We start from the raw sequence: 57,671 nt of genomic DNA on the forward strand, positions 1-57,671 counted from the left end.
ACATGTCTTATGATAAATGAATAAAAGGCTGACAAAGTTTAACTTAAGTTTCAAATCATTAATAAGTTTTAAGCAAAAAACCCGTATAATTAGGGTAAGAGAAAAGAGGTATCAGATGAAGCTTTTAAATTTAATCAAGTTTGAAAAAACTGGGATAGGTATTGCAACAATGGCATTAGGTTTAGTCGTAACGGTGCAAACAAACGTAAATGTTGCTGCTGCAACAGAAACTCCTGCTGTTGTCCCAATTAGTGCGACAGGTTTGCCATCTGATGCCGGTCTTTGGACTGGCACTGATGGCAGCTGCACATGGCAATACGACGTTATTAGTAGAACTCTGCGGATTAGTGGCGCGCAAAAGACCAGTCAATTATCCAGCACACCGTTTTTAAAGCAGTTTAAATGGTCTGGCAATATTGAGCATATTGTGTTTGAAACACCAGTTCAAATGGCTCCGAATTCGGCAGAAAAGTTTTCCGGTCTTGAGTATTTGGAGGATATTACAGGTCTCGACAAAGTTGATACTAGTCAAGTGACAAATATGGCTTTGCTTTTTACTAATGACAAAGCTCTAACTAAAGCTGATGTGAGTCACTTTGATACCAGCCAAGTGACTAACATGGAACGAATGTTTGACAATACAGCCTTAACAGAAGTAGATTTGAGCAGTTTTAATACCAGCAAAGTCACAAATATGAGCGGTATGTTTAGAAACAGCCAGTTGAAACATCTTAATCTGAAAAGTTTTGCTACCAGCCAGGTGACCGATATGGGAGATATGTTTGCGGATAGCGATGTGGCAGAGCTTGATCTGGCTAATTTTAATACCGGTAATGTCACTAACATGTCTGGTATGTTTGCTGGAATAAAAGTTCCTGAACTAAATCTTGAGCACTTTAACACTAGTAAAGTTAATAATATGTCTGGTATGTTTTCCAGTACCCAAAATCTGTCAAGTCTTGATTTGAGCAATTTTGATACTAGTCAAGTGACTGATATGGCTGAAATGTTTAGGGGTAGTAAAGTTACTCACTTAAACTTGGCTAATTGGGACACCAAAAACGTTACCAGTATGAAAAATATGTTCCAAGCGTGTTCTAATTTAACTAAACTTGACTTAAGCGGCTTTAATACCGGTAATGTTACAGATATGTCGGGGATGTTTGCAAAATTCGCTCATTTGGATCAGCTAAATTTCAGTTACTTTGATACGAGTAAAGTTAAAGATATGAAAGAAATGTTCGCAGACAATCCAGCTGTTACTAGTTTGGATTTAAGCAGTTTTGATACCAGCAACGTTACTAATATGATCTCGCTGTTTTCTGGAGACAGCTCTTTGGCTAAACTCAATTTAACGGGCTGGAATACCAAGAACGTACGCTGGATGAATTCAATGTTCAGTGGCGACAGCAGTCTAAAAGACATTGACTTGAGTCACTTTAATACTGCCAACGTTACTGATATGCTGAGGATGTTTAAAGGTGCAAAAAGTCTTGAGCAGCTTGACCTGCATACTTGGGATACACGTCAGGTTACCAGGGTCAGTCAAATGTTTATGGACTGTAATAATCTTGTTTTTGTTGATTTGCGTGGCTGGCGGTTACCAAAAATGTATGATTCAACGGAAATGTTTACTAATGATCAAGAGCTCGCTGGAGTTGATTTAAGCCATTTTAATATTCATAATAGTCAGATTTTGAAAAATGCTGGTAATCCTAAAGGATTTGTTGTCAAGCTCGGTCATTACCGCTTACGTAAGAGTTCAGGAGTAGGCCAAGGCTTTAAACATATTCAAGCTGTTGGCAAAGGCACAATTGTCAAGCCTCGGGGCAAAAAATATACGGAAAAACAATTGCTAAAACTGTATAACCATTCGGCTAAAAAGAGTCCTAAAGAAACTTATGTTATGTATAATGGCAAAAAGCCCCAGCTGCCTAAAGGATTCAATCTCAAATAGATAAGACAAAAAAGGCTAGTTCGTAATTAAAAACGAATTAGCCTTTTTCTATTAGTCTAAAAGATTTAATCGCCCTGAGGAACAGACATAGTTGTCAGTTGCTCTTTAGCAGTTTTAACATACCAGACAGCTTCAGCAACTTGGGCGATAGTTGCCTTATCAGATCTTATTATGGCAGAGGCATTACTTAAGGAGCTATCATAATTATTCATTAGATCCGTATCATATTTAGCGTTTTGATCTAAATCTTTGCCCTCATTAAAAAGTGCTAGTAATTCTTGCTTGTCAGCAGTCGTTGCAATTCTTTGATCATTTTTGGCCTGCTCAATCGTATTAAGTGCTTTCAGCTTTAACCCGCTGACGTATTTAACATCGCTGACTTTGATAAAGTTATTGCCATAGTTTAATTTTTGGTTATTACTGTGGGTTACTGAATCTTGATCTGGTATCGGATTTGGTTGTTTGTCATCAATCACATTAGTATCGCTGTAATTTAGGCAGTGATAAAACAGTTCCGCCTTGTTTTTCTCAGGAATCCACAAGTACATTAAGCCATCAACCGTCAGATTACTATGTGTCGGCTTCATGATATGCTTGCCAGTTGCCTTACCGGAAGTATCATAAAGTTCAACGCTGTTGCCTGCTAATGGGGTGACATAAGTGTAGACTAAGTCACTGTAATCAATAATAGGCAGGTTCCTTTTCAGTTTAACTTCGTATTCTGAAACATATTCATCTGGGTGATCGTGCAATCTGTATATATAACCCTCAAAGCCATCAATTTCGTATGGAATAACAGTTAAATCAAGTTTAATCTTTTGTCCTTTTTTCAGTTTCCGCTTTGCAGCAGAATAATTTACCGTTGTGCTGGAGGTGTTCCTAAGGACAGTCGCTGACGAAACACCATTGTAGCGAGCAATGTGACCGTTAATGTAGCCGACATTAGCTGCCTTAATGTAGCGATTATGTCCTAAAGAGTAATAATATTTCCCTTTAATTTTATGAGTAGGTATATATCTGGGCTTGAAGTATCTGTCTAAATCATTAAGATAATAAAAGTATTTGGGTGTTTTAGTAGCAGTCTTAGCTTTTCCTTGATACTTGACAATTGCATCAGTTCTTAATTTCTTACCAGTTGCTTTGCCAGTCTTGGTGTAAATCAATGAATTGTGACTTAATACTAGTTTGCCTTTTTTAATATTATGGCCCTTTACTTCTAAAATATCGGCATTTTTAACGTAATAGTTATGACCAAGGTTGTAAAATTTTTGCCCGTTAATTTTTTTAGTACCGTAGTAGGAATAACTGGTTCTGCCATCGCTGTATTCATCAATTTCCATGTCAGTAATCACGTAGCCCTTGGAATCAGCGCTAAAGCCTTCAGGAACGGTAAAGCCGTGAGAAATATTCAATTTTATTTTATGACCTGACGGATTGTAAACATAATCGTTTTTAAGCAGCGTAACTTCTCCTTTGGCTTTCTGAGCAGCTTCTACTGTTTGGGAATTGGTGATATTTGGCAATAATGGACCAGCAGTTAATAATAAGGCTGTTAGTCCAATACAAATTTTCTTAAAACGTTTCATATTATGACCTCGCAAATTATGACCTTACAAAAATGAGCTTATAATTTAATGTTATCGTAACCCAAAATGAAACTCAAATTTATTTTATCTGGTAAATTTAATGGATTTTGCCTGGCTTTCATTATTTTTAACAACTAGGAAAATTATATTTTGGGTTTGAAACGGCTTATAATTAAGTTAATGAAAAGGAGGTCATGATAATGAATCATAACCATTCAAGACAAATTTTAAGTTTAGTTAAAAAAGTTGGTATTAGCAGCAGTCTTGCTTTTTGTGGTCTGAACTTAATGGCAGCTGCTGTTAAGCCGGTTTCTGCTGCAACTAATAAACCTGATGCTAGCGATCAAGTGAATAATGATATTCAAGAAATACCAGGTATTTGGTCAGGCAAAGATGGTGACTGCAGCTGGAATTATGATATTGTTACCAGAACCCTGACAATTAAAGGAACTCAGAAAAATAGCACTCTTTCGAGTCGCCCGTTTAATGAAGAATGGAGTTGGGGGAATAATATTACCCATATTGTTTTTGCCTCCCCCGTAAAACTTCCTGCAGATTCAAAATATAAGTTTAGCGAGCTAAATAATTTGAAAGACATTAAGGGACTGGACTTAGTTGACACCAGTGAAGTCACTGACATGAGTGGCTTGTTTGATATGGATCAGGCTCTGACTGAGCTTGATTTAAGTCACTTTCAAACTGATAAAGTAACTGATATGAGTAGAATGTTTGAGTCTACAGGACTATCAACGCTAGATTTGAGCAGTTTTAATACTAGCAATGTCACTAACATGAATTATATGTTTAGTAATTGCACTGCTGAAAACATTAACTTGACCAGTTTTAATACTAGTAATGTCACTAAAATGGATTATATGTTTAATGGCTGCACTGCCAAAAGCATTAACTTGAGTAGTTTTAACACCAGTCGCGTTACTGAAATGAGTAATATGTTTAGTCTAACCAAACTTCAAAATCTTAATTTTGCTGACCTTGATACAAGCAATGTGACTGATATGTCAGGAATGTTTGAGCGGGCTGATATTTCTAATTTAGATTTTGCCAAACTCAATACTAGTAAAGTTACAGACATGGAATACATGTTCTCAGGAACAACCGGGGTAAAGACCCTGGATCTTAGCTCATTAGATACCAGTAACGTTGTCAAGATGTCAAATATGTTTGCTTCAAGCAAAATAACAAAATTAGTTTTAGACAATTGGGACACCAATAAGGTAAAAGATATGTCGTATATGTTTGCTGACTGTCCTAATTTAACGGATGTTGACTTAAGCAAATTGCATACGGCGAATGTCACAAACATGTCATACATGTTCGAAGGCTTTTCACAGATAGAGCAATTAAATCTAGCCAAACTTGATACTCATAATGTTAAAAACATGAGAGGAATGTTTGCGAAAAATCCTAATCTAAAGAGTATAAATTTGAATCATTTAGATACGTCAAATGCAACCAATATGCGGGAAATGTTTGCAAAAAATCCTAATTTAAAAAGTATAAATTTAAATCATTTAGATACATCAAATGTAACTAATATGCGGGAAATGTTTGCGGAAGATCCTAATATAGAAAGTCTAGATTTAAGTCATTTAAATATTGCCAAAGTTACCACCATGTGGGGGATGTTTACTGGAGATTATTCTTTAACCAATTTGAACTTGGATGGCTGGAACACTGAGAATGTTAAAGACATGACTTATATGTTTATTGATAATAAGAGTTTGGTTAGCATAGATCTTTCGCATTTCAAAATGACTAATGTTACTAGTACGACTGGGATGTTTAATGATTGTACTAATCTGATGTATGTGAATTTAAGTGGCTGGCATTTACCGAAATTAAAATCTTCAACTATAATGTTTGAAAACGATAAAAAATTAGTTGGAGTTGATTTAAGCCATTTTAACATTCATAACAGTCAGATTTTGCTCAACGCTGGTAATCCTAAAGGTTTTGTTGTCAAGCTTGGGCATTACCGCTTACGTAAGAGTTCGGGAGTAGGCAAAGGCTTTAAACATATCCAAGCAGTGGGTAAAGGGACAATTAGAAAACCTAAAGGCAAAAAATATACTGCAAAACAATTGCTAAAACTGTATAACCATTCGGCTAAAAAGAGTCCTAAAGAAACCTATGTCATGTATAATGGCAAAAAACCACAGCTGCCTAAAGGGTTCAAGCTTAAATAGATAAGATAAAAAAGGCTAGTTCGTTTTTAACTACGAATTAGCCTTTTTGTTTTATAAGTGAAGAAATAGAAAATTATTTTAATTTACCTTCATCAATAAGTTTATCGTCACGTTTTGCCAGTTTCTTGTTATGTGCCTCATAACCTTTATCAGATAAGTCGGCATTAAACTTGTATCCCCGTTTCTTTAAAGCATTAATATCTTTTTCCATTAATGGTGTATTTACTTTAGGATGTTTCTTATAATATTTATAATCGTTTAAATAATTCCCATATACTATAACATCACTCCAGCCTTCATGTTTCTTAACCTTATTTTTCTTAGGAGGATTTACTGGTTGTGGCTTCAGATCACCCGATGGTTTAGTAGTAGGAACATTTTCCAATTTAATCTGTCTGTTTAACCATTTAATTTCTGCATTAAGATATTTCTTGAAAGTCTTGGCATACTTAGTCTTATAATTTTTAAAATGCTTCAAGACCTTTTTGTAAAGGGCTAATTTTTTAGTCTTATTCGTTAGCTTCTGCCCCTTCTTGACGTTCTTATTGAAATAATTATTTGCTTTTTGGTGGCGTTTTGACCAAGTTTTCTTAGTTTTGTGGATATTGGTCTTTGGTTCGGGATCATTATCTTGGATAGGTTGCGAAATTGGTTCAGCTACAGGGCAAGATATTTCTGATATTAATACGTGGGTATCTTGGATAGGTTGCGAAATTGGTTCAGCTACAGGAGTTTCAGTTTTATCTGTTGCACTTGTGTCTGGATTATTTGTATTAGTGTTGGTATTAGTATTTGTTTGGTTAGTTGCAGCGACATCTGCTAAAACAGCTGAAGTTTGACTAATAACTGGCGCTAAAACGGTAATACCCACGACAGCTGCAACAATAATATTTTTATGTAATTTCACTTTGGTTTACTCCTTTAAATTTGATTTCAATAACCTTTATCGCTAGGCTGGTCATCACGTTTTGTCAGTTGATAGCTGTTTTTTAATAACTAATAAATCGGCATTAAACTGATAGTCTCGTTTTCGCCAGACTCTACATATTGTCTATTATATTTGCTTGGACTATTTTTGTAAAACTAATATTGCTCCGGCCAGTAGCCATTTAATCACCCGGCGGAGTAGACATAGTTGTCAGCTGCTCTTTAGCGGTTTTTACATACCAGACAGCCTCATCTACCTGTGTGACAGTTGCCTTATCAGACCTTAACATAGCAGAAGCGTTTCTTAAGGCACAATCATAATTAGACATAAGATCATGATAAGCGCTATTTTGTGCTAGATCTTTTCCTTCATTAAAAAGTGTGAGCAGTTCCTGTTTGTCAGCTCCTGTCGCAATTTTTTGCCCATTTTCAGCTTGCTCAATCGTATTCAGTGCTTTTAACTTTAACCCGCTGACGTATTTCACATCGTTCACCTTAATAAAGTTATTGCCATAGATTAGTGCTTGCTTTTTTGCAGGGTAAGTTGGCTCTGAATTTGGCACCGGGTTTGGTTGGTTGGCATCAATCACACTAGCGTCACTGTAATTTAAACAATGATAAAACAGTTCCGCCTTATTTTCCTCAGGTACCCAGAGGTACATTAAGCCATCAACTGTAAGATTACTGTATTGCGGCTTTATAATACGTTTACCAATTGTCTTGCCAGATGTGTCATAAAGTTCAACGCTGTTATCTGTCACTGGCGTAACGTAAGTATAAACTAAGTCGCGATAGTCAATGATAGGCAAATTCTTTTTCAATTTAACATCGTCCTCATCAACATATTCATCCGGATAGTCGTGCAGTCTGTAAAGATAACCCTCAAAGCCATCATTTTGGTAAGGAATAACAGTTAAATCAAGTTTAATCTTCTGTCCTTTTTTCAGTTTACGTTTAACGGCAGAATAATTTACCGTTATGCTGGCTGTGTTCTTAAGAACAGTTGCTGACGAAACGCCGTTGTAGCGAGCAATATGACCGTTAATATAGCCGACGTTGGCTGCTTTAATGTAACTATTATGTCCTAAAGAGTAAAAATATTTTCCTTTTATTTTGTGGGCAGGTACGTATTTGGCTTGGAAGTACCTTGCGACATCATTAAGGTAGTAAAAATATTTGGGTGCTTTAGTAGCAGTCTTAGCTTTTCCTTGGTACTTAACAACTGTATTAGTTCTTAGTTTCTTTCCCGTTGTTTTGCCAGTCTTGGTGTAAATCAGTGCATCGTGCTTGATAGTCAATTTACCTTGTGTGATATTGCGCCCATTGACTTTTAAAACATTAGCATTATTAATGTAATAGTTATGCCCTAAGTGGTAAAATTTTTGTCCGTTAATTTTTTTAGTGCCGTAGTAGGGATAACTGGTTCTACTGTCATCATCATAAACTATCATTTCTGTAATCAAATAGCCTTTGGGATCAGCGCTAAAGCCGTTAGGAATGTTATAGCTATGTGTACCCCGATTTTGCTTCAATTTTATTTTATGGCCTGACGAGTTGTAAACATAATCACTCTCAAGCAGTGTGACTTTTCCTTTGGCTTTCTGAGCTGCTTCTACTGTTTGGGAGTTAGCGGTATATGGCAAAAATAGAGTGGTGGACAAAACCAGGGCTGTTAAGCCAATGCCAACTTTCTTGAAAAATTTCATATCTTCACCTCATTATCTGTGATTTTGTACCTAATATAATTATAACGTAAACTAGTTAGTAAAATCAGAGCAAACAGACGTTCATTTATTTTTGCTAGCGGACAAATACTTGTATAATTAGGTTAGTAAGTATCTAGAAGTAAATAAAGAAGATGTAATGATGAAGCAAGAATCATTATTTGCAAATAGTGGGCAAAATGAACCATTGGCTAACCGCGTACGGCCCCAAAACCTAGCTCAGTTTGTAGGGCAAGAACAGCTGCTGGGACCGGGGAAAATATTGCGGGAAATCATTGATAATGATCAGGTTTCCTCAATGATTTTTTGGGGACCACCGGGAGTCGGTAAAACGACTTTGGCTGAAATAATTGCCCGGCAGAGTCAAGCGAGCTTTTACAACTTTAGTGCGGTTGACAGCAGCATTACTAAAATCCGCAAAATTATGAAGCAGGCTGAAGCAGAACATGAAGTAGGGCAAAAAACACTGGTATTTGTAGATGAAATCCATCGCTTTAATAAAGCACAACAAGATGCTTTTTTACCCTACGTTGAGCGTGGCAGTATCATCTTAATTGGCGCCACGACCGAAAATCCTTCCTTTGAAGTTAACTCGGCGCTGCTTTCACGCTGCAAGGTTTTTGTCTTAAAACCGCTTGAAGTCAAAGATATCATTAAGTTATTACAAAATGCTTTACGCAACCCTAACGGTTTTGGCAAATTAACCGTTAAAATCAGTAAGCAAGAGATTAAAGCCATTGCCAAATTTGCTAACGGTGATGCCAGAACTGCTTTAAATACGCTGGAGATGGCAGTCTTAAACGGCAACAAAAGTGGTAATACGATTGCTGTGACTATGGATAGTCTTGAACAATTAATCACCCAAAAGTCGGTCCTGTATGATAAAGACGGAGAAGAACACTACAATATCATCTCCGCTTTGCATAAATCAATGCGTAACAGCGATGTGGACGCGGCAATTTATTGGCTGTCGCGGATGCTTGAAGGTGGAGAAGATCCGCTTTATATTGCACGTAGACTAGTGCGCTTTGCCAGTGAAGATATTGGCTTGGCAGATACTAATGCGCTGAATGTGGCGGTCAACGTTTTTCAGGCTTGTCAATTTATAGGGATGCCGGAATGTGATGTGCATTTGACAGAAGCTGTGATTTATCTGTCGCTTGCGCCAAAATCAAACTCAGTTTATAAAGCTAGATTAGCCGCTGAAGAAGATGTTAAGAAGACGATTGATGAACCAGTACCTTTGCAAATTCGCAATGCCCCGACTAAGTTAATGAAAGATTTGGGCTATGGTAAAGGTTACCAGCTCGCGCATTATGCTAAAGACAAGTTAACGACAATGAAAACTATGCCACCGAGTTTAGAGGGACACGAATATTATTTGCCAACCTCGCAGGGTCATGAAGACCGCTTTAAAAAGAGATTGGAACAGATTAAAGAATGGCACAAAGAACACGATAAATAGCGCTCAGCTTTTAAAGTCTAACCTCATTAGTTTTAATTACCGGGACACTAAAAGAATAATATAACAGATCGATTAGCTGGATGATGAATTAAGCGGACACTGCTATTTGAGCATCAACTAAAAAGCGGGCAAACCACAATTTAAGTGGTTTGCCTGTTTTTGTGCTCTTTCTTTTCTGTGGCAATATTTATTTAAATTCATTATTTGACGAAAACCATGTTGCCTGAAGCCCACATAATGTAAAAAAACAGAATAACACTAATTATTAGAGCTAATAGCCAACCCAAAACCAAACTTATAATAAAGATAATATGTCTGTATTGAAAAAATGTTGTCAATACTTCCGCCAAAACTGATAGTAGAAGACCTAAGGCGCCAACGCTTAAATCAACAGATTTGAAAAACGGTAAGATTAAAACCAATAAGAATGCGCCTAATACAATAAACCATAAATATTTATAGCCATGATCTATTAGCAGCTGTTTTTTCATCGTAGTCTGGTTTTTGAACATTATTAATAGCTCCAATCATGATATTGCCAAGATTTATTATGCACAAAGCAATATTAAATTTTTCACAGATACCAACTTTTCTATGTCTCTCTGAATTTTTTTTCAGATAAAAAAAGCAGTTTTAATTTAACTTAAAATTTCAGTTATACCTATGATAATAATAACTTATAGGTTAGTACATAACTATTAAGATGTAAAGCGAGTAATTAAAAATAAATTAAATTTATTGCCAAATATTATAAGAATAAGCGCAGTACTTATTATTTTTTATGATTTAATCGTAATTACTGATTATACTGTTGATTAACATTATATTTCGTTTATAATTATAAATTATATAATAATTAAAAAATTCAAAAAAGAAAGGCTATAGGAAATGAGATGAAAATGAAATTAGCAAGAGCTGCTTTACTATTATTGTGTCCATTTGGAATGGCGCTTTTTTTCTCCAATAAGCCGAATTTTAACTTAATATGGTCAATTAGTGCATTCATCATGACAATAATTGCTACAGTTTGGTTTGAAGTAAAAGAAGATACATTTATTGACCAAGTCGAAAATGACTTAATTTACTGTATGGTATTACAAGGCGCACCAATTAGCTTTGAAACTTTATATTTGTTAAATATGACAGATGAGCAAGAAGAGCACCCGTTATTGATACTCTTTATTATTGTCTTAAATTTAATTTGTGTGTTCTTACTTGACTATTTAATCAATCGAGTTAAATTTTACAAAGTTGAAGATAAAAATGATTAGAATTTAACATAATTTGAGTACCAGGCTATTAAAATGCTTGGTACTCTTTTCTAGCATAAAGTTCGTCAGACTTTTGATATATACTGTTTCCTCAGCTCGCTCTTCAGATAGCTTTTTCTTTAGTTTAGAGTAGACTCTTTTGATAAAAATTGCGTCAGTCTTGTAAATATAATTTGCAATTTACAAAGCAGAGACATTAATAATATACTTAAATAAAGTAGCAGTGTATGCATAATAATAATCGATTATATGAATATAGGCAAAAAATGAGTAGTACATCAGTGATAGAAAACGTAGAAATTAACGGCACTAAACTTTATTTTTCAATTAGTTCAAAGCAAAGCCGGAAACCAATCATTTTATATTTGCACGGTGGACCAGGAGATGCCTGCATTCCCTTGACCAAAAAGTTTAATAGCGAACTAGAAGATCATTTTATCTTTGTCAATCTGGAACAAAGAGGCAGCGGTCTGTCGTATTACAAATTCTCACCTGAAGAAAACTTATCTATTGATACCATCTTGGCAGATATTCATCAGTTTGTGCTTTATTTATTAAAACGGTTAAAACAAGATAAATTGATTATCATGGGTCATTCTTGGGGCACAGTTTTAGGACTCTATTTTATTCAAAAGTATCCAGAGCTGGTTACGGAATATATCGGAATAGGTCAAGTCGTTAATATGAAAAAGAATATTGCTTTACAAGAAGATTTTTTACGAACTAAGATGAAAAATACTGCCAAACTTGATCAGCTTGATTTTGTACATGAACCAACTAAAGCCAGCCTCAAATTAACTAAAATGATTGTGGCTTATGGCGGTTCAATCTATGGCGCTAAAAACTATCGTAAATTAATTTGGCCGTTTATATTGGCTAAAGATTATTCTTTTAAGGACTTAATTCATCGTTTGCAGGGCTCGAAGCAGTCAATTCAATATTTTTGGGAAGAACTCATGGACGTTAATTTTGAAAATGTTCTGCATTTTGCCGTTCCCATCATTTTTTGTGAGGGCAGGCATGACCACCATGTGTCCTCGCAGTTGACTGCAGAATATGCTGCTAGAATTACTAGTCCGTGCAATATAATTTGGTTTGATCATTCTGGTCATTTCCCGCAGTGGGAGGAGCCAACTAAATTTAATCAGGAAATTATTAGGCTTTTAGAGTCACAAGCAAACTAAAAAACTGGCAAATCACGTTATTAACAGCGTGAGTTTACCAGTTTTTTTGTTTAATTAGACCTTATTAATTATTCTGAAAATTACTCAAAAACTTGACGGTTTTTTCATTTTGCGGGTGATTGAATAATTGATCAGGTTTACCTTGTTCAGTAATTATTCCATCGCTGATGAAAAACATTTGGTCGGAAATCTCTTTAGCAAATGCCATTTCGTGGGTTACGATAATCATCGTTAAGCCTGTGGTAGCCAGGTTCTTCATGACGCTTAAAACTTCTCCGACCATTTCTGGATCCAAAGCACTAGTAGGCTCATCAAATAACAGAATTTCAGGATCCATGCAGATAGCACGGGCAATCGCGACCCTTTGTTGTTGTCCACCAGAAAGTTGACTCGGTCTGGCATTAACGTATTGTTCCATGCCCACCTTTTTCAGATTGGTAAGTGCAATTTGACGTGCCTCGTCTTTTGACCGTTTTAATACTAACTCTTGACCTACCATACAATTAGCTAAAACATTCTTATTTTCAAACAAGTCAAATTGTTGGAAAACCATGCCGACTTTAGCACGATAAATATTACGATTGTAGTTTGGTGCCAAAACATTTTCACCATGAAAATCAACTTCACCGGCAGTAGGTTCTTCAAGCAGGTTGATACAGCGCAAAGTAGTTGATTTACCGCCACCTGAAGGACCGATAATGGTGGCAATTTCACCTTTATTAATGTCAAAAGAGATATCTTTTAACACTTGGTGTTCACCAAATGTTTTCTTGATGTGCTTTAAACTTAAAATAGTTTCGTTTGTTTCAGTCATTAGTTCTTAGCCTCCATGTCTTTTGGTGTGCCCACTTGAACTTGGTTTGCCATTAAGTTGTAATTCTTACTTCCTTGGAGGTGTTTTTCAATTAAGTTGAATATTCTGGTAATGGTAAAGGTCAAGATGAGGTAGATAGCAGAAATTGTCAAGTAAGTTGGGAAGAACTTAAATGTCTGACTCGCAATAGTTGAACCAACAAAGAACAACTCTGATACGGAGATGATGCTCAAAACTGAGGTATCTTTGATATTAACGATAAATTCATTAGTAATTGAAGGAAGACAATTCTTGATTGCTTGTGGCAAAATAATATGCCACATTCTCTGGTTGTGGGTCATTCCTAGCGCACTGGCTGCTTCAAACTGACCTTCAGGTGTAGAAATAATTCCTCCCCGAATGATTTCGGCTAAATACGCTCCAGTGTTGATCGAAACAATGATTAGTGCGGCGACCGTTCTGTCAATATTCAGGTGCCAGAATTGGGCAATACCATAGTAAATCACAGCTGCTTGCACCATCATTGGTGTACCCCGGAAAATCTCAATATAAACCGAAAGCAGCCAGTTGACAAACTTGAGTAGCCATCTTTTACCACTGGTAGTTGGTGTAGGAATAGTTCTCACAATACCAACGGCCAAACCGATAAAGAAACCTGCAATGGTACCAACTGAAGCTAAAAGTAAGGTCATACCGATACCGTTTAAAATCATGCCGCCATATTGGCGCCACATTGATACTAACCACGGTTCTGACTTAGCCTTTTTACCTTTTTTATCATTATCAGTTTTAGGCTGCTCCTTAACAGCTTCAGTCATTAACCTAACCCTTTTTGCTTGAGGAATAGTAGCTAAAATTTGGTTGACACTCTTTAGTAGAGCCTTGTTAGGCTTGGCAATTCCGATTGAGGTAACAGATTCTTCCTTAGTAGCATGAAAACCAGCCATTTTGCTGACAGGAATTGACTTAATGTCAGGGTCAACCATCTTAAAGGAAGTTGATTCAGTGTCTTCGGCAACATAACCGTCAATAGTGCCAGAAATTAAACTTTGCCGCATTGCTGCAAAATCACGCATAGCTGGTTGTCTTTTAGCACCTTTTAACTGCTTGATTAAATCATAGTGGAAAGTACCTTGTTGCGCTGTTAATTTGGCACCCTTAAAGTCGGTCAGCTTTTTAGCGTTAGCATATCTGCTGTTAATCTTGGTAATTACCACAAAAGTACTGTTTCTATATGGCTTAGAGAAATTAATTGCTTTTTCACGTTCAGCTGTTGGGCTCATCCCAGCAATAATCAAATCGGCTTTGCCGCTGGTCAAAGCGGGGAGTAAACCATCCCATTCAGTCTTAACAACTTCTACTTTTCTATGTAATTTTTGACCAATAATTTTGGCAATTTTAACGTCATAACCATTGGCGTATTCTTTCGACCCTTCAATTGGCACAGCACCATTGGCATTATTAGTCTGTGTCCAATTGTACGGCTGATAATTAGCTTCCATGGCGACTTTTAGCGTACCATCATCCTTTTTGGCGTTAACTTCATTCAGACTAAAATTAGCCCCAATGCCCAAACAAGTGAATAAGGCAACTAAGGTAGCCAGCCACTTAAATCTTGACTTCATTTTGAAAACCTCCACAAAATATGTTTCAAATAAAGCCAATACAATAAAAGCGTAAATAAAAACCTCGCTGTTACGCAAAACAACGAGGTTATAATCTATTTTTTAAACAAATCATATAGCGCTCCCCGGGGACTAACCGGGACAGTCTGCAAAATATTCTCTTGCAGCCCAACAAAAAGATTGAAACGAACAACATTTTTGTTTCGGCAGTAATTCTTACGCTAATCTTCAAAGTGTTCGCTCACTCAGATTAGTTTTGTAACAACCGCGACCTCTATTGCATTGGAAATTATTTAACTTAAAAAAATAATAGGCTATTAAGAGTGACTTGTCAATAATTTTATTTAAAAAATATTTTATAATTATCTCATTTATTATCTTTTACTATTTTAAAAGGGCACGGTGATCCTGTTCTCACTGCCAGCCATTATCCTTTTGATAGGCACTTTTTTTCATTCTGGAAACATACGGATTACCTGCTACATAGTAACGTAATTTTTTATTGGCCCATTCTAATTCGGATTGACTAACGCCAATTCTGGCACTGGTTTTAATTTCCTTAGCCCACTTTTTATGATTATCATCTAAATCAATTTTAAATGGGGAATCAGACAAGAAGTGTAAATTCCACTTTTTACTGTGAATACCAAAAGCCTGCATCATTTTCGCAGGACCATTAGTTAAAAGTATCCCATTTTTGCCGGCACGATTTTTAATCATCTGCTCTATGCCCCAGACTGGTTCGATGGCTCTAATTAAAACTCCTTGCGGCTCATCATATTCTTGTGTTGCGACATCAAAAAAGAAGTATTGTCTTTGAGCATAAATATAAATGGTGCCGCCTTTACGATAAAGACCCTCATTAGCCGGGCTGCGATGACCGCCATAAGAATGTGCTGCCCGGTCTTTAACGCCTAAGTAAGCTTCAGCCTCTACAATATAGCCACCCATTATATTCTGGCCATCATTATATATTAATGGTCTGCCAATCAAATCTTTAGTAATGGCAGCAGTTGATTTATTAGAGAAATAAGTTGAATAATTCATTTTTTCTTTCGTGTAGTAAACTTAAACTAAAAGGAGATATTACAATGACAAAGATAGAATTAGTACGCATTTACGACCATGAGCAGCCTGCTGGCTACCGCATTTTAGTTGATCGTCTGTGGCCACGAGGCAAAAGCAAAAAAGATGCTAATTTGGATGAGTGGGTCAAAGAAATTGGTCCCAGCACCGAATTGCGTAAGTGGTTCAATCACGATGATACTAAATATCCTGAGTTTAGGCAAAAGTACATTGCTGAATTAGAACATAATCCTGTGACTGCCAGTTTTGTCACCCGAGTGAAAGACGAACTTGCAAAACAAGATGTCCTTTTTCTTTATGGCGCAAAGAATAAAGAGCACAACCAGGCAGTTGTGCTCAAAGAATACGTTGAACAAAGACTATAATTTGCGTCTTTCCCTTTTTGTTCGTAGAAAGTGAAAAACGATGGTTAAGATCAGAATACCGAACACGATTATGGCAAAGGTCGTATTAGGCAGTTCGTAATGTAGCGGAGGCAGAGACAATAAAAGTTTAAGAGCAATGATAGCAATTAAAACGTAAGCCATCGGTTGCAGTTCAGGAATAATGTCCATCAATTTGATGATGATTTCGGCGACGCCCCGCATACACAAGATACCGATCATGCCACCAATTAATACTACTACCGGATTATTGGAAACCGCTAGGGCAGCTAAAACTGAATCAATTGAAAATACGATATCCATTGCTTCAATTGAAATAACAGTCCGCCAGAAAAGTGACAGAAAATGTTTGCCCTTTTTGGAAGCATGGTTGGGACTTTTTTCAGTTGTAATTTTTGTGTTGACTGCTCTTTTTTGGGGATGCTTTTGCTCGTAAAAAAACTTGAACGATAAATAGAAAAGATAGAGACTTCCTGCTAATTTAATTTCCCAAAAATTGATCAGATAAGTACCAATGCCAATCACAATGAAACGAAAAATGTATGCGCCCCAAAGACCATAGAATAATGACTTTTCCTGTTGTTTCTTGTCAGGCAAAATCTTGGTTTGAGCTGCCAAAACAACTGCATTATCAACAGAAAGCAAGCATTCCATTAGAATCAGGGTTAAGATGACGAGCCAATCTTTGCCACTGGTCAGTACGTGAATCCAATTACTTCCACTGAAAAAGGGAGCATACATTTTAAAAATTGCCATTTAAAAGCTCTTTTCTAGTTCAGAATTATTTTTAATTACTGTGTCAAGTTTTAACAAGTATTATAGTGGTGCTCGGGTAAAAAACAATCCTAATAACATAAAGACTTTTTTAAAAAATTAATTAAAGCTGTTTAAAAACATCTAGTGCATCCGCAATAATGGAAGAAATTCCTTCTGCTGGAATGGCAGTTTTATTAATTGCCCAAACTTTAGCTCCAGACTGCCTGTAAGATAAAAGCTGGGCAAAAGGGTACACGACGAAACTGGTGCCTGAAATAATTACGAGGTCAGAATTTTGCATTGCATTGACAGATTTGGCTAAACTGTCTCCGTTAATGGCTTCACCATATAAAACAATTCCCGGTCTGATAATACCGCCACAATTTTCATGCTGGTAAGATTTGGCGTATTCAGCGTATGAAACTGGTTTATGGCACTTAGTGCAGTAAATATTATAAAGACAGCCATGAAATTCGGTCACGTGTTTATTGCCGGCTTTGGTATCCAAGCCATCAACATTTTGTGTAATTAGATCGCCTTTTTCGTTGCAAATCTCGGCAATTTTCTGGTGTATTTCATTTGGCTTGGCTTCAGGGAAATACATATTATCCATCACAAATTTGTAGAAGAATTCTGGTCGCTGATAAAGCGTTTCTTCACTTAGAATTGTTTCCGGACTTTCAGAGACGCCATCATAAATACCGTTTTTGGACCGGTAATCAGGAATACCGGAATGAGTTGAAACTCCGGCACCAGTCAGAAAAGTAATGTGGCGTGCCTGATCAATATCATTTTTTAACTCAGCTATTTCATTTGCATCAATCATAATTTTGCCTTTCTTAAAACTAATTCTGCTACTGCTAGTTTACTACAAGATTTTGTCTAACATATAGGGTTATTGCAATAAAAAACCATGCAGTTTCTTTTTAACTGTATGGTTTTCTTCATTTATTATAGAATTTGAATGTCATGTTCTTCGCATTTGGCAATCATATCATGAGGCCAAACACTAGCTTGAACTTCACCGATGTGAGCTTTGCCAAGCAAAAGCATACATAAGCGGGATTGACCAATTCCACCACCGATGGTATAAGGTAATTCTCCATCAAGCAACATCCGGTGAAATTCCAGTTTTTCACGATCAAGGCAATCAGCTTTCTTCAGTTGTTCGTGCAGGCTTTCAGGACTAACGCGAATCCCCATCGAAGAAATTTCGATTTTTTGCTTTAACGGTTCATACCAGAAAATCAGGTCACCGTTTAATTCCCAGTCATCATAATCGGGTGCACGACCATCGTGTGGCTTGCCGCTTCTCTTCAGTTTATCGCCGACTTTCATTATAAAGACAGCCTTTTCTTCAGCAGTTATTTTGTTTTCTCTTTCTTCAGGGCTGATGTCCGGCCAGCGGTCTTCTAATTCCTGAGTAGTAATAAAGTAAAGCTTCTCGGGCAAACGGTAAGTAGAAGCAGGATAACGGGATGCACATTCAGCTTCAATTTCCTTAATACCAGTAAAAATTTTAGTGACAGTACTCTTTAGAGTTTCTTCTGTTCTTTCCTCTTTGGCAATAATTTTTTCCCAATCCCATTGGTCAACATAAATTGAATGAAAGTTATCTAAATCTTCATCGCGGCGAATGGCGTTCATGTTAGTAAAAAGTCCTTCATGCATGTTAAAGCCATATTTTTTAAGTGCCATTCTTTTCCATTTGGCTAGTGAATGCACTATTTCAAGTGTGTCGTCTGCCGGTAAATCCTTCGCATCAAAGGCAACTGGACGCTCAACTCCATTTAAGTTATCATTAAGCCCTGTATATTTTTCAACAAATAGCGGGGCAGACATTCGTTGTAAATTTAATTTTTTCGCCAAAATTGTTTGGAATCTTTCACGAATGAAAACAATCGCTGCTTCGGTATCGCGAATTGTGAGAGTTGGATGATAACCTGCGGGTAAAATTAAAGTCATTGTTTTGACCTCCTGTAAATTTAAGGAAAAGAAAAAGCCCTTTATCCCGTTTTTAATAAAAACAAGGACGAAAGGCTTTTTCCGCGGTACCACCTTAATTGCCCAAATATAGGGCCAACTCATGAAGCACTATCATGCTTCACCAGCGTGGTAACGTACTGGAGACGACACAACCTACTTTTACAAAAATTTCAGCGTGCTGCTAAAAGTGTTTTTCAATAACCCAGGGTCTAACGGTTTTCCACTATCACCGATTCACTTAAAGAGGTAAGTTATCTACTCGTCTTTTTCATTGCATTTAATTTGATAATAATTTAATCATGATTTTAATAAAATTGCAAGTAAAATATCATTAATGTTGAATAAAATATCTAAAGACTGTCAATCTGTTATAATAGATGAAAATACAATTGAGGAGAGTAATATGGTAGTTTTTTATCTAATTTTGGATGCCTTGCTTCTAGGCTACACTTGTTATAGTTGGTACTGGCAGGCAAATATTGACTTAAAGGGACATTATCGCTCGTCTTCAGTTATTTGGGCCGTAATTTTTATTTGGATCGGTTTTGCCTGGCAATTAATTGAAAAGGGCGATCCAGGTCTCAGTATTTTCTTGGCAATATTTTTGTTGATTGGTATTATTGACGGTTTTACGGGTCTCGCACCTAAAAGGGCTGTTGTTTCAGGTTACTTTCGGCGGACAGTCTCATATTCAGAGATTGCGATGGTCACTTTAATTAAAGTGCCTAATCCGAAGAAAAAGCAGGTAATTTGTATTTTAACAACCCAAAAGAACAGACAATATTACCTTCGTTTTTCATACGGCGTAGCACAAATTGTCGAAGCACTTAAAAATCATATACACCATGATATTCGGATTGAAATTCAAGATATTTTTTAAGCCACACATTAACGTGGCTTTTTTAATGAACTTATTTTTCTTCCCAATTCATTTCTAGATACTTGGTAAAGCCACCCTTAAGGGCGCGCTTTTCTTTTACTTGTTTTAAAAAAGTCGCTTGATCAACGTTTTTAAATTTAAGATAGGCTAAGATAACTTCATAAACGTCACCTAACTCTTCAATTAAATTAGTTTCAGTTTTAGCAGCAAGAACTTCATTAGTTTCTTCAATTAATTTTTTCTTTAAAGCTGGCTCAATTTCTGCGTGACTAAGTTCACGATAAGTAGCATAGTGCGCAAATTCCGGTATTTTGTCTCTAACTAATTTTTTCATTTTTATGACCTTCCTTACTTATAATATTTAAATTTTATTATACTGCTAATTTTTCAAAAAATTATGTGAAGAAGATAACAAAATGTAGTAAAATTAGAAAGTAGAGATATATTTATATTAGAAAGTGTGAAAATATGCGTAATAACGATTTTAATGACGTTGTACAAAACCGTCATTCTGTACGTCACTTTGATAAAAGTGTTAAAATTCCGCGTTCAGAATTTAAAGAAATGTTTGAAGAAACAGTAACTGCTCCTTCCGGTTGCAATTTGCAAGGTTGGCACTTTGAAGTAGCAGACACCCCGGAAACTATTGCTAAAGTTAAGAAATACATGCTGAGATTTAACGATCCCCAGATGGACAGCTGTGCCGCAGTTGTGCAAGTCTTTGCCGATGTTTATGCTTATAAAAAGTATCGTGAAAATTGGACTAAAGAATATGAGACAGGCAACATCACTAAGGAAAAATTAGACGAAGTCTTAAGAACCTTTTTGCCATCTTATGAAAATGGCACATATTATTCTTGTGCAATTGATTCCATTAGGTCTTGCTCACTTGCTGCTATGCAGTTTATGCTTGTTGCTCGCAACCATGGTTACGACACTAACCCAATTGCTGGCTATGATGAATCTAAAATTGCCAGAACCTTTAACTTAGAGCCAAAACGCTACTTACCAGTAATGGCAATAGTAATTGGCAAGAGCAATGAAACTGAAGAAACTATGGCTAAAACAACTCGCTACCCAGCTGAAACTGTTTATCACTTTGCGGAATAAATAATAAGAGCGCATTTTAAAAGCCTTCCAAGACGGAAGGCTTTTTGCTATTTATAAAATTGGCGAAAGCATCCGTGAAAAACTTTGCAAAATCTTAAGCCAGCGACCCTGTTTGGCAATATCCTCAGGAGTCAATAATGAAGAAACTTTCATATCGTTTTCAAATGATTTGGCAACTTCACGAGTGAAATTTTTATCATAAAAAACTGCAACATCTTCAAAATTAAGATCATATGAGCGGTAATCCTGATTCATTGACCCCACTGTAGAAAAAGTATCGTCTACTACAATTGTTTTGGCATGAATAAAACCTTTGTTGTAAATATAAATTTTAATGCCATAACGGGATAATTCATTGGCATACCATTGGGTAGCGCGGTAAATAAATGGGTGGTCTGGTTTACACGGTATCATAATCCGTAAATCTACTCCTGACTGGGCAATTGTTTGCAAAGTGGCAAACATTGCATCATCAGGAATTAAATATGGTGTCTGAATCCAGAGCCGTTTTTTTGCTAAAGACATCAGCCGCATAATACCATTACGCATATTAGCATTATAGCGGTCAGGTCCGTCTGAAACTATTTGTGTTGCTACATCACCGGGGTGAATCTCGTTTTCATCCAAGTTGGGGAAAAGGATAGTATTGAAAGCAATAACCTGATTTTCTTTTTGAATAGAGGCATTCCAATCCATCACAAACCGCTCTTGCAATAATAAAGAAGCAGATCCGACAATCCTCACTTGGCTGTCACGCCAATAACCAAATTTTTTCTTGCGACTCAGGTACTGATCCCCTATATTAAAGCCGCCAGTCCAGGAGGTTTTACCGTCAACTACCACAATTTTACGGTGCAAATGGTAGTTAATCCGGTACCGCGTAATCATGTTGCGAGAAGTAATAAAGGGCAGGACTACGCCACCGGCTTTTCTTAACTGATCAAACCAGGCTTTAGTTGCGCCCATAGACCCCCAAGCATCATATAACAAACGCACTGACACGCCTTCTTGTGCCTTTTTAATCAGTAAATTTAGAAAATCGTTGCCGATTTCATCATTATAAAAGGTATAAAATTCAACATTTACTGATTGCTTAGCGTTATTAATGTCAGCCATCATGTCATGAAACATTATTTTGCCGTCAGTATAGAGCTTAACGTGATTGTTTTTACTCAATGGTGATTCGCCATCATGATCAAAAAAATGTACCACCATTTTGGCTTTATTTGATGTATCAGATGTACTAATTTTCTTAGGTGCAGCAGTAATAGATTTTTGCACATTCCGCAACCCAATATGATGTTGCTTGTTAATGGCAAAAATATTTTCCTGTGAAATTCCCCGACCAAAAAAGCCGTAAATGATCATCCCTAAAACTGGGAAAACCAGCAGAATAATCAGCCAGGCCCAAGTAGTTGAGACAGAACGTCTTCTATGAAAGACGATATAAAAGGCTAGAATAGTATTAGTAATAATGATGATACGTCCTATGTCGCGGAGCAGAATCACACGTATTTCCTCCAAAAATCAAATTACTTCTTAATACCAATAAACTTATCAATAATGTCGATTACAAATGGATTATCGTGCATCCAGCTGTGTTCAGCGTATTTTTTACCGCGAATTTCAACTTCATGATAAGATTTAGCATAAGGAGCCAGAATATAGCGGATGCTTTTAGCAGAAGTGACGGAAATAAATTTGTCACTATTAGTGTTATCTAAAACATTACCATAAATATTTAATACTGAAATATTAGGATTAAACCGTTTGCGTCTGAGCAACAGATACAGATAGTGCAGATTAACTACAGCTGGACGACCTTTTTGGTTAAAGGCATTTACATTTGGGATATCTCCTAAATAAACAACACCGTCAAAAGGACCTGCGATAAACGCACATTTGACTAAATGAGGGAAATTTTTCTTTCGGTATTCACGCATTTCAGTCCGTACTATGCAGGGACATGCCAATGAATGTGCAATTGCTGAATAATGCGAAAAGTGGTACCTTTGAGCTAAAAAGGGCAGTGTAAAACGCAGGTAGTAGTCAATTGCATATACGCCGACGAGTCTCTGGCGAAAAACAACTTGCACTATTGGATTGGGATCACCAGTCCAAGTCCCTTCTAACTTAAAGTTTCCCAGTAAATCAACAGTAACTTTGAGATATTTGGGATTGCCTTTATCGGCAAGTGCCTGTTTAACCATTGCCTTTGTAGTGTAGTCACCGCCGCGAAAGCCATGAAAATAAATTATAGGTACCTGGTCAAAGTTGCCTTTTTTTGGTTCAATAGTGGCGTCATCTTCGATCCCCTTTTTGTGCAAACGCAAGAAAATACGTGTAGGTGCAAAAGTTGCCAAGGCAGCCAAGAAAACCATGCTTAGTCTGCTTGGTTCCTTTGCAAGGTCGCGCTTGTGGTTTTTCTCCACTTCTTCCTTGTATTTTTTAGTATTGAAGAACATAATACCACCTTAAAAATAGAACTACTTATATTTTAGCATTGACTGGGAATTTTAGTGATGGGGGGACATATGAAATTTTATGCAGTAAAAAAAGGCCACAAGCCAGGCGTTTATCGCACCTGGGATGAGGCCCGGAAACAAGTTGAAGGCTATTCTGGTGCTGAATACAAATCCTTTACCAAAATAACTGACGCCACTGAATATTTAGATTGGGATCGCAAAACAGTTCATCAAGTTTTTCAAAAAGACGAGGATTCATTACAAAAAGCCATTGCCAAGATTCAAAAAGAAAGTCGCAAAATCAAGCAAAATCCTGCCATTGACAATACACAAAAAGTGACAAAAGCAACTGATCAATTACTTCCAGCAGATTCCGGCAATTATTTTGCCACTATTTATACTGACGGCGGTACCCGCAACACCGGTAATTTTAAGGGTGGTCATGTGCGAGAAACTGATAAAGCTGCATGGGCTTATCTAATAGAATGGCAAGATCAGGGTCATAAAAAATCTACTTATGATTCAAACGGTGAATTTGGTGCGACTAATAATAAGATGGAACTAACGGCTTTAATAGAAGCGCTCAAAAAATTGCTCGAGTTGGGCTTTAATGAAAGACCATTATTATTTGTGCTAGATTCACAATACGTTTTAAATCCAATTACTAAAGGCTGGCTTAAAAGCTGGAAAAAGCGAGGCTGGACCAAAAGTACAAAAGGTGCAATTGCCAACCTTGAGTGTTGGCAGGAGCTGGAGCAGCTTTTAAATAAATTTCCTCAAGCTAAATTCGAATGGACTAAAGGACACGCCAATAATCGCGGTAATGAATTTGTTGATCATACATTAAACAAATTTATGGACCAAATGTAATTAATTAAAATTAACAACAATCAAGCCACTAAAAAGATTGCTGAAAAATGAAGTAATATTATGCCAAATTTGTTCAAACCAGTTACGATTTTCCGGAGTGTTTATTTTATCGAAGATTCCTTTGGCATTCTTCTTGATGTTTTTGGACAAAGCATCAGCCTGATCCTTAAATTTGTGATTTTTTAAAGCACCGGAATCACGGACTTCAATTAAGACATTAATAATTTGCTGTTTTTGATTATTATTAATGACGTCACCAAGATGATTAATATTGATCTGATTGTTTACAATATCATGAATTTGACTGTCTGACACATTGTTGCCGATTTTACCCATTTCCTGTTTAGCGCCGGCGACTGCATTATTTAATTGTGCATCGCTATAACCGCTTTTATCCTGATTTTCCTTAGTAATTTTACTTAAGGTATTCATTTCGTCTTGTGCCGCATTCACTTGGTTTTGATTTAGATTTTCTCCAGTTTTGTTGTAGGCAGCATAAACACCTGCTAAAGCACCGGAGCCATCAATTGGCACGGCACTGGTAACATAAATATTGGCATCAGAGATACCGGCAGTTAAAGCTGCATTTTTGTATTGGTCAGCTGTAATTGTTGTGATATTGTTGCGGCCTTGATAGTCAAGAATATGGACGTTAATACCACTACCTTGTGCTTCTTTTTCAATCATGGCACTGGACCAAACGCCAGAATGAGTTGTAAAGTTCGCACCAGAGGGATTAAGATATTTGACTAAGTCCTCACCAGTAATAGTAATTGTTTGGTAGCTATTGCCATTTAGCGGTTCACTGAGGGTTTTTAGGGTACCGCTTCTTTGGGAAGCAGTTAAAGAAGTTCCAAGGCAAACAACTGGTAATTCCTCTGCCTTAACAGTTTGTGTATCAGTACCGCACATGAGCAAACTAAAAAATAACAGTGTAATAATAGTTGAAATTGTTTTTGCTTTTTTCATAAAAAAATTAACTCCTTTTGACTGTTCCTAATTATACTAAATGCTAAAAACAAAAGGTTAAATTATAGTTATGTACTACTTACTTTACGATATTTTTAATATTTAAGATGGTATAATAACAAGTTAAAGGAGGAAGCTATGATTCAGCAACCTGAATTAACTGTCATTATGCCAATTTACAATGTTGAAAAATATTTAGATCGGGCACTTGAACATTTAGCTAAGCAAGATGATCCGAATTTTAAGTTGTTAATTGTCAATGATGGTTCAACGGATAATACGCGAAAAATAGCAGAAAGCTATCGTGAAAGATTCCGTTACTTTAAGATAATAAACAAGCACAATGGTGGCTTGTCTGATGCACGTAATGTCGGTATTGCCAATGTCGATACGCCATATTTTACATTTCATGATGGTGATGACTGGGTAGATTCCGATTATACAGCATTTTTTGTAAATGCTTTTCACAACCATCCGGATGCGGCAATGGTTTCCTGTGGCTTTTGGCTTGACTACGAAACGAAACCAGGCTCAATCCCTGTTACCAAAAAAATTGTCCAGGGTATGAAGGGCAAGGCTAGAACTTACCAGTTAATCAGCAACCCATTAGGCTCTTTGTGTGATAATCATTGCCTGTCTACTCCAGTCAAAGGCTATACCTGGAACAAGGGCTATAAATTATCTGTCGTGCGGAGGAATCATCTTCACTTCATGGAAAATTTGGCATTCATGGAAGATCAGATATTTAATGTGCAATATTTGGCTTTAACAGAAGGCTTTTATTGTGATAGTAAACCTATATACCATTATTGGCAGCGTAAGGACAGCATGGTTCATCACTTTAACGCCAAAATGATTCCTGATAATTTTAAGGCTAACTATATTATTGCTAAGATCATTGTCCGCAGCTTGTGGCATGAACATAAGAAAGAAAAAAGTTCTAATCAAAATTTGGTAGAGGCTAGCGAAAGAGACCAAAGATGAGAGAAAAAGTTAATGGTAACGAACTTTATTACAGTAAGTTAGGCAAGGGTGCCCCGCTGCTTTTATTACATGGACACCATTTAGATGGTGGCATGTTTGACCAAATTGTTGCCCCGCTTTCTCTTTACTATACGGTTTATGTTCTGGATATGAGAGGTCATGGCCTCAGTCAGGGAGAGCCTGCTGAGCACTATCAAACTGAAGTTGAAGATCTGGCTGCTTTTATTAAGCAAGTGAATATCCGGGGTTGCTATTGTTTTGGCTTTGATGCAGGCGGTTTGGTAGCAATGATGCTTGCAAGTCAGGATCAAAATATCTTTAAAAAGCTCATGGTAGCTGGTGTCTTTGTGAACGGCAATGGTATCAAATCATATCATTATTTGACTGAAGGCTTTCTGCGTTTCTTGCGCATGAACCGTGATAGTAAGGTGGAATTGTCGGAAAGTTTCATGTCTGTTGACAGTTTGAAGGCAATTAAGATACCGACTTATTGCGTCGTGGGAGAAAAAGACTGGGTTAAAGTAGAACATGTTCGCTGGTACAGTCAAATTATTCCTCAAGGGCAGCTTCTGATTATGCCTAGACAAAAGCATGAAAGTTACGCAGTTAAGAGTTTTAAATTGCTAAACTTAATGGAAGACTTTTTTAAATAGTTTATTTAATTCAAGAAGACTTTTACTTCAAACTTAATATTTAACAGCCGATAATACTTTCGGCTTTTTTGAATTTTTACTTTTCTAGGCACTGAGGACTTTTTTGGTTATAATAGACTTGCAAAGATTGTAATTTTTAAAAAACGAGGTAGTCATGAACAAGGAAGAACTTCTTCAAATATTGCACCCGATGAAGCTGATTGGGTTAGGCGGAAATCCCGCATTAAATGAGAAAATTGCGCAAATTTTGAAAAAGCCGTTAATTGAAACTGCTGTGCAACATTTTAGTGACGGTGAAATTCAAGTTAATATTGGCGAAAGTGTCAGAGGATGTGACGTTTTCGTTATTCAGTCAATTCAGGATCCCGTAAATGAAAACTTTATGGAATTGGAAATTGTTTTAGACGCATTGCATCGTGCTTCAGCACACAGAATCAATGTAGTAGTGCCATACCTGGCTTATTCACGTTCAGATACCAAAACTCGTTCGCGGGAACCAATAACTGCTAAGCTTATAGCTAATTTATTACAAATTACTGGTCTGGATCACTTAATTGCTCTTGATTTGCATGCTTCGCAAATTCAAGGCTTTTATAATGTGCCGGTTGATCATTTGCATGCTATGCCGCTTTTAGCACAATACTTTATTGATAACGGTATTGCTACTAAAGAAGAAGACGATATTGTGGTTGTTTCTCCAGATCATTCTGGGGCTAAACTTGCTCGTAATTTTGGTCAGTGCTTTGATGCTCCAATTGCGATTGTTGATCAGCGCCGTGCACGTTATGACGCAGATGTACATGACATGATTGGTGATGTTAAAGACAAAAAATGTATTATTGTAGATGATTTAATTGATACGGGGTCACGTATTTCTTCTTCAACTAAGTCAGTTCTAGCGGCAGGCGCCAAGAAAGTTTATGTTGCTTCAACACACGCATTATTATCACAAAATGCAACTGAAGTTCTGAATGAGTTGCCAATTGAACAGATAGTGGTAACTGATACAATTAAACACAGCCATTATCCAGATAGAATGGTCCGTATTTCAGTAGATTTGCTTTTAGCGCGGGGAATTAATTATGTATATAATGACCGCTCAATGCATTTGTTAAGTGAAAGTAAATTAAAGTAATTACATATTAAATGGCTTACTTTTAGTATATGTTTCTTTAGTAAAAACTATCAGCCAATAATATACCAGTGCCTTTTTGTTTATTTATTCTATATCATTGGTATAATGGAGGCAAAATGTATAGGAGCTGAGAAAACATTATGGCACGACGTAAAAATTATAAAAGAAGACGTACAATTTTAAGTAATACTTTTCACTTAATTAGAGAAAATGGTATGGACAGTGTTTCATTTCAAATGATTGCAGAAAAGTCTGGCATTTCCAAGTCATTGTTGCAGTCATACTATCCACATAAATCAAACTTGATTGCTGATGTAGTTCGGAACATTCTCAATACGCTAGACAAGCAAGTGCAGAAGTTTAGTGTTAGTAAAGAAGACGAAGTATGTGCTCGCACCAAAGCTTTTATTTATGCAATTGAAATGTTGGGAATTTATGATGAAGGTCTTAAACGTATTATTACTGAGGTGTTTAAGAGTAATGAATCACTAGATTTTTGGAGTAAAACTATCAACGACTGGTTGAAAGAAAAGCAGTTGTTTGACCACTTTGACTTTGAGCCAAAAGAAGTGCGGATGGGAATTGCCTTTGCCGTAACTGGTGTGAGTCGTCTTTATTATGATAATAAAGAATATGAAGTTTCTCCTGAAGAAATAGCTGATTATGGTACCAAAGCATTCATGTACAGTTTTTTACATTCCTCAAAACCAACTATCGAAAAGGCGCTTAAAGAGGGTCATGAGATTATTGAATCTACTGATATTAAGACCATTCATCATGCAATAGATACGATGTTTGATGAAGACAAGGAGATTGTCTGTTAGAAAGGAAAAATATGGCAAATGGCGCGCGAGATGGTTTGCACAGAATAAGTCAGGAACAGAATAACCAATACAAACAGGTTCTGTCCTTTATCATCTTTCTGATTGTATCGCTAACCATGATTACCGTGACTTTCCTTAATCCCTTTTTTATGAAGGGACAAATGAGAAACAGTAGTAATGAAGCTGTAGTAGTCAGGCAAATAAACAAGCATTTTGATGCATTAGCAGAAACAATTGGAGCTAATAAAAATGGGAACGCTAATCTGCTAACTACTAAGCAAACTCAACCAATTGCTGATCATATTATTGACTATACCCTTGGAAGACCTTGGTTTAAGTTTAGTAATATCAAATTGGCCAAACAAATTTTACATGACATTGATTTAAACATTGATCAAGGTGCATCGAGTGATGCCCAATTAGTACAAGAAAAATTAAAGGAGCAGGAAAATAATGCTCCATTTGATGTAATTGATACTTTTAATTTGAATACCATTACTCTTGGAGGCAATATTGCTTTTATCTTATTAATTGTTAATGTAATTATCCTGATAATGGCTATTATTAGTTTACGTTCATTAATAAGTGATATGAAGTTATTTTTCAATTCAAAAATGCTGACTCACGAAATTACCGCATGTGGTATGTGGGCAGGTTTTTGGTTAATATTAATTGCGGGCATATTGGCAGTTATTCCAGTAATTTTTAATGTTGAAGGTTTAGCTGTATTAGGTTTTGTGTTAGAAATAAGCAGCAGTATCTTTCTGGACTTTGTTATTGTAGGAGTTGTTCTTTATATTTTAAGTGCAATTCCGTGGGAAATCAGTTCTCCCAATAATTAGTCTCTCTGTTTTAAAATAATTAATCGTTTTTTTCAAAGGAAACATATATGAAAATTTATTTTGCAAATGCTCTGTTTTCACAAGCAGAAATTAATTACAATGCGCAATTGGCGGCTAAAATTCGTCAAATAGATGATGCAATTGATCTATATTTGCCCCAGGAAAATGCATCAATTAATGATAAACAAGCTTATGCTGATTCTAAAATGATTGCTCAAGCCGATACTGAAAAACTGCTTAATAGCGATTTAATGATTGCCGTTCTTGACGGCCTCAGCATTGATAATGGGGTAGCTAGTGAAATAGGCGTAGCTTATGCAAAAGAAATCCCGATAATTGGTTTATATACAGATACTCGCCAGCAGGGTGCTACTAACCAAAAGAAGTTACAAGCTTTAACCCAGATTGCCGAAAACCAATTTCATTATGTCAACTTGTATACTACTGGTCTAATTAAACTTAATGGCACCATTGTTAATAATGAAAAAGATTTATTGGCTGCCGTAGCCAACTATATTTAAAATTAACTCAGTTCACATAATAAAACATACGAAACCTCGAAGGAAAATAATTCTTCGAGGTTTTTATTATTCTATTGACTTGTTTTGAAGTTGAAACAGCTTAAAGGTGTAACTAGTTAAACCCGTGATTTTTACTTCATACTCGTGACCGAGAACTAGTGGAATTGAGCCTGGATAGTAGGTAATAATAGTTTCAAAATTGCCATAGCCTGTATGACTGTAATTACGTACATTTTCTGCTTGATAAGTTCTGCCAGTATCTTTATCAGTAATGGTAATTTTTGGTGTGTCTGCATAAATTTTATTAGAGAGATAAATTGACCAGGCAATATTTTTACCTTGTAAAAGCTCAATGGGAAAGACGCCCCTATTGGGATAAGTTACGGTTTCTCGACTGGGAGTACGAAAGACATCAGCAGGGTTAAAAACTTTTTGCACAGAATAACGATAACCATTTTTGCCATAAGCAGCACCTGCGCCTGTCGTAGTTAAGCGCGTTGATAGCAGCCATGCACGGTGACCGGTGTCAGCACCGGTCAAGTTGTACCGATCAGTAATTAAGTCAGTGATAACTTCACCTGCAGTCTGGTCACTGGTATTAAAATTAAGATTGGCCTTGCTGGAAATGTTGCGGGCTAATTGCCAAGTAGTTTTATTAATTATTTTCGGTCTTTTTTCATAAGGCAAATTATGCTGATTGACCATCGGGTTAGCATCGAGAGCGGCTAAAACGGCAGCAGTTTTTTGCGCGGCAATATTATCTTGAAAATTTTCTTTAACAGGAGTCAAATTAAATAACTTTCTATAATAGTTTGTATATGCCAATTGACTGTCAAGGTAGTCCGGCACAAGTGTGCCCGCCTTAAATTTAGTTTTAAACTGCGGCTTGTTTAAATAAAGGTTATTATGGTTATAAGTAGTGTTATCGAGTTGTGCATATTCCTGCTGCAAACGACTCACTTCCTTGATTTCACTTGGAGTAAGTTCTGCAGCGAAAACTTGCGTATTGCTAAAAGAAAAAATGAAAAGCAAACAGAAGAGGGCAGTGTAAAATTTTTTTATCATTTAAGATGCTCTCCTTTCTTTAGCCTAAATTATAAGGCAAAATAAAACTGAGTAGAATTTAATTTTTAAAATAATAATTATATTTAATAAATTGATTGAGTTTTTGGAAAAATTTAGTGAGGAAATGACAGTCTTGGCTAATGATGAAAAGATGCAGGCAGCACAAAACGTCAAAATTGCTCTGTTAAGCAAGTTGGACGATTGGGATGGGGTAACTGGACCAGTAGATCAGGACTTGCGCCAAGTAGTAGTCCAGAAAACCAGCATTATTGACGGTAATACTTATGTTTTGCAACACGTAGCAGGAGACAACTTTGTTTATCGCGGCAAAAATGGCAACAATGTTTCTTTTAATAAGCAAATTCCAGTTTTGCATTTAACCGGCACCGCTGCAGGTCATACTCAGACGCTGGAGTATGCTGGAAGACCAGGGCAGTGGTTCGTTGGCACAAAGCCAAACGACTTAAACCCCATCTGGTCGACTTGGTCTAAACAAATTGCGCGCATAAAAATTCCGCATTATTTTAAGATTACGGCTAATACCAAATTGCAACCAAGATTATCAAATTTAAATTATGCAGGAGCTGATTTAGGCATAGGCTGTGCAGGCAATCAATTTTCCCGCGTAGAAGCTGCAGTTTCACCAGATTTGCGTTATTTTCTGCTTGCATACGGTGATAACGACTATACCGGTTATTTTGCACTCTATTATTTAGCAGAAATTAATAAGGCGCTTGATGAAGCTGCAACTGCAAGCAAATACGTTGATATCAGAACAATAAAAAGTATAGCCGCTTTTAAAATGCCACAATTTTATGGACGAGCTGGGTTAGTTGGTTCGCTGCAAGGCTTTGCTATTGACAACAACCGCACAATCTATGTTTCCAGTCAATTTGCGGACGACAGGCTCGGTCAAAATAGAAAAATTGTTAAAATTCCTTGGGGAGAAGCTGATCCTGCATTTTGGGAGTTGGTAAATTTAGCCAATGAAAGTAAACTGGAAATTCCGGGCTATTATACTGAGCTTGAGGGCATTCAACTGGCTACCGTTAATGATCTTTACTTAACCGTAGCCTATCATCAGTCTTTTGATCCCACCGCTTTGGGCAAATATCCAACCAAAATCAATCAACTTTATGAAATAACTTGGGATTCGAATAGCAATTTTTAATATAGTGTAAATTTTTGCTTTATGATTTTGCTTTATACAAGACTTTTTGCTTATAATAAAAAATATTCCTAAAAAATTGTCTAATTTACAGCTCTTCGGGTTTTTCTTGCCGTATAATTAAAAGTTAGAAACAATGACTAAGAGGTAAAAATAATGACTAAGAAAACACAAGTTGGTTTAATTTTTGGCGGTAATTCATCTGAATACGAAGTCTCAATTATGTCTGGCCACAACATTTATAATGCGATCGATCAAGATAAGTTTGACGTCCACCCAATTTGGATTACCAATGACGGCTATTTGGCCAGTGAAGAAGACTCTTTTAAAGTCTTAAAGGATCCAAGATATACTATTGAGAATCCGCATGAAGTAGCCAACATTTCAAATTTAATTCAACTAAAGAATTTACCGGAAATTGATGTTTTCTTTCCGATTGTTCACGGCAATTTAGGTGAAGACGGTTGTCTGCAAGGACTGTTCAGAATCTTAAACAAGCCCTTTGTTGGTGACGATGTCCTGGCTTCTGCCGTGACCATGGATAAGGAATTTACCAAGATTTTAGCACAGCGAGTTGGTGTTCCTGTAGCTGATTGGATCGCAATTAAGCGTTTTGAATATGAAGATGCTAATAATGCTAAACGTGATTATGACAAAGTGAGCGCTAAACTGGGCAGTGATCTTTTTGTTAAGCCCTCAAATCAAGGCTCTTCAGTTGGTGTTCATCATGTTACTAATAAAAAAGAATTTGATGATGCTCTGGCCGATGCTTTTAGATACGATGATAAGGTCTTAATTGAAGAAACCATTCACGGTACAGAAGTTGAAACTGCTGTTTTAGGTAATGACAAGCCGATTGTTTCCGGTGTAGGACAAATCATTAATGCGGCAGGTACTTTTTACAGTTATGAAAATAAATATGATGATGATTCAACTACTACTTTGCAAATCCCTGCCAAATTACCTCAAAAAATTGTAGATAAGGTTAGAGCGAACGCCTTAAAAGTTTATCAAGTCACAGAATGCAGTGGTTTAGCTCGTGTAGATTCTACTTTGCGTGAAAGTGATCATAAAGTAATCTTAACGGAGGTTAATGCCTTGCCCGGGTTTACTAATATTAGTATGTATCCCAAACTTTTTGAAGAGGCAGGAATTTCTTATTCGGAATTAATTACCCGTTTGATTGTCAAAGCGCAGGAGCGTTTTGATCATAAGAAAAACTTGTTACACAAAATTGGTTAATTTGATTGTGCTGGGGAGTATATCTAATGAGTGAAGATAAGCATAATTTTGAAGAATTAACCGCGCCTTCTGCGACGGCTAAGAAATTGCACATTAGTGTTGCAACTTTACGTAAATATTCTTTAATTGTAGAAAAAGTTACTGGTAAACCGGATTACTATGCACGGACTAAGCAAAATGCGCGCTTATACAGTAAGCAGGATGTGCAGGATCTCGAAGATTTTCACCAATTAGCCCGGGATAATGGCTTAACATTGCAAGAAGCCGCACAGCAGGTTTTTGCTGTTACTGACAAAAAAGACAAGCCTCAGCATATGGATAACGGTAAAAAGCAGGAGGTAATGTCTACTTCCCAGATGGTGAAATTACTGAATGCTTTGCAACAAACTATTGGTCAGCAAAATATAGCGCTGAGCAACTTGCAAAAGCAATTGAACCATATTGAAAAGCAGAATAAAGAGCTGCTCAAAAAACAAAAGCAATTACAGCAGCCTGCAGCTAAAAAAACTAGTGCTGAAGAAGATTTTAGCGTGTTACCGGATATTTCAGGAATTGTTACCGATAACGGTGATGACATAACTGATGTGCAGGAAATGCCAGAGACGAAGCCTCTAACAGCAGCCGAAAAACGGGCTCAGGTGGCGCAGGATGAAGGAAAATCAAGTGAACAGATGCATGAAGAGATTTTGGCTAAAGCTAAGGAAAATGCTGAAAAAAGTGCAAACGCCAATGCCCACCGCACGTTAGCAGATATGCAGATCGAACCGGAAAAAACTCACTGGTGGCAGCGATTCTTAGATATGTAGGCACATAAAGAACGACTTTTGATTAAAAGTCGTTTTTATAATATTTAAATTTTACAAATTTAGCTTAAAATTAATGTCTGATAACTGTTTTTAAGTTACAGTAGGTAAGTATAAATCGATTGGAATGATTTGATTGAAAAAAATTAAAAAACGCTACTTATTTGCGGTATTAATAGCAGTTGTGGGGTTAATTTTAACTACCTGCACCTATTTTGCAACAGATATTTATTCTAAAAATGATGTGGCTGTAATTACCGATACTAAGATTAAGGATACTTTGGAAGAAAAAAGTACGGATGTCTATGGCAATAAAGACGAAACCAGAAAGCAGGTTCTTCATTTAAAAGTCTTGTCTGGCAAATTTAAGGGCAAAACCTATCAGACTATCAATATGTATTATCCATCACAGTTAGTTACCCAAAAGTTTCGTGCAGGTCAGCGCCTGTTTGTCAGTGTCAAACACGGTGAACCGGTTATTCAGGATCCTAAACGAGACTGGGTTTTGGTTTTGGCAATGACAGTAATGTCCACGCTGATGGTGGCAGTCTCAGGTAAAAAGTCGTTTAGTTTAATTGCATCGATGATACTCAGCTGGGTAATTTTCTACCTTGTGATTATGCTGGATATTAAACTAAATGGCTCTTATATCGTTTTATTATTTGGCTTAGCCGATATTGTTTTTTCATTCTTTAGTTTATTGGTTGTTCAAGGTTTTAACCGCAAGATGCTGGCAACGTGGCTGGCAACAATTTTAGGCACTTTTGTTTCTTTTGCATTGTGCTACTTAATTATGCGTTTGACAGGAGAAACGGAAATTAAATATGAAACAGGAGATTATGCGACGCAGGATCCTCGTGGCATCTTTTTAGCACAAACATTACTGGGAATTTTAGGAGCCGTGATGGACGAAGCCACCGATATTATTTCCAGTCTTTACGAATTGATCCAGACTAAGGTCGATTTAACTGCCAAGCAGTTAATTCAAAGCGGACGCACAATGGGACAAGAAATAATGGGACCACTGATTAACGTTTTGGTTTTAATCTTTATGTCAGAAGAATTGCCAATGACGATTATCTATTTGCGGGATAACAACAGCTTGCGTTCCACTTTCGGCTTCACCCTTTCCCTCGGTGTCACACAAAGTATCATTTCCGCAATTGGGATTGTTTTGACGGTGGTCTTTGCCACGGGTTGCAGCCTGCTGTTTTTAGAAGAAAAAAAGCGGAAAGCGGGGATTAAAAAATGAGTACCTTAACTGCCTTACTAATTGTGCTTGCAATTTTGATGACTGTTGTTGGCGGTGAAACAGGGATTCGCAGTTTTTTTAGTGTTTTAATCAATACTTTCTTATTAATTTTAGTTGCTATTCTGATTTCCTGGGGGATTAATATTCCACTTCTGATTTTCATTTTTGTCCCGTTAAAACTGGTAACCATTATTTTCTTAGGAACGCATGATTATCAAGTTGCTAAAAATTCTTTTTATTCTTCACTGATTGTGTGCCTGGCAACTAGTGTAATAATTATGGGTTTTGAATGGTTGGCGCAAGCTGCTGGTCTTGGACCTGAAGCAGGTGAAATTTTGGTAGGCTTATCCCAAATGCCCGGGTTAAGTTACCCTTTAATTGCAGTTGCGGTAGCTATATTTTCAACGCTGGGTGCTGTAGCCGAATCCGCTGTTGCTATGAGTTCAGGACTTTTAGAAATCAAAAAGCATAATCCAGAAATATCATATGAGGAACTCAAGGCCAGTGGTGCTAAAATCGGCAACGATGTTCTGGGAACAGCTATGAATACCATTTTATTTGGGATGTTTGGCAGCTTTCTTTCATTATTTTTATGGTACATTCGTTTGAATTATACGTTAGGTGAGGTATTAAACGAAAAAATGTTTGTCAATGAGGCTTTGATTATAATGTACTCTCTAATTGGTGTATTATTAACAGTACCATTAGCAACAACCTTTTTAGCAAAAAACATGGTAAAAGTGGGGGAAGAAAATGAAAGTAAATGATTTAACGTTAACTAATTTTAACCAGCGCAAGTTCAACCTGCACACATACACATTGGGTTCAATTGGTGAATTGGTAACTCCAAAGCACCCTTTGGCGATAGTAGTTCCAGGTGGCAGTTTTGACCATTTGTCTAAAAGAGAGGGAGAGCCGGTTGCCTTGGCTTTCAATAATTGCGGCTTTAACAGTGTGGTCATGGAGTATAACCTCGTGCAAGACGAAGGTGACATTTATCCGGATGCCGGGCTTGATGTCTTAAGCACTGTTAAATACTTTCGGGAGCATGCGCAAGACTATCAGATTGATCCAGATAAAATAGTCACAATCGGCTTTTCTGCTGGTGGTCACGTTGCTAGTTTTGCCAACAGTATGGCTAACTCTGCAGAATATCAAAAAGAGTTTGGTTTTAAGAGTGCGGAAGTTCTGCCTAATAAGACTATTTTGGGTTATCCCTTAATTAATCTGACTAAAATTGGCTTTGACATTCCAGAAGATGAACAAGATAAAGTACCCCAAGATGAATTTATTAAGGATAGTTCATTAGGTGTAACTGCAAACACTCCGGCAACTTTTATCTTCCATGCCTGGGATGATCCTATTGTACTTGTAACCAATACGTTTGAATACGTGGAAGCCTTGCATAACCAGAAGGTTCCCTGTGAAGCCCATATATTCAATCGTGGTGGTCACGGGTTTTCCTTAGCTCGTAAAGATATGGTAGTTAAGGGTAGAGAATGGCAAGAGAATCCACACGCTGCCCACTGGTTCGAACTGGCACAGGAATGGCTGGCAAGTGAATGGCAATAAAAGGGGTACAGATGCTGTACTCCTTTTTGTTCGGGTTTTAGAAGATTTGATTATAAAATTATAATAATATTCATATTAGAAACAAAAAATTTAAATTATTTTAAGCAAAGGCCTTGCATTTATTTTTAAAGGGTATATAATGCTGGTATTTAAATCGAAAGAAAGGACATGATTTTTTGAAGTTAACGAAAATAAAAATTTTAACGGCAGTTAATGGCTTACTAACTCTAAGCAGTCTAATCATGTTATTCTTTGGATTATGCAATCAAGTTAATGAGTCAAAGAATCTGCTAGAAGAGGAACAGACAATTTCGCTGAACGATAATAATATGATTATTTTGGCAGCTGTAGTTGCTTTGATGGTCTTCGGCTATGCATTCTTTGCTACTTGGTTAAAAGGTGAACCCGCAAAGGCTCATTTATTAAGACACAGAGCGTAAGATGATTAGAAAAGCTGGACTGTACTTCAATGGTTGAAGTGCAGTCCAGCTTTTTTGTGTTTAGAAAAATTCAGTTTTGCTAATCTGATACTTTAAATATTCAGTTGCTTGTTTAAGCGAAGATATTTATGATAAACATAAGTATTTGCACAATTAAGAACAAAGAAAAGGAAAATAAATAATGTGTAAAATAGAAGATGAAGTTTATGATCCATTTTTACCTACTTTACTAATTTCTCTGCATGAGGAATATGTAAAAGAAATTTTAACGGGACAAAAAATAATTGAATACCGCAGGAGATTTTTTAAAGATAGTTTTCAAGCCTTTGTTTATACTACAGGCAATAATGGCGGAATTCAGTTATTTATCAAGTGCGCCCCTTTGATTCGCAATAATGCAAAGGCATTAGCTCAAATAGGCCGGGAAATTCAAAATGACAATTATGACGAAATTTATGACTATTTTATGCCTAAAGATGATGGTTGTATTATTCCAATTTTAAAATCTTGTGCTGTTAAAAAGGTTTCACTTAACCAGTTGCGCACTGTTTTGCCCCAGATTGTTATTCCGCAAAGCTACCTGTTTTTAGATCGGCCTGATAAAAAAGACTTGCTCAACTTTTTATTAAAGCAGGAATATGATGATTTAATTGTTAACGAGTGGGATGAGCGCTTTGCAAAAATTAAAAAAATAGTGGCAAGTAACAAATAATTGCTGGAAATTTTTCTTATTGGGTTACAGTGTGGCAAATAAAATGAAAAATAAAGAGATTTCACTAAATACAAAAAGAGAATTTGCGCGGGCATTAAAGAAGTTGCTCAAAAAAGAGCCTTTAAATAAAATTACTGTTTGTGAATTACTTACTTTAACTAATAAAAGTAGACCTACTTTTTATTATCACTTTAGGGATGTACCTGATTTAATCAAGTGGACTGTCCAGGATGAGATAATTAATTTATTAGAGCAGTCAAAAGGTTATGAAAAATGGTACAACGATTTATATCAAATTTTTCAATATTTTGCTGTTAATCCAACTTTGGGACGAGCCATTTATGAAAATTTAGATATTAAACAATTTAATGCAATTTTTAGGGAACCACAAAATCGTATACTTCTTGGCTATATTGATGAAGTAATAAGCAAACAAAAATTACATGTAAGTCAGAAAGACCGTGACTTTATAGCCCATTTCTTTACTGGTGGATTTACAGAAATAACTATTGACTGGCTTAATAATGGACAAAAAGAGACTCCAGAGGAAATGAGAGATATGTTTCGCAGAACGCAAAAAGATGTAATAGTTCATTGTTTAAAGATGGCTGATCAAAGTCATAAAAGCTAATTTACCTAATAGATATGTGCAATTGTTAAATATCTAACAAACTATAAATATTATATATTTTTATTTATACCGTAAGCGCTTAATATTGATGATGTAAGTAAGTTAGTTCAGCATTGAACAATTAAATAGAAAGGCTTGCACATGAAAGAATTTAAAGATAAAGTTGCATTAATTACTGGTGCAGCGCACGGATTTGGACGAGCACTGTCATTAGAAGCAGCAAAAAGAGGGATGAAACTTGCTATTGCTGATATAGATGATGAAGCGTTGAGCAAGACAGAAACTGATATTAAAGATTTAGGCGCGGAAGTTATTAGCATTCCTACTGATGTAACCGATGAAGATGAAGTTGATGCCATGGTCAAAAAGACAGTAACTGAATATCATGAAATTGATTTATTGATTAATTCAGCTGGGATTGCGGTACCTGGTGATATTTGTGAACTTCCTACTCGTGATTGGGAATGGATTTTGCATGCTGACTTAATGAGTCAGGTTTGGGCATTAAAACGCGTAATACCAATTATGCGTAAACAAAAAGATCATTGTGACATTATTAATGTAGCTTCAATTGCTGGGCTAGTTGCCAGTCCTTCAATGCCATCATACTTTGCTTCTAAGTTTGCGTCTGTGGGTCTGACTGAGGCAGTAGAATATGATATGCAGGTTGCAAAAGCTAACATTAGCATGCATGTCTTTTGTCCTGCTTTTGTCCAGACAGACTTATATCATACTGAAAATCACAGACCAGCTAAATACACTGATAAGAATGATCCTTACTATTCAAGTGAAGCATTTAAGGAAGGTCAAGAACGTGCCAAACAAGACATTGTAACAGGCATGCCAATAGATAAAATACCTGGAATTGTGTTCAAGGCATTAGAAGAAAATAAATTCTACATTTTGACTCACACAGGACTTAATCCAATTATTGTCTCTCGTGCAGAAAATATTCCCAGCGGTAAGGGACCAGATTTAAAGACCTTGGCACCGTTCTTGTCAAAGACTCATAATGAAGAAAATTAAATTTCTTTTGTTTTAACATCTAAATTCATATAAAAAATAGCCTAACAATTAGTTAGGCTATTTTTTATAATGGGATATTTGTATTAAAGAGTATTTTCTAATACCAGTGATGTGTTAGCCAGAAGTTCTTGGCGTTAACCCATGAACCATAACGACCGTAAACATATGTGTCAGCCGTTCTTTCTTGGTTCTTTTTAGAGTAATTACCGTTTAGGTAAGCAATGTTAAGTTGGTATTTACCATAACAAACACCGTTGCGCGCGTAATAATTACCACCTGATTCACGCATGGCAATCCATTTTTTAGCTGCACGTTCAGCTTTTGACTTTTTACGAGCAGCTTGTACTGTTTGTGTACATGAGTTATTATTGTTTGTTTCTATATTTATAGCAGTGACAAAACTAAATGAAAGCGCCAGTGCTGTAATTAACTTAAGTATTAAACTTTTACTGTTCTTCAATATATTTCAATCCCCACAATTAACTATATTAATTCTAAGGATAATCATACACAGTCAATGTGTCATTGTTGTTACAGAAAGAACACGCAACTCTTACAATATTTTTTAAAAATTTAATAATTCTGCCACTATCGAAGAATAAAAGCAGCCTAACTATAGTAGTAGTCTGCTTTATTTAAATTTACTTTTTTACAACATTGACGGCGCGAATATAGCGATATTTAGCAATGCGGTAGTATTTTTTGCCTTTAATGCGGTAAGCTTTGCCGTTGATTTTGACAATTGTGCCTTTCTTGAGTTTCTTCTTCGAAACACGCTTTCCTTTGTGGGTGTATTGGTAGGAGGCTTTACGTAATTTTACTTTGCGTGATTTAGCTTTTGGCTTGGCAGAGTTAGTTGTGGTATTGGAGCCAGAATCTGAATTACCACTTACAAAATGACCAGTTTTCTTATGATTAGCAACGGCATCGTTAATCTCTTTAGTAAGAGCATCGACAGTTGATTGTGGAACGCCCATAGCTTTAGCTGCGCTATATCGTTTATTCATTGACTCTTCCCATGTTTTGTCTGCCTTAGAACGATGCGAAAAATCAATATTATTCAAATATTCTCCATAAGCATGCTCTAGTGCATCATATTTAGCAGCAGGCACATCAGGATTATTGCTATCTACAGGGTGAAAATCACGAGATGCAAGGTCTGTCATGTCGAAAGAACTTTCGACGATATCAGTACCAAAGCTATCTACGTCAGGGTCGTCAATTTCTTGCCAATCTTCTAAATTAACATAAGCCTCGGCAATATCACCGCCGCCAAATTGGGTAATACCTATTGGGGATGAAGTGATACTTAATGATAGTGCAAATGGTAGCGCAGGGTAGGAAAGCTTACTAGGCTTAGTAAGGTTCCCCATGTATCTTGCAACTTTGGTGCCAGCAGGATAGACCCTACCGGAAGGTCCTTTTAAAGCATATTTGAGCGTGCCGTATTGAATCCAGTTATTAAAGCCTTTATGGTTGGGTGTGGCATTGATAGTGTGCACAGTGTCACTAACGATAACAGCTGCGCCAACGGTAGTTAGAGCCACACCGCAAAAAGCAATTGCTAATTTTTGGCATAGTTTATTCTTTTTCATTTTTTACTCCTTGTAATTATTATTTAGCAACGTTCACTTTACGGATATAACGGTTTTTAGCAATGCGATAGTATTTTTTACCTTTAATGCGGTAGGTCTTGCCGTTAATTTTGACAATCGCGCCTTTCTTGAGTTTCTTCTTCGAAGCACGCTTTCCTTTGTGGGTGTACTGATATGACGCTTTACGTAATTTTACTTTGCGTGATTTAGATTTTGACTTGGCAGAGTTAGTTGTGGAGCTGGAGCCAGAATTGCTAGATTTATCATAACCAGCTAAATGACCAGTTTTCTTATAGTAAGAAAGTGCTTGTTTCATTTCATCGGTTAACTTATCAACTGAATCTTGTGATACACCCATAGCTGTAGCAGCAAAGTATTTATCAGTGAAATTAGACATTATTTGTTGATCTTGTTTAGTTATCTTGTTGGTTAGAACTACATCCAGTGCATTATATGCGGCTCTTAATGCGTCAACATTAGCATATGGTACATCAGGATTATTACTATCTACAGGATGAAAGTTACCAGAAGCAAGATCGGTTGGATCTTCGGTATTTTGTACCAAGACTACTTCATCAGCAGGATAATCAATCTCATGCCAATCTTCATAATTAACATAAGCTTCGGCAATTTTACCGCCACCATAATCTTGTAAAGTTTCCATACCAGGAAGTCCACCAATCAATAATGTTAAATAGAATGACCTACCATGCATTGAAATAGGTGGCTTAGCATCATCACTTAGTTCACGTACCACTCTAGTACCAGCAGGATAAACTCGACCTGATGGTCCTTTTAAAGCATATTTTAAAGTACCATATTGTAACCAAACTTTGGTTCCTTGATGATTAGCAGAAACTGTTTGAACATTGTCAAAGTTGAAGACTGCTGTCATTGGTGCGGCTAGACTTAACGCGGCCATTGTCGCAAAGATTATGCGTTTATTCTTTTTCATTCTTTACTCCTTATAACTATTACTTTGCAACATTCACTTTACGGATATAACGGTTTTTACCAATGCGGTAGAAGGTTTTACCCTTAATACGGTAGGTCTTGCCGTTGATCTTGACATATGAACCTTTCTTAAGCAGTTTCTTAGATACACGTTTACCCTTATGAGTATAGCGGTAAGATGCTTTACGCAATCTTACTACTCGTGACTTAGATTTCTTGGAAGTAGATGAGCCAGAATTACTGTTATTGCCAGAATCTGAATTGCCACTTACGAGGTGACCAGTCTTCTTGTAGTTAGCAACAGCATCATTGATTTCTTTAGTTAAGGCATCAACAGTTGATTGTGGAACACCCATGGCTTTAGCAGCATTATAACGGTCTGTGAAGCGATAAATTTTTTCACGATCTTGCCCAACCACGGAAGATTTACCAGCAATTCTTGTCAAATCAGCATATGCTTCTTCTAGTGCATTGAGATTTGCACAAGGTACATTAGGATTATTGCTATCTACGGGATGAAAATCACTAGAAGCAAGATCAGTGTAATCTTCTGTGTTTTGGACTAAAACAACATCATCAGATGGATAATCAATTTCATGCCAGTCTTCATAGTTGACATATGCTTGAGCAATTTCTCCGCCACCTTCGTCTTGCAAAGTTTGCATACCGGGCAATCCACCAATCAATAGTGTCAGATAAAATGGTCTAGCCGGTAATGAAATAGGTGGTTTATCATCGTTGCTTAGTTCACGCACCACTTTAGTGCCAGCAGGGTAAACTCTGCCAGAAGGTCCTTTTAAAGCATACTTTAAAGTACCATATTGTAGCCAGACTTTGGTTCCTTGGTGATTAGCAGAAACAGTTTGAACATTGTCAAAGTTGAAGACTGCCGTCATTGGTGCAGCCAGACTTAACGCGGCAATTGTCGCAAAGATTATGCGTTTATTCTTTTTCATTCTTTACTCCTTATAATAAAAAATTAATTGTTTCACAGGCAGAAAGGCACCTAACCGAACTGAGAGTAAACTGCTATCTTTTTCTATCAGTATACTACACGAAAGTACCGTAATGGTATTGCTTTTTTCCGAGAAACAAGTCCAAGTTGCAATTATGTTTTAATGTTATTTCCATATATGTCTGTTAAAATTAATAATAACTATTATTTTAGGAGGTAAATATGGCTGCTAAACATTTTTATGAAACTTTTCACCCTGAACACTATGATTTGTTCATAGACATTAATCGGGCACAGAAAACTATTAACGGTACTTCAACAATTACAGGTGAGGCACTCGAAAATACTATTTTAATTAATCAGAAGTATATGAAAATTGCTTTTGTCACCAGTGCGGGCAAGGATGTGCCGTTCACTGTCAATGAGGACAAAGAAGCTATTGCTATTGAACTGGGTCAAACTGGCAAAGTCACAGTTGAGATTAAGTATTCGGCACCGCTGACTGATTCTATGATGGGAATTTATCCGTCATACTATCAAGTTGATGGTGTTCAAAAACAGATTATCGGTACTCAATTTGAAACAACAGCTGCGCGTCAGGCTTTCCCATGTGTTGATGAGCCGGAAGCCAAAGCTACTTTTTCTTTAGCACTTAAGTATGATGAGCATGAAGGTGAAACTACGATTGCCAACATGCCGGAAGTTAAAGTTGAAGATGGCGTGCACTACTTCGAGCAAACCGTTAGAATGTCCAGCTACTTGATTGCCTTTGCTTTTGGTGAATTACAATCAAAGCTTACCGAAACCAAAGACGGCGTTCAAGTGGGAGTTTTTGCGACTAAAGCACATCAAGCTAAGGAATTAGACTTTGCTTTGGATATCGCAAAACGGGCAATTGAATTTTACGAAGAATTTTACCAAACCAAGTATCCGCTGCCACATTCTTGGCAATTAGCGCTGCCGGACTTTTCTGCCGGAGCAATGGAAAACTGGGGACTAGTCACATACCGTGAAGTCGCAATTTTGCTTGATCCTGATAATGCTACTCCTTATCAAAAGGCGTATGTGGCAACGGTTATCACTCATGAATTAGCGCACCAATGGTTTGGCGACCTAGTTACCATGAAGTGGTGGGATGACTTATGGCTTAATGAAAGTTTTGCCAACATGATGGAATATGTTTCAGTTGATGCTTTGGAGCCGAGTTGGCATGTTTGGGATAATCTTTACCAAATTTCTGAGGTGCCAGCAGCTTTAAAGCGTGATGCCACTGATGGTGTCCAATCGGTTCACGTTAATGTAGAGCATCCAGCTGATATTGATTCGATTTTTGATAGTGCGATTGTTTACGCTAAAGGTTCAAGAATGTTGGTTATGGTACGGGCACTCTTAGGGGACGATGCTTTGCGTAAGGGACTTAAGTATTACTTTGAGCAGCACCAATATGGCAACGCTACGGGTGACGACTTGTGGAATGCTCTTTCGACTGCCACCGATTTAGATATTGGTAAAATCATGCATACTTGGCTTGACCAACCGGGTTACCCTGTTGTTTCCGCTAAAGTAAACTCAGCTGGTCACTTAATTTTGAGCCAAAAGCAGTTCTTCGTTGGTGAAGGCAAAGAAGTTGGGCGCAAGTGGGCTATTCCTTTGAACGCAAACTTTGAGGCACCGCAGATTATGTCTGAACGAGAACTGGATCTGGGAGATTACCAAGAATTACGCAGTGCAGCTGGTCACGCTTTGCGTGTAAACGTAGGCAATAGTTCACATTTCATTGTCAATTATGATGAAACCTTGATGAACGATATTATGGCTGAATTTAATCAGCTTAAACCGGTAGATCAATTACAATTACTGCAAGATTTGGGACTTTTAGCAGAAGGCAAGCAAATTTCATACGCTGAAATTGTACCGTTGCTGCCGAAATTTGCGGATTCTAAATCATACATTGTCATTAGTGCCTTGTTATCTAGTATCCGTTCATTATTTAAATTTGTTACACCTGATTCAGCTCAAGAAAAAGATTTGAAGGCGTTTGTTAATAAATTAGCCCAAAAGCAAGTTGAACGTTTAGGTTGGCAAGCAAAAGATTCTGATACAGATGATGATAAGAGAATTCGACCACTAGAAATAGCCTTAGCTTTGTATGCCGGTAATTCTGCTGTGATAAAAGCTGGTCACCAAATTTTTGTTGAGCACGATCAAAACTTAAACGAAATTGATGCTTCAGTTAGGCCGTATGTTTTAATGAATGAAGTTAGGAATTATAATGAACCAGGATTAGTTGATCGTTTGTTGAAAGAATATCAAGCTGCCATCGATCCTAACTATAAGGACGATCTTACTGATGCTATTACCAACACCAAGAATCCCGCTGAAATCAAGAAACTTATTGAGAATTTTGAAAATGCTGCAGTCGTTAAGCCACAAGATTTGCGTTCTTGGTTTGCGAATGTCTTAGCTAATCCAAAAGGCGAACAATTTGCTTGGGACTGGTTACGGGACCAATGGTCATGGCTGGAAAAAACAGTCGGTGGTGATATGGAATTTACCACTTATATTACTGTGGCTTCAAACATTTTTCATACTGAAAAGAGACTGGAAGAATTCAAAGAATTCTTTGAGCCAAAGGTTGATCAGCCGGGTCTTGGTCGTGAGATCAGAATGGATACCAAGAATATCGAGTCCAAGGTTGACGTGATTAATGCTGAAAAGGATGCTGTCAATCAGGCTGTTAAGGAAGCTTTATAAGTAAAAATTATTTAATATTTAAAATTGCAAAACCTGTTAACTAAAGCGAGTGTGAACTTGATATTAAGTTAACAGGTTTTTGCATAACAAAAAAGGACAAGTTTTTTAAATTCTTGTCCTTTAATTTCTTATAAATTACTTAATCATATACAATTACCGGTTCATGCTTGCTTACATTATGCCAAACTTGTTTTATTTCTCTAGGCTTAATATTAACGCAGCCGTGAGAACCCCCACGTAAATATGCTTTTTTACTCCAATCGCCGCGCCAGCTGGCATCATGGAAGCCGCAACCACTTAAAGTAAACGGCATCCAGTATCTGACTGGTGAAGCATATTTAGACCCGTCGTTATTGCGTCCGCGCAATACAGCATGACCTTGCTTATAGTGAATGTACCAAACGCCTTGCGGAGTCCGGTTACCCTTAACGCCATCTCTCGTACCAGTGACAATGTCATTCAAATGTACGACTAATTTGCCATTTTTTACAATCCACATTTCCTGCTTTTTAAGTGAAACAACAATATAGTTATTTCCTATGCCATGATTGTTTTTACCATATCCTAAACCATAAGTGCTATAACCCAGACCATAGATGTAATCTTTGCCATCAAGATTTTTAGTCCCGTTTAAAAATGCTTGTTCGACAGCGGCTTGAGCTCTTTTGACATGAACACCCCAGCCATAGCTTTGGTTTTTGATAGTTATTTTCTTACCTGCAACTTTGTTGCCCTTGGGCGCAGAGAACTTGTAGTTTTGGTGGATGGTTGCAACTTCCTGATCAATTTTATTGAGTTTTGCTGTTAAATTTTCTGAATTAAGAAACGAATATTTGCCTTTTTTGTAAATTGCCTGATTAATCAGACTTTGAGCTTTAAGCTGATAATCTTTGCCGGCTACATGGTAATTGACCACAGCGTGACTCACAGCCTGCATTTTTTTATTGGCAGCGTCTAAGTCAGTATTGCGGTATTCATAATTTTGCTTATCTGGCATTGTAGTATGTTGCTTTTTAAAGTAATGCGCAACTTCCTTTTTCTTAATAGTATCAATGCTGGGATCGCGTTCAATTGCAACTTTACCATTTTCTAGGGAAACAATATTGTTGGCTTTCCGATTAATCTTGGCCGTCGCCTTATTAATTGTTAAGTTTCCAACTTCTACTCCATAAATATTAACATTAGGGTTAAAATGATTAATAGCGAATGCTTTAGCCTGCTTTTGCGATTCAACGTGATTATTATATAGAACCACGCCAAATATAACTGCTAAAATCAGAACTATTCCGATAATAATCAGAAACAAGTTATTGCGGTTATTGTATTTTTTTAAATTTCTTTTTGATTGCATAGTTCTACCACCGTTGGAATTTTTTAAAAAATAATTGCGGTTACAGTTTACCATCTATTGCGGCTCTAGTAAAATGCAAGATTTAAGAAAATTTTTTAGGAGGGATTGCCCAATGGAAAATGACCCATTAGTGTTTGATGTTAACATAGCTAAAGAAAAGCCTAATTCTTACCGTAAAGTGAAAAACAATTCTGGTTGTCCCTTTTGTAATGTGGCGGAATTGACAAATATTATAAAAAGGCAGGGAGGGATGATCTGGCTGGATAACAAATATCCGACATTGCTGGATACTGTTCAAACAGTTTTGATTGAATCTAATAAACATGCGGGAGATATCACTACCTATTCACCTGAATATAATCGGGCTTTGATGCGCTTTTCACTGTCATGTTTTAAGCAAATGAATGATTCACCTGAGTTCGGATCGGTATTATGGTACAAGAATTTTGGCAAAAATTCTGGAGGTTCACTTGAGCACCCGCACATGCAAATCGTTGGCTTGAAAAAGATGAACGGCTATAAGTATCTGCAGCCCAATAATTTTGAAGGCATTAGTATTTTTAACAACAACGGGCTGGAGGTTAACGTTGGCACCCATCCGATTCAAGGCTATATCGAATTAGATTTCAACCTGCTTGATGAAAAAAGTATTGATGACTGGTCCGACTGGATTCAAAGCGGAGCTAAATACATGCTGGAAGTTTTGTCCAATGGTCGCTGTGACTCCTACAATTTGTTCTTTTATCCGCGTTTTGATCAAGGAATTTGTGCGAAATTGATTTTGCGCTACACAGCTTCGCCATATTTTGTCGGCTATAAGCTTTCACAGGTAGATAATCGGGAAAAATTACTTACGGAAGCTGAAAAATTTAAGCGCTTTTTTGAGTCTGGATCAGTTTTAGAGAAAGGATTTAAAATATAGTTTTTATTAAAGTAATTATTATTAAAACTAATACTTAGCAGAGATAATATTTGCGACAAATAATTCTAAGCAATATAATAGCAAGGTGTTTTTTTAAGGAGGACGCAAATGCGCAGAAAAGAAACTAAGAACCTGGCTATTACTGCCATATTTGTCGCAATCTTTTTATTGCAAACTTTCATTCCTAATATCGGTTATATTCGCATATTGCCAACTTTGCCGGCTATAACTACTATTCCTTTGACTGTTTCCATTTATTCTTTGCTTATGGGACCAATTGCCGGCACATTTTTTGGTATTTTCTGGGGTATTGCCCGTATGGTGCAGGCATATACGCAACCAGGCGATATTGTCAGCTTAATGCTCTTTCAAAACTTTGCGATTGCCGTAATTCCTAGTGTTTTGGCGGGTCTTTTTCCAGGACTGATTGGAAAATTAACTGCTAAAAAGAAAAATAGCATTAAAGAAGTAAGCTACACGGTTGCGGGAGCAGTGACTTCTTTAACTAACACTGTTTTTGTAATTCTATTAACCAGTCTGGTTTTCATGGGCAACTCTGCCAAACTGCTAGGCCATTTGGGCAGCTTCGCTCAGGGGACGCCTTTAATTACAGCGTTAATAATTGCCCTAGGTCTGAATGGTCTGGTTGAGGCAGTATTCACTGCAATTGTGACGCCAATTATTGTGACGCCGCTCAACAAGGTGCTGCGCAGAGTGGGCTAAGAAAATAGAAGTGTTTTTAAGAAAAACTTAATATTCTTAATTGACCGCTAAAAACAAGGAAAAAGTATTCAGATAAGTCTTTCTAAATTGGAAAGGCTTATTTTTTTATTGACAAAAGTTAGAAATACAATTAGTGTATTAGATAAATAGTACAGAAGTATTGCAACGAGGATTTTACAAATGACTGAAATTTTACGAGTAGATCAAGTTACTAAGACATACGGCAAGCGGGGCGAAAAGCAATACCAGGCTCTCAAGGGCATTAATTTTGCGGTTAATTCAGGTGAATTTGTAGCCATTATGGGCGCCTCTGGTTCCGGTAAAACAACTTTGCTTAACATTTTGTCAACTTTGGACAAACCGACAACAGGCAATGTTTTTATTAACCATGAGGATAACAGCACTTTAAATGCCAATCAATTAGCTGACTTTAGAAGTAAGCAAATCGGCTTTATTTTTCAAGATTTTAATTTGCTGGAAAATTTAACTAATCGGGAAAACATTGCTTTGCCTTTAAGTTTAAGGGGTATTTCTCCCAGAAAAATTGATCCGCTGGTTGACAAAATCGCAACTAGACTGGGCATTAAAGAAATTCTGCCCAAGTATCCTGCTGAGGTCTCGGGTGGGCAAAAACAGAGAGTGGCAGCTGCCAGGGCGTTAGTACATGAACCTGCAATTTTGCTTGCCGATGAGCCGACGGGTGCCTTAGATTCAAAGAGCGCCCGCGAATTGCTCTATACAATGGCTGATTTGAATCAAAACGATGGTATTACCACTCTGATGGTTACGCACGATCCGTTTGCTGCCAGCTTTGCCAGTCGTATTTTATTTATTAAAGACGGCAAGATTGGTGAGCAAATGTTGAAAAACGGTCAGTCCAGACAAGAATTTTACCATCTATTAATCGACCACTTAGATACTGACGAATAAGGAGAACTAAAATGGTTTGGAAGTTGTCCTTAACGGGAATCAAAAGTCGTTTTAAAGATTATGCGGTTTTATTTTCCGGCTTGGTTGTTGCCAGCATGATCTTTTACATGTTCCTTACAATCACAATTAACCCCACTTTTATCAAAAATGATATTTCAGCACCAAGCAGCTATGTTCGGTTCACTTTTGCCTTTGGTATTATCTTGCTGATAATCATTACCATGGTTTACCTTGTTTATGCCAATTCTTTTTTGTTGAGCATGCGCAAACATGATTACGGCATGTACATGATGCTGGGAGCCAAGAGTACCAAAATTGGGTTACTAATTTTTTTGGAAACTTTAATAACTGGCATTTTAGCTACACTAGTGGGTATTGTGCTCGGGTTTGGTCTGACTGCAATAGTGTCACAGCTGTTGATATCTCGCTTAGGGTTGACGGTGAAACATTTTGCTGTTGTTTTACCAAACGCTATCATTTGGACGATTATCTTCTTCATTATCATGTTCTTATTCGGAGCTTTGAAAAATGTCCGTAAATTAACCAAGACACCAGTAATTGAACTATTACGCGATGACCAAAAGCCAGTTGCTTACAAACACCGGCCGGTCTTGCACTGGATTCAAGGAATACTGGGTCTGTTACTTTTAGCTGCAGGCTACTTTATTTTGGGCCTTCCAGGCGGTGCTATTTTATTTATTATTCCAGCAGCGCTGGTGACAATAGTCGCTGGTTCCTATTTCACATTTAACGCTTTTTTCAGCGCCTTAATCGGATTTTTGCTTAACCGCAGAAGCTTTTCCTATCATGGCATTCGAGTATTTACTTTAGGTCAGTTGAAATTTCGATTGCATGATTATACGCGAATTTTGACAGTTGTTTCACTGCTTTTTGCCCTGGCACTTGGAGCTATTACTGTAGGGCTTAACTTCAGCACGCTCAGTGAGCAACTTGAAGACAATTTTTATTATGACACTACTATTATCAGTGACTCTCCCAAAGTTGAGAAGGCTAAAAGCAAACTGACGATTACTCGTGAGCAAACCTATCATTATAAAGAACAGGGTAAATATTTGTATTTTAACCGCAGTGAATTTAACAATAACCCGGTCAAAAACGTCAAGTTTTACATGAAAAATGGTAAACCGGCATACAAGAAGGTCAATTTGCCCACTGAGAAATTGGACGTCCCAGCAACATACGCTAATAATGCCTTTGGTGCTATGGTTCCTGATGGTATTGCTAAAATCATTCGCCTGGTTTCACCAAAAAAATGGATCGAAAAAAAAGGACAAGACAAGTTTGTCAGCTTTGTAAAAGTGAAAAACTTTGATCAGGATTTCCCCACCATCTTAAAATTGCAGAAACAACAACTGAAGGAAAATCCTGCTTATTCGTATATTTATACTTCCAGCAAGGCGGGCAGTTTCCAGTTAATCAAGAATTTCAGCAGCGGTTTTGAATTTATGGGCTTCTTTTTAGGCTTCGCTTTCCTGACCATGCTGGCTTCAACTTTAATGTTCAAGGTCTTAAGTGGCGCAGCTAGTGACAAGGTGCGTTACCAAATGTTATTTGAAATTGGCACAAGGGCGAAAGTTTTGCGTCAATCCATTAAAAATGAAATTGGCGTGCTGTTTCTTCTGCCCGGCGTATTAGGCGTAATCGATGTGCTCTTTGGCTTGAGGCTGTTTAAATTGCTCTTGCCACACCCATACCAGAACTTATGGATTCCTTTTACAATTTTTATCGTGCTTTACCTGATTTATTACTTATTAACCGTAAAACTATATGAAAAAATCGTTCTGGAACGTGAGTAAAATTGGGAGCAGTAAATAGATTCTTGTTTTTAATTAAAGAAAAGGAGCAGTAATGATTTGGAAACTGTCTGTGACGGGGATTAAAAATAGGCTAAAAGATTATCTGGTATTATTTTCTGGTTTAATTGTTGCCAGCATGATTTTCTACATGTTCTTGTCAATTGCTACTAACCCTGTATTTATTAGTAAAGATGTCTACGGTAGAACGGCATACCTGACTTATATTTTTACCTTTGGCATTATTTTGTTAGTAATCATTACATCGGTTTATCTTGTTTATGCCAATTCGTTTTTGTTAAGCATGCGTAAGCATGACTATGGCATGTATATGATGCTTGGAGCCAAAAGCACGCGGATTGGTTTACTAATTTTTTCTGAAACTCTGCTAACCGGCTTTTTAGCAGTTCTGCTGGGAATACTACTGGGGCTTGGGTTGACCACTATAGTTACCAAGGTGCTGATAGGTAAACTAGGGCTGGAAATTACTCACTTTAAGGCAATATTACCCAGCGCAATAATAGGGACTTTGCTTTTCTTTGTTATTATTTTTCTCTTGGGTGCACTGAGCAATGTGCACAAACTTACACATACTCCAGTAATTGATCTTTTACACGAAGATCAAACTCCAATTAATCTTAATCATCATCCACTTTTGCGGGGAATTGAAGCAATTAGCGGTGTGCTTTTGCTGGCAGTCGGTTACTATGTAATGACTCTGTCCACCAGATATATTTACTTTCTTATTCCCACCGCCTTAGTAACAATTATTGCTGGCTCTTTCTTCGTCTTTAATGGCGTCTTTACGGCTATTATTAATTATTTACTTAATAAAAAATCTTTTTCATATCGTGGTATTAATGAATTTACTCTTGGTCAGTTGAAATTTCGTTTGCAAAGCTACACCAAGATATTAACTATGATTTCAATTCTGTTTGCCTTGGCTTTAGGTGCAATTACCGTGGGACTTAATTTTGGCTCCATGAAGGATGAGACGCAAAAAAGCTTTTATTATGATGCTACAATAGTTAGTCAGACGCCAGCAGTTAAAAAAGCAGAAGCAAAATTAACCATTACTAATAAGCAGACTTATCACTACAAAGAAAAGGGGATGCATCTTTACTTTAACCGCGCGGAATTTGAAAAACAGCCGCTGAAAGAAATAGAAATCTATTTTCATAACAATCAAGACAATTTACCTACATATAAAGTGAAAACACTGGTTACTGCCGAACTGGATAAACCAGAAACAGCTGCCAATAGCATTTTTAGCCAAATGGTGCCTAACGGCATTCCTAAGAAAATTAAACTAGTTTCACAGCAAAGATGGAATATACTTAATGGTCAGAAAAAATTCGTCAGTTATATTAATGTCAAAGACTTTGCCCATGATTTTCCAGTGATTAAACAAATTCAAAAAGAGCAACTGAAGGAAAATCGCAATTACCAGGATATATACCTTTCTTCAAAATCATATAACTATAATAATATGATTGGCTTTACCAGTGCGTTTGAATTTATGGGCTTTTTCTTAGGAATAGCATTTCTGACTATGCTCGCTTCGACGTTAATGTTTAAAGTTTTAAGTGGTGCAGCTAGTGACAAGGTGCGCTACCAGATGCTACATGAAATTGGAGCTAGGCCGCAATTATTGCGCAGTTCAATCAGAAAAGAGATTGGTACTTTGTTCACCATGCCTGCTATTTTAGGCATAGTAGATGTCCTTTGTGGCTTAAAACTGTTTAAAACATTGCTGATATCTCCATACCATAATATCTGGATTCCATTCACAATCTTCATTGTGCTTTATCTGGGTTATTACTTGTTAACAGTTACGTTATATGAAAAAATTGTACTCACAAATAAATAATTATAAAAAGACCGGATTTTGAAATAAATTTTCAAAATTAAACTAGTAACTCTTTAATTGGTGGGAATTCACGCAACATTTCATGAAAAAATAAGCAGAAGTCGCTTGGACTAATGCTTATTTTTTCGTCTAGTCGTGTCCTTTTGGATACGATTTTTTTAATTGTTCAAATTGTGCAAAATTACCCGGTAAAAAAGACTTTAATTTCACAAAATCTTAATTGGAGAACGCTTTTATCCCTAGTATGCGAAAAATTGGTATAGCTTCCAATAATTTATGTTGGATTGGTCTGGATTTTTTAGGTAAAAACATCAGTAAATTTTTATGCAATTTTAGCTTGTTTTGTTTTGTTGACTTTTATCATTACAATTAAAGTAACAGTGAAGACGATTGCACTAAGTCCCAGGACACCGTACAGGGCATAATTAACGTTGATTGTACCAGCTATGGTGGTAAATAATGTCGTCATTAATGGACCAGCGATTGCCAAGATTGTGTTTAAAAGCCCTGCTGAAGAAGATAATATTTTGCGATCTACGGAGACAACCAACCATTGCATTAACTTAGGACTGCTCGTACCAGCTAAGAAGCCAAGAGTGGTCATTAAGATAAGGCAGAGTATGCTGCTCTTGTTCAAAATGACAACGGCCATAATGGCACTACTGATAGTAGATAATAAAGATAGTTGGAAAAGTGACGTGTTTTTAAGGAGTTTGGTGCCAACTGCACTGCCAAGGGCTAAGCCAATTGCGGCAGCAGCTCCTAGAAGTGCGATGGTGAAACTATAGCTGCCGATAAGCATGCTTTTATTGCCGGCAATAACGATTGAAATTAGTGGCTCAACAGAGCTGAGCAGACCATTAAGCATGGCTACAACTAAAACAATCGTTAAGAGTCCGTGGGCTTGACGTACTTGCTTGAATGATGAGCTAATCGTGGCAAAGAAGTTTTGGTCGTTGACCTCTTCTTTCTGGTCAGGCTGCTGCTTACGAACACTTGCCCCAATGTTGGCATAGAGTAAGCCGGCTGCTAAGAAGGTCAGCGCATTGACAATGGCCAGTTCTGAGTATGACATGAAGAGCAGGAGCCCGGAACCGACGAATTGTGCGACCAACGTAATTAGTTGTGATACGCCACTGGTAAAACCCTGGGCTTCAGCCATTTCATTTTCACCGACGAGACCAACAATTAAGGGTGTTTGTAATCCACCAGAATACATGCCGGAGAGATCAGACACAAAGTTGAGTCCGATAACCATTAAAACTAGGTTCCAGCCGGCAATATTGGTGACAAATAGTAGGCCTACCAGCATGTACATGGCAAAGCGGATGACTGCAAGCCAGACAATTACACGGTACTTGTTGTGCGTCCGGTCCGCCAGGTAGCCACTGAGACTTTGAATAAGGTCTGGAAGCGATTCGGTAATCGCAATCAAAGATAATGCTAGAGAATAATTTTTTAATTTGCTGGCATAAGTCATGAGAGCCAGGTAGAACAGGATGTTGCCTGCACCGGATAACCAGCTGGCGAGGGTGAATTTTCTGTAGTTTTTATTCTTTAAAAAAATGTTCATGTTTTTGCCTCTTTTCTTAACTATATATTTAGTATATTTTGGTTATAATGAAAAAGAGAGGAATGTCATATTTGACAGTTTAAAGTTAGAAGGAATAAAAATGACAATTGGGGAATTGTTAAAAGATTATCGGATAAGTCAAAGAAAAACACAGAAACAATGGGCAAAAGATGTGATAAGCCCTTCATTCTATGCGAAAGTAGAAAAAAATTTAAGTCGGATCTCTGCCGAAGACTTAATTGAATTGCTACATTCTAATCAAATTCCAGTGATTGATTTTTTCAGTAAATTAAATCAAAAAGATAAGTCGGTTAATCAACAAGAATTAGAAATAAATCGACTTATTAATGAAGCATATTACCAAAATTCCAAAAAAGAGTTGCAACAAATACGAGATGTAGTTGCTGAAGGTGAATTGCCTAATAAAAATGATGAATTACTTCTTATTGATGCCTATATTGCGGTAATTAGTAAAGACCTTACAATGCTAGATAAAGAAGTTATAGACAGAATGAAAGAAAAAGTTTTTAATATTTCTAATTTTGATGAAGATGGATTAATTATGTACTGTAATTTCATGAGCTTTTATGATTTGAATAGCAACTTATTGCTATCTAAAAGGATAATAAAACAGCTTGTTGGATCAAGCAGTGTCAGAATACAAGAAAAAATTTTGGCTATCATTATCAATATGCTGATTTTTTGCATTAGAAATAAGCGATTTGAAGAAACTGAGTCATTTGTTAATTATGCGGATCAAATAAAAACAAAACCGGAGGTATTCTTTTATAAGCTGCTGATACCAGCATTTTATAATATAGTTAAATATCAAGATAATCATGATCAAAAATATCTGGATGAAACAGAGATAATAATTGAAAGTATCAAATTAGCGGGAATGCCAGATTATGGTAAGGAGTTAGAAGAGCTTTTAGTTGCAAATAAATAAACTTAAAAAAGTCATATTTAAGTTTAGTTCTTAATATACTAGATGTTAAAAAACTGTGGTATAGTCCCGAAGGTTAAACAGCTTTCGGGACTCGTTTCATTTTCTTATGAAATAAAACTAAATATTAAAATATGTTCAAGAAACTGATCAGGTCATTTGAAATTAGAAAAAAGATTTTTGAAGAGTGACATTCGCTGTAATCATGCAACTACATCAAAAACACCCAGAGGACTGCTTTACGGCGAGTAAATCAACTGGAAAATATTTTTTCTTTGAGGAGGTTCAGCCCGAGTTATCTTTTAAAAAGCAAAAAAGCGATCCAGCTGGATCGCCCCAGACGCTTAGTACGCCTCTTTTGCATGCGAAAATCGCACTTTATTTCTTCTATAACAATTATAACACAAGAACACATGATAGAATATAAAAGTACGTCTTTCAACCCTCCCTGAAAGGAGGTGATTGCATGGGAAAGGTCGTACTTTTATTTCTTCTAACTTGTTTACTACTATCTATCCTAACGCCTGCACTGCAAGAGCTAGGAAAAGATCTTGATAAATTAGCAAACTTTCTCGATAAGTTAGCTAATTTAATTGAAAAGATTCTTCGGATATTTATGTGGTAATCAACAAAGGGGTGGGATTTTTCTCCCACCTTTTTATATTTGTCATATCTAGCTTATTTGTGGCAAATAAGACAATTTTACTAATAAAAAAGGCAAAGTTATTACGTGAATTATATACTTAGCTAACTTTGATAAATTAGAAAGATGCGAAAAATGTTTTGTAAGTTAAGCGAAGATTTAAAAATTATGTCTAAAGTAGATGATCATATTTATGAAGCATTTGTAGATGGATTATTTATAAAGTTTAGATCGGAAAAAAATTATAAAGATAAGTAAATTTTCTATAAAGAAATATGATAGGAAAAATGTTTTAAAAATGGCGATCAAGCTGGAGGAAATTGATACTAACAAAAAGCAATATTTAAAAAAGAATAATGGTTTAAAAAGCAAATATTAAAATATGTTCAAGAAACTGTTCAGGTCATTTAAAAAATGACAGCGCTAACTATAATTAAGTCAAAAGGTGGTCTGCTTGAAGGAGCTGAACAGAAAGTTTGGTGATCTTGATGCAAAAATTAAAAAAT

54 protein-coding genes and 1 other annotated feature (1 of these 55 only partly in view) are annotated in these 57,671 nt (G+C 36.7%); of the genes, 33 read left to right on the forward strand and 21 right to left on the reverse strand.

The window, feature by feature from the left end; genetic code table 11:
* Window positions 1-115 precede the first annotated feature (115 nt).
* Window positions 116-1,957, forward strand: a complete 1,842-nt coding sequence (locus F5ESL0261_RS00715) for a BspA family leucine-rich repeat surface protein (RefSeq protein ID WP_158595175.1) — start codon at window positions 116-118, stop codon at window positions 1,955-1,957.
* A gap of 65 nt (window positions 1,958-2,022) precedes the next feature.
* Here the strand turns inward: F5ESL0261_RS00715 and F5ESL0261_RS00720 are convergent, their stop codons facing one another.
* Complete coding sequence (locus F5ESL0261_RS00720; RefSeq protein ID WP_122051798.1) at window positions 2,023-3,543, reverse strand: SLAP domain-containing protein; 1,521 nt, start codon at window positions 3,541-3,543, stop codon at window positions 2,023-2,025.
* A 200-nt stretch (window positions 3,544-3,743) separates the two neighbouring features.
* Here F5ESL0261_RS00720 and F5ESL0261_RS00725 point away from each other — a divergent pair, with 200 nt between their 5' ends.
* Complete coding sequence (locus tag F5ESL0261_RS00725) at window positions 3,744-5,750, forward strand: BspA family leucine-rich repeat surface protein (RefSeq protein WP_158595176.1); 2,007 nt, start codon at window positions 3,744-3,746, stop codon at window positions 5,748-5,750.
* A 73-nt stretch (window positions 5,751-5,823) separates the two neighbouring features.
* On the opposite strand, the gene F5ESL0261_RS00730 is transcribed toward F5ESL0261_RS00725, so the two are convergent.
* A complete protein-coding gene (locus F5ESL0261_RS00730) occupies window positions 5,824-6,657 on the reverse strand; it encodes a hypothetical protein (RefSeq protein ID WP_122051800.1) in 834 nt (277 codons plus the stop codon).
* 202 nt (window positions 6,658-6,859) lie between these two features.
* On the reverse strand, window positions 6,860-8,383 hold the full coding sequence (locus F5ESL0261_RS00735; protein ID WP_122051801.1) for an SLAP domain-containing protein: 1,524 nt from the start codon (window positions 8,381-8,383) through the stop codon (window positions 6,860-6,862).
* 160 nt (window positions 8,384-8,543) lie between these two features.
* On the opposite strand from F5ESL0261_RS00735, the gene F5ESL0261_RS00740 reads away from it, so the two are divergent.
* A complete protein-coding gene (locus F5ESL0261_RS00740) occupies window positions 8,544-9,866 on the forward strand; it encodes a replication-associated recombination protein A (RefSeq protein ID WP_122051802.1) in 1,323 nt (440 codons plus the stop codon).
* Window positions 9,867-10,066: 200 nt separating this feature from the next.
* On the opposite strand, the gene F5ESL0261_RS00745 is transcribed toward F5ESL0261_RS00740, so the two are convergent.
* Window positions 10,067-10,378 (reverse strand): hypothetical protein, encoded by a 312-nt coding sequence (locus F5ESL0261_RS00745; RefSeq protein ID WP_122051803.1) that lies wholly within the window; start codon window positions 10,376-10,378, stop codon window positions 10,067-10,069.
* Between the two features lie 387 nt (window positions 10,379-10,765).
* On the opposite strand from F5ESL0261_RS00745, the gene F5ESL0261_RS00750 reads away from it, so the two are divergent.
* Window positions 10,766-11,137 carry a hypothetical protein gene (locus F5ESL0261_RS00750; protein ID WP_122051804.1) on the forward strand — a complete coding sequence of 124 codons (372 nt, stop codon included), beginning with the start codon at window positions 10,766-10,768 and terminating at the stop codon, window positions 11,135-11,137.
* 266 nt (window positions 11,138-11,403) lie between these two features.
* Window positions 11,404-12,321: an alpha/beta fold hydrolase gene (locus tag F5ESL0261_RS00755; protein WP_158595177.1), complete on the forward strand. Its 918-nt coding sequence runs from the start codon at window positions 11,404-11,406 to the stop codon at window positions 12,319-12,321.
* 64 nt (window positions 12,322-12,385) lie between these two features.
* Here F5ESL0261_RS00755 and F5ESL0261_RS00760 read toward each other — a convergent pair whose 3' ends face one another.
* The 3 genes from F5ESL0261_RS00760 to F5ESL0261_RS00770 form a co-directional block, all read right to left on the reverse strand.
* Window positions 12,386-13,135, reverse strand: a complete 750-nt coding sequence (locus tag F5ESL0261_RS00760) for an amino acid ABC transporter ATP-binding protein (protein WP_122051806.1) — start codon at window positions 13,133-13,135, stop codon at window positions 12,386-12,388.
* The gene (locus tag F5ESL0261_RS00765; protein WP_122051807.1) at window positions 13,135-14,760 is read right to left on the reverse strand and encodes an ABC transporter substrate-binding protein/permease; all 1,626 of its coding nucleotides are present in this window, start codon (window positions 14,758-14,760) and stop codon (window positions 13,135-13,137) included. The genes F5ESL0261_RS00760 and F5ESL0261_RS00765 overlap by 1 nt, the downstream gene beginning before the upstream one ends.
* A gap of 414 nt (window positions 14,761-15,174) precedes the next feature.
* Window positions 15,175-15,807 carry a DNA-3-methyladenine glycosylase gene (locus tag F5ESL0261_RS00770; protein ID WP_122051808.1) on the reverse strand — a complete coding sequence of 211 codons (633 nt, stop codon included), beginning with the start codon at window positions 15,805-15,807 and terminating at the stop codon, window positions 15,175-15,177.
* Between the two features lie 44 nt (window positions 15,808-15,851).
* Between F5ESL0261_RS00770 and F5ESL0261_RS00775 the strand changes: the two genes are divergently transcribed.
* A complete protein-coding gene (locus F5ESL0261_RS00775; RefSeq protein WP_122051809.1) occupies window positions 15,852-16,211 on the forward strand; it encodes a DUF488 domain-containing protein in 360 nt (119 codons plus the stop codon).
* Here the strand turns inward: F5ESL0261_RS00775 and F5ESL0261_RS00780 are convergent.
* The 3 genes from F5ESL0261_RS00780 to asnA form a co-directional block, all read right to left on the reverse strand.
* A complete protein-coding gene (locus F5ESL0261_RS00780) occupies window positions 16,206-16,985 on the reverse strand; it encodes a TerC family protein (RefSeq protein WP_122051810.1) in 780 nt (259 codons plus the stop codon). The genes F5ESL0261_RS00775 and F5ESL0261_RS00780 overlap by 6 nt on opposite strands.
* A gap of 121 nt (window positions 16,986-17,106) precedes the next feature.
* Window positions 17,107-17,811: an NAD-dependent protein deacylase gene (locus F5ESL0261_RS00785; RefSeq protein WP_122051811.1), complete on the reverse strand. Its 705-nt coding sequence runs from the start codon at window positions 17,809-17,811 to the stop codon at window positions 17,107-17,109.
* A gap of 125 nt (window positions 17,812-17,936) precedes the next feature.
* Window positions 17,937-18,950 carry an aspartate--ammonia ligase gene (gene asnA, locus F5ESL0261_RS00790; RefSeq protein WP_122051812.1) on the reverse strand — a complete coding sequence of 338 codons (1,014 nt, stop codon included), beginning with the start codon at window positions 18,948-18,950 and terminating at the stop codon, window positions 17,937-17,939.
* 60 nt (window positions 18,951-19,010) lie between these two features.
* Window positions 19,011-19,252: a binding site (T-box leader), on the reverse strand.
* A 122-nt stretch (window positions 19,253-19,374) separates the two neighbouring features.
* On the opposite strand from asnA, the gene F5ESL0261_RS00795 reads away from it, so the two are divergent.
* A complete protein-coding gene (locus F5ESL0261_RS00795; RefSeq protein WP_034980835.1) occupies window positions 19,375-19,851 on the forward strand; it encodes a hypothetical protein in 477 nt (158 codons plus the stop codon).
* A gap of 31 nt (window positions 19,852-19,882) precedes the next feature.
* Here the strand turns inward: F5ESL0261_RS00795 and F5ESL0261_RS00800 are convergent, their stop codons facing one another.
* Window positions 19,883-20,185 carry a nucleoside triphosphate pyrophosphohydrolase gene (locus F5ESL0261_RS00800; RefSeq protein WP_034980833.1) on the reverse strand — a complete coding sequence of 101 codons (303 nt, stop codon included), beginning with the start codon at window positions 20,183-20,185 and terminating at the stop codon, window positions 19,883-19,885.
* 134 nt (window positions 20,186-20,319) lie between these two features.
* Here F5ESL0261_RS00800 and F5ESL0261_RS00805 point away from each other — a divergent pair, with 134 nt between their 5' ends.
* A complete protein-coding gene (locus tag F5ESL0261_RS00805; protein WP_034980832.1) occupies window positions 20,320-20,961 on the forward strand; it encodes a nitroreductase family protein in 642 nt (213 codons plus the stop codon).
* A 51-nt stretch (window positions 20,962-21,012) separates the two neighbouring features.
* Here F5ESL0261_RS00805 and cls read toward each other — a convergent pair whose 3' ends face one another.
* Complete coding sequence (cls, locus tag F5ESL0261_RS00810) at window positions 21,013-22,476, reverse strand: cardiolipin synthase (protein ID WP_370448878.1); 1,464 nt, start codon at window positions 22,474-22,476, stop codon at window positions 21,013-21,015.
* 17 nt (window positions 22,477-22,493) lie between these two features.
* Entirely contained in the window at window positions 22,494-23,426 is a 933-nt protein-coding gene (locus tag F5ESL0261_RS00815; RefSeq protein ID WP_122051814.1) for an alpha/beta hydrolase, read from the reverse strand.
* A 69-nt stretch (window positions 23,427-23,495) separates the two neighbouring features.
* On the opposite strand from F5ESL0261_RS00815, the gene F5ESL0261_RS00820 reads away from it, so the two are divergent.
* Entirely contained in the window at window positions 23,496-24,296 is an 801-nt protein-coding gene (locus F5ESL0261_RS00820; RefSeq protein WP_122051815.1) for a ribonuclease H family protein, read from the forward strand.
* On the opposite strand, the gene F5ESL0261_RS00825 is transcribed toward F5ESL0261_RS00820, so the two are convergent.
* A complete protein-coding gene (locus tag F5ESL0261_RS00825; protein ID WP_122051816.1) occupies window positions 24,297-25,265 on the reverse strand; it encodes a DUF1002 domain-containing protein in 969 nt (322 codons plus the stop codon).
* Between the two features lie 138 nt (window positions 25,266-25,403).
* On the opposite strand from F5ESL0261_RS00825, the gene F5ESL0261_RS00830 reads away from it, so the two are divergent.
* The 6 genes from F5ESL0261_RS00830 to F5ESL0261_RS00855 all read left to right on the forward strand — a co-directional run bounded on the left by F5ESL0261_RS00830 (window position 25,404) and on the right by F5ESL0261_RS00855 (window position 30,224).
* Complete coding sequence (locus tag F5ESL0261_RS00830) at window positions 25,404-26,249, forward strand: glycosyltransferase family A protein (protein ID WP_109585749.1); 846 nt, start codon at window positions 25,404-25,406, stop codon at window positions 26,247-26,249.
* The gene (locus F5ESL0261_RS00835; RefSeq protein ID WP_109585750.1) at window positions 26,246-26,902 is read left to right on the forward strand and encodes an alpha/beta fold hydrolase; all 657 of its coding nucleotides are present in this window, start codon (window positions 26,246-26,248) and stop codon (window positions 26,900-26,902) included. Before F5ESL0261_RS00830 ends, F5ESL0261_RS00835 begins: the two co-directional genes overlap by 4 nt.
* 154 nt (window positions 26,903-27,056) lie before the next feature.
* On the forward strand, window positions 27,057-28,037 hold the full coding sequence (locus F5ESL0261_RS00840) for a ribose-phosphate pyrophosphokinase (protein WP_045927416.1): 981 nt from the start codon (window positions 27,057-27,059) through the stop codon (window positions 28,035-28,037).
* Window positions 28,038-28,177: 140 nt separating this feature from the next.
* The gene (locus F5ESL0261_RS00845) at window positions 28,178-28,861 is read left to right on the forward strand and encodes a TetR/AcrR family transcriptional regulator (RefSeq protein WP_122051817.1); all 684 of its coding nucleotides are present in this window, start codon (window positions 28,178-28,180) and stop codon (window positions 28,859-28,861) included.
* Window positions 28,862-28,872: 11 nt separating this feature from the next.
* On the forward strand, window positions 28,873-29,703 hold the full coding sequence (locus F5ESL0261_RS00850; RefSeq protein ID WP_122051818.1) for a hypothetical protein: 831 nt from the start codon (window positions 28,873-28,875) through the stop codon (window positions 29,701-29,703).
* Window positions 29,704-29,750: 47 nt separating this feature from the next.
* Complete coding sequence (locus tag F5ESL0261_RS00855) at window positions 29,751-30,224, forward strand: nucleoside 2-deoxyribosyltransferase (protein ID WP_045927419.1); 474 nt, start codon at window positions 29,751-29,753, stop codon at window positions 30,222-30,224.
* A 66-nt stretch (window positions 30,225-30,290) separates the two neighbouring features.
* Here F5ESL0261_RS00855 and F5ESL0261_RS00860 read toward each other — a convergent pair whose 3' ends face one another.
* The gene (locus F5ESL0261_RS00860; RefSeq protein WP_122051819.1) at window positions 30,291-31,289 is read right to left on the reverse strand and encodes a CAP domain-containing protein; all 999 of its coding nucleotides are present in this window, start codon (window positions 31,287-31,289) and stop codon (window positions 30,291-30,293) included.
* 133 nt (window positions 31,290-31,422) lie between these two features.
* On the opposite strand from F5ESL0261_RS00860, the gene F5ESL0261_RS00865 reads away from it, so the two are divergent.
* The 10 genes from F5ESL0261_RS00865 (at window position 31,423) to F5ESL0261_RS00910 (ending at window position 40,135) form a co-directional block, all read left to right on the forward strand.
* The gene (locus F5ESL0261_RS00865; protein WP_233560879.1) at window positions 31,423-32,460 is read left to right on the forward strand and encodes a helveticin J family class III bacteriocin; all 1,038 of its coding nucleotides are present in this window, start codon (window positions 31,423-31,425) and stop codon (window positions 32,458-32,460) included.
* A gap of 153 nt (window positions 32,461-32,613) precedes the next feature.
* Window positions 32,614-33,699 (forward strand): D-alanine--D-alanine ligase family protein, encoded by a 1,086-nt coding sequence (locus tag F5ESL0261_RS00870; protein ID WP_122051820.1) that lies wholly within the window; start codon window positions 32,614-32,616, stop codon window positions 33,697-33,699.
* A gap of 26 nt (window positions 33,700-33,725) precedes the next feature.
* A complete protein-coding gene (locus F5ESL0261_RS00875; protein WP_034980808.1) occupies window positions 33,726-34,505 on the forward strand; it encodes a helix-turn-helix domain-containing protein in 780 nt (259 codons plus the stop codon).
* A gap of 133 nt (window positions 34,506-34,638) precedes the next feature.
* The gene (locus tag F5ESL0261_RS00880) at window positions 34,639-35,754 is read left to right on the forward strand and encodes a YibE/F family protein (protein ID WP_122051821.1); all 1,116 of its coding nucleotides are present in this window, start codon (window positions 34,639-34,641) and stop codon (window positions 35,752-35,754) included.
* Window positions 35,751-36,521: a YibE/F family protein gene (locus F5ESL0261_RS00885; RefSeq protein ID WP_122051822.1), complete on the forward strand. Its 771-nt coding sequence runs from the start codon at window positions 35,751-35,753 to the stop codon at window positions 36,519-36,521. The genes F5ESL0261_RS00880 and F5ESL0261_RS00885 overlap by 4 nt, the downstream gene beginning before the upstream one ends.
* Entirely contained in the window at window positions 36,508-37,326 is an 819-nt protein-coding gene (locus F5ESL0261_RS00890) for an alpha/beta hydrolase (protein WP_122051823.1), read from the forward strand. Before F5ESL0261_RS00885 ends, F5ESL0261_RS00890 begins: the two co-directional genes overlap by 14 nt.
* A gap of 176 nt (window positions 37,327-37,502) precedes the next feature.
* Window positions 37,503-37,766, forward strand: coding sequence for a hypothetical protein (locus tag F5ESL0261_RS00895; RefSeq protein WP_045927426.1), 264 nt, complete (start codon window positions 37,503-37,505; stop codon window positions 37,764-37,766).
* Between the two features lie 181 nt (window positions 37,767-37,947).
* Entirely contained in the window at window positions 37,948-38,478 is a 531-nt protein-coding gene (locus F5ESL0261_RS00900; protein WP_122051824.1) for a hypothetical protein, read from the forward strand.
* 43 nt (window positions 38,479-38,521) lie between these two features.
* Complete coding sequence (locus F5ESL0261_RS00905) at window positions 38,522-39,109, forward strand: TetR-like C-terminal domain-containing protein (protein ID WP_147446218.1); 588 nt, start codon at window positions 38,522-38,524, stop codon at window positions 39,107-39,109.
* Between the two features lie 141 nt (window positions 39,110-39,250).
* Window positions 39,251-40,135: an SDR family NAD(P)-dependent oxidoreductase gene (locus F5ESL0261_RS00910; protein ID WP_122051826.1), complete on the forward strand. Its 885-nt coding sequence runs from the start codon at window positions 39,251-39,253 to the stop codon at window positions 40,133-40,135.
* A 97-nt stretch (window positions 40,136-40,232) separates the two neighbouring features.
* Here the strand turns inward: F5ESL0261_RS00910 and F5ESL0261_RS00915 are convergent, their stop codons facing one another.
* The 4 genes from F5ESL0261_RS00915 to F5ESL0261_RS10190 form a co-directional block, all read right to left on the reverse strand.
* A complete protein-coding gene (locus tag F5ESL0261_RS00915) occupies window positions 40,233-40,598 on the reverse strand; it encodes an aggregation promoting factor surface protein (protein ID WP_122051827.1) in 366 nt (121 codons plus the stop codon).
* A gap of 178 nt (window positions 40,599-40,776) precedes the next feature.
* Complete coding sequence (locus F5ESL0261_RS10180; RefSeq protein ID WP_122051828.1) at window positions 40,777-41,730, reverse strand: SLAP domain-containing protein; 954 nt, start codon at window positions 41,728-41,730, stop codon at window positions 40,777-40,779.
* A 19-nt stretch (window positions 41,731-41,749) separates the two neighbouring features.
* Window positions 41,750-42,685: an SLAP domain-containing protein gene (locus tag F5ESL0261_RS10185; protein ID WP_233560880.1), complete on the reverse strand. Its 936-nt coding sequence runs from the start codon at window positions 42,683-42,685 to the stop codon at window positions 41,750-41,752.
* 19 nt (window positions 42,686-42,704) lie between these two features.
* Window positions 42,705-43,640, reverse strand: coding sequence for an SLAP domain-containing protein (locus tag F5ESL0261_RS10190; protein ID WP_158595178.1), 936 nt, complete (start codon window positions 43,638-43,640; stop codon window positions 42,705-42,707).
* Window positions 43,641-43,861: 221 nt separating this feature from the next.
* Here F5ESL0261_RS10190 and F5ESL0261_RS00935 point away from each other — a divergent pair, with 221 nt between their 5' ends.
* Window positions 43,862-46,393 (forward strand): M1 family metallopeptidase, encoded by a 2,532-nt coding sequence (locus F5ESL0261_RS00935; RefSeq protein ID WP_122051829.1) that lies wholly within the window; start codon window positions 43,862-43,864, stop codon window positions 46,391-46,393.
* Window positions 46,394-46,532: 139 nt separating this feature from the next.
* On the opposite strand, the gene F5ESL0261_RS00940 is transcribed toward F5ESL0261_RS00935, so the two are convergent.
* On the reverse strand, window positions 46,533-47,744 hold the full coding sequence (locus F5ESL0261_RS00940; RefSeq protein WP_122051956.1) for a L,D-transpeptidase family protein: 1,212 nt from the start codon (window positions 47,742-47,744) through the stop codon (window positions 46,533-46,535).
* 112 nt (window positions 47,745-47,856) lie between these two features.
* Between F5ESL0261_RS00940 and F5ESL0261_RS00945 the strand changes: the two genes are divergently transcribed.
* The 5 genes from F5ESL0261_RS00945 to F5ESL0261_RS00965 all read left to right on the forward strand — a co-directional run bounded on the left by F5ESL0261_RS00945 (window position 47,857) and on the right by F5ESL0261_RS00965 (window position 54,003).
* Window positions 47,857-48,666: a DUF4931 domain-containing protein gene (locus F5ESL0261_RS00945; protein ID WP_122051830.1), complete on the forward strand. Its 810-nt coding sequence runs from the start codon at window positions 47,857-47,859 to the stop codon at window positions 48,664-48,666.
* A 108-nt stretch (window positions 48,667-48,774) separates the two neighbouring features.
* The gene (locus F5ESL0261_RS00950; protein WP_081945394.1) at window positions 48,775-49,389 is read left to right on the forward strand and encodes an ECF transporter S component; all 615 of its coding nucleotides are present in this window, start codon (window positions 48,775-48,777) and stop codon (window positions 49,387-49,389) included.
* Window positions 49,390-49,569: 180 nt separating this feature from the next.
* On the forward strand, window positions 49,570-50,319 hold the full coding sequence (locus F5ESL0261_RS00955; RefSeq protein WP_046331498.1) for an ABC transporter ATP-binding protein: 750 nt from the start codon (window positions 49,570-49,572) through the stop codon (window positions 50,317-50,319).
* 11 nt (window positions 50,320-50,330) lie between these two features.
* Window positions 50,331-52,136: an FtsX-like permease family protein gene (locus tag F5ESL0261_RS00960; RefSeq protein WP_122051831.1), complete on the forward strand. Its 1,806-nt coding sequence runs from the start codon at window positions 50,331-50,333 to the stop codon at window positions 52,134-52,136.
* A 52-nt stretch (window positions 52,137-52,188) separates the two neighbouring features.
* The gene (locus F5ESL0261_RS00965) at window positions 52,189-54,003 is read left to right on the forward strand and encodes an FtsX-like permease family protein (protein ID WP_122051832.1); all 1,815 of its coding nucleotides are present in this window, start codon (window positions 52,189-52,191) and stop codon (window positions 54,001-54,003) included.
* Window positions 54,004-54,325: 322 nt separating this feature from the next.
* Here the strand turns inward: F5ESL0261_RS00965 and F5ESL0261_RS00970 are convergent, their stop codons facing one another.
* Complete coding sequence (locus tag F5ESL0261_RS00970; protein ID WP_233560881.1) at window positions 54,326-55,315, reverse strand: MFS transporter; 990 nt, start codon at window positions 55,313-55,315, stop codon at window positions 54,326-54,328.
* A 361-nt stretch (window positions 55,316-55,676) separates the two neighbouring features.
* On the opposite strand from F5ESL0261_RS00970, the gene F5ESL0261_RS00975 reads away from it, so the two are divergent.
* Together F5ESL0261_RS00975 and F5ESL0261_RS00980 are read left to right on the forward strand one after the other, a co-directional pair.
* Window positions 55,677-56,525 (forward strand): helix-turn-helix domain-containing protein, encoded by an 849-nt coding sequence (locus F5ESL0261_RS00975; protein WP_158595179.1) that lies wholly within the window; start codon window positions 55,677-55,679, stop codon window positions 56,523-56,525.
* A gap of 1,128 nt (window positions 56,526-57,653) precedes the next feature.
* Window positions 57,654-57,671, forward strand: the beginning of a protein-coding gene (locus tag F5ESL0261_RS00980; protein WP_122051835.1) for a hypothetical protein. 1,452 nt of this gene lie beyond the right edge of the window; only the first 18 of its 1,470 coding nucleotides appear in the window; its start codon is at window positions 57,654-57,656; its stop codon lies off the right edge, out of view.

This window comes from Lactobacillus sp. ESL0261 (assembly GCF_003693025.1).
GTDB classification, from domain to species: domain Bacteria; phylum Bacillota; class Bacilli; order Lactobacillales; family Lactobacillaceae; genus Lactobacillus; species Lactobacillus kullabergensis.

Excerpts from the sequence above, each read along its gene's own strand:
- F5ESL0261_RS00875 (WP_034980808.1), top strand. The coding sequence starts at position 33,726 with ATGAGTGAAGATAAGCATAATTTTGAAGAATTAACCGCGCCTTCTGCG.
- F5ESL0261_RS00750 (WP_122051804.1), top strand. The coding sequence starts at position 10,766 with ATGAAATTAGCAAGAGCTGCTTTACTATTATTGTGTCCATTTGGAATG.
- F5ESL0261_RS00830 (WP_109585749.1), top strand. The coding sequence starts at position 25,404 with ATGATTCAGCAACCTGAATTAACTGTCATTATGCCAATTTACAATGTT.
- F5ESL0261_RS10190 (WP_158595178.1), bottom strand. The coding sequence starts at position 43,640 with ATGAAAAAGAATAAACGCATAATCTTTGCGACAATTGCCGCGTTAAGT.
- F5ESL0261_RS00800 (WP_034980833.1), bottom strand. The coding sequence starts at position 20,185 with ATGAAAAAATTAGTTAGAGACAAAATACCGGAATTTGCGCACTATGCT.
- F5ESL0261_RS00850 (WP_122051818.1), top strand. The coding sequence starts at position 28,873 with ATGGCAAATGGCGCGCGAGATGGTTTGCACAGAATAAGTCAGGAACAG.
- F5ESL0261_RS00900 (WP_122051824.1), top strand. The coding sequence starts at position 37,948 with ATGTGTAAAATAGAAGATGAAGTTTATGATCCATTTTTACCTACTTTA.
- F5ESL0261_RS00960 (WP_122051831.1), top strand. The coding sequence starts at position 50,331 with ATGGTTTGGAAGTTGTCCTTAACGGGAATCAAAAGTCGTTTTAAAGAT.
- F5ESL0261_RS00870 (WP_122051820.1), top strand. The coding sequence starts at position 32,614 with ATGACTAAGAAAACACAAGTTGGTTTAATTTTTGGCGGTAATTCATCT.
- F5ESL0261_RS00935 (WP_122051829.1), top strand. The coding sequence starts at position 43,862 with ATGGCTGCTAAACATTTTTATGAAACTTTTCACCCTGAACACTATGAT.
- F5ESL0261_RS00765 (WP_122051807.1), bottom strand. The coding sequence starts at position 14,760 with ATGAAGTCAAGATTTAAGTGGCTGGCTACCTTAGTTGCCTTATTCACT.
- F5ESL0261_RS00760 (WP_122051806.1), bottom strand. The coding sequence starts at position 13,135 with ATGACTGAAACAAACGAAACTATTTTAAGTTTAAAGCACATCAAGAAA.
- F5ESL0261_RS00885 (WP_122051822.1), top strand. The coding sequence starts at position 35,751 with ATGAGTACCTTAACTGCCTTACTAATTGTGCTTGCAATTTTGATGACT.
- F5ESL0261_RS00780 (WP_122051810.1), bottom strand. The coding sequence starts at position 16,985 with ATGGCAATTTTTAAAATGTATGCTCCCTTTTTCAGTGGAAGTAATTGG.
- F5ESL0261_RS00785 (WP_122051811.1), bottom strand. The coding sequence starts at position 17,811 with ATGATTGATGCAAATGAAATAGCTGAGTTAAAAAATGATATTGATCAG.
- F5ESL0261_RS00890 (WP_122051823.1), top strand. The coding sequence starts at position 36,508 with ATGAAAGTAAATGATTTAACGTTAACTAATTTTAACCAGCGCAAGTTC.
- F5ESL0261_RS00795 (WP_034980835.1), top strand. The coding sequence starts at position 19,375 with ATGGTAGTTTTTTATCTAATTTTGGATGCCTTGCTTCTAGGCTACACT.
- F5ESL0261_RS00950 (WP_081945394.1), top strand. The coding sequence starts at position 48,775 with ATGCGCAGAAAAGAAACTAAGAACCTGGCTATTACTGCCATATTTGTC.
- asnA (WP_122051812.1), bottom strand. The coding sequence starts at position 18,950 with ATGACTTTAATTTTACCCGCAGGTTATCATCCAACTCTCACAATTCGC.
- F5ESL0261_RS00845 (WP_122051817.1), top strand. The coding sequence starts at position 28,178 with ATGGCACGACGTAAAAATTATAAAAGAAGACGTACAATTTTAAGTAAT.
- F5ESL0261_RS00745 (WP_122051803.1), bottom strand. The coding sequence starts at position 10,378 with ATGTTCAAAAACCAGACTACGATGAAAAAACAGCTGCTAATAGATCAT.
- F5ESL0261_RS00910 (WP_122051826.1), top strand. The coding sequence starts at position 39,251 with ATGAAAGAATTTAAAGATAAAGTTGCATTAATTACTGGTGCAGCGCAC.
- F5ESL0261_RS00775 (WP_122051809.1), top strand. The coding sequence starts at position 15,852 with ATGACAAAGATAGAATTAGTACGCATTTACGACCATGAGCAGCCTGCT.
- F5ESL0261_RS00815 (WP_122051814.1), bottom strand. The coding sequence starts at position 23,426 with ATGTTCTTCAATACTAAAAAATACAAGGAAGAAGTGGAGAAAAACCAC.
- F5ESL0261_RS00755 (WP_158595177.1), top strand. The coding sequence starts at position 11,404 with ATGAGTAGTACATCAGTGATAGAAAACGTAGAAATTAACGGCACTAAA.
- F5ESL0261_RS00770 (WP_122051808.1), bottom strand. The coding sequence starts at position 15,807 with ATGAATTATTCAACTTATTTCTCTAATAAATCAACTGCTGCCATTACT.
- F5ESL0261_RS00860 (WP_122051819.1), bottom strand. The coding sequence starts at position 31,289 with ATGATAAAAAAATTTTACACTGCCCTCTTCTGTTTGCTTTTCATTTTT.
- F5ESL0261_RS00715 (WP_158595175.1), top strand. The coding sequence starts at position 116 with ATGAAGCTTTTAAATTTAATCAAGTTTGAAAAAACTGGGATAGGTATT.
- F5ESL0261_RS00945 (WP_122051830.1), top strand. The coding sequence starts at position 47,857 with ATGGAAAATGACCCATTAGTGTTTGATGTTAACATAGCTAAAGAAAAG.
- F5ESL0261_RS00825 (WP_122051816.1), bottom strand. The coding sequence starts at position 25,265 with ATGAAAAAAGCAAAAACAATTTCAACTATTATTACACTGTTATTTTTT.
- F5ESL0261_RS00740 (WP_122051802.1), top strand. The coding sequence starts at position 8,544 with ATGAAGCAAGAATCATTATTTGCAAATAGTGGGCAAAATGAACCATTG.
- F5ESL0261_RS00725 (WP_158595176.1), top strand. The coding sequence starts at position 3,744 with ATGAATCATAACCATTCAAGACAAATTTTAAGTTTAGTTAAAAAAGTT.
- F5ESL0261_RS10185 (WP_233560880.1), bottom strand. The coding sequence starts at position 42,685 with ATGAAAAAGAATAAACGCATAATCTTTGCGACAATGGCCGCGTTAAGT.
- F5ESL0261_RS00835 (WP_109585750.1), top strand. The coding sequence starts at position 26,246 with ATGAGAGAAAAAGTTAATGGTAACGAACTTTATTACAGTAAGTTAGGC.
- F5ESL0261_RS00805 (WP_034980832.1), top strand. The coding sequence starts at position 20,320 with ATGCGTAATAACGATTTTAATGACGTTGTACAAAACCGTCATTCTGTA.
- F5ESL0261_RS00820 (WP_122051815.1), top strand. The coding sequence starts at position 23,496 with ATGAAATTTTATGCAGTAAAAAAAGGCCACAAGCCAGGCGTTTATCGC.
- F5ESL0261_RS00940 (WP_122051956.1), bottom strand. The coding sequence starts at position 47,744 with ATGCAATCAAAAAGAAATTTAAAAAAATACAATAACCGCAATAACTTG.
- F5ESL0261_RS00840 (WP_045927416.1), top strand. The coding sequence starts at position 27,057 with ATGAACAAGGAAGAACTTCTTCAAATATTGCACCCGATGAAGCTGATT.
- F5ESL0261_RS00975 (WP_158595179.1), top strand. The coding sequence starts at position 55,677 with ATGACAATTGGGGAATTGTTAAAAGATTATCGGATAAGTCAAAGAAAA.
- F5ESL0261_RS00970 (WP_233560881.1), bottom strand. The coding sequence starts at position 55,315 with ATGCTGGTAGGCCTACTATTTGTCACCAATATTGCCGGCTGGAACCTA.
- F5ESL0261_RS00955 (WP_046331498.1), top strand. The coding sequence starts at position 49,570 with ATGACTGAAATTTTACGAGTAGATCAAGTTACTAAGACATACGGCAAG.
- F5ESL0261_RS00855 (WP_045927419.1), top strand. The coding sequence starts at position 29,751 with ATGAAAATTTATTTTGCAAATGCTCTGTTTTCACAAGCAGAAATTAAT.
- F5ESL0261_RS10180 (WP_122051828.1), bottom strand. The coding sequence starts at position 41,730 with ATGAAAAAGAATAAACTATGCCAAAAATTAGCAATTGCTTTTTGCGGT.
- F5ESL0261_RS00965 (WP_122051832.1), top strand. The coding sequence starts at position 52,189 with ATGATTTGGAAACTGTCTGTGACGGGGATTAAAAATAGGCTAAAAGAT.
- F5ESL0261_RS00720 (WP_122051798.1), bottom strand. The coding sequence starts at position 3,543 with ATGAAACGTTTTAAGAAAATTTGTATTGGACTAACAGCCTTATTATTA.
- F5ESL0261_RS00905 (WP_147446218.1), top strand. The coding sequence starts at position 38,522 with ATGAAAAATAAAGAGATTTCACTAAATACAAAAAGAGAATTTGCGCGG.
- F5ESL0261_RS00735 (WP_122051801.1), bottom strand. The coding sequence starts at position 8,383 with ATGAAATTTTTCAAGAAAGTTGGCATTGGCTTAACAGCCCTGGTTTTG.